The organism is Mycobacterium sp. NGS59, assembly GCF_059812345.1.
Genome location: NZ_JCALCN010000005.1, coordinates 115,343 through 170,123, shown reverse-complemented (window position 1 = coordinate 170,123; position 54,781 = coordinate 115,343). Strand labels below are relative to the sequence as shown.

Sequence of the window (54,781 nt, the reverse complement as noted above, 5' to 3'; positions counted from 1 at the left end):
TGCCGCTGCAGCCCGGTCGCGATTGTCAAGACACAGCCGTGCACCTCGTCGTCACCGGACGAATAGCTCACTCTTGGAACGGTAACGCCACTCGTGACGGAACCGGTAGAACTCCGAGCCCGCCGCTATCCGGTGGCGAGGTCGGGAGTGTATGACGGAGACGTACCGCAACCGAACAAGGAGAAACCGTGCGCGCAGTCGTCATCACCAAACATGGCGGACCGTCGGTCCTGCAGGTACTGCAGCGTCCGGACCCGCCACCGCCGGGACCGGGCCAGCTGCGCATCGAAGTCCGGGCCGCCGGCGTCAATTTCGCCGATCACCTCGCCCGTGTCGGCCTGTATCCCGACGCACCCGACCTCCCCGCCGTGGTCGGCTACGAAGTGGCCGGCACCGTGGTGGCCGTAGGCGACGGAGTGGAAGACAGCCGGGTCGGCGAAAGAGTCTTGGCTGGAACGCGTTTCGGCGGTTACGCCGAGATCGTCAACGTCGCCGCGGCCGACTCGGTGCCGCTGCCGGAGTCGGTGAGCTTCGAACAGGGCGCGGCGGTTCCGGTCAACTACGCCACCGCGTGGGCGGGCTTGCACGGCTACGGGTCGCTGCGCGCCGGCGAACGGGTGCTCATCCACGCCGCGGCCGGCGGCGTGGGCATCGCGGCCGTCCAGTTCGCCAAAGCCGCCGGGGCCGAGATACACGGCACCGCCTCGCCCGCAAAGCACCAGAAGCTGGCCGAACTGGGCGTAGACCGGGCGATCGACTACCGCCGCGACGGTTGGTGGAAGGGGCTGCAGCCCTACGACATGGTGCTCGACGCTCTGGGCGGCACGTCGTTGCGGCGGTCCTACGATCTGCTGCGGCCGGGCGGACGGCTTGTCGGCTACGGGATCTCGAATCTGCAGGAAGGCGAGAAGCGGTCGCTGCGCAGGGCGGCGCCGCACGCGCTGGCGATGCTGCGCGGGTTCAATCTGGTCGATCAGTTATCGGAGTCCAAGACCGTCATAGGCCTGAACATGCTGCGGTTGTGGGACGACCGGGGCACGCTCGAACCTTGGATTACGCCACTGCGCCAGGCGCTCGACGACGGCATCGTGGCACCGGTCGTGCACGCCGCGGTCCCGTTCTCCGAAGCCCCTGAAGCACACCGGATTCTGGCGGCGCGGGAGAACATCGACAAGGTGGTGCTGGTGCCGTAACCGCGGACAGCAACCCGTGTTTCAGTCCGCGGCCACGATCAGCGCGGCGAGCCGGCTGCGGTCGACTTTGCCGGTCACGTTGTAGGGAATGTCGTCGACAATCCTCAGTCGCTCCGGCAATTTGAAGTAGGCGATCAGATCCGCGCAGTGCGTTCGCAGTTCCTCCAGCGTCACCGGCGCGCGCGACACCACCGCGGCACCTACCCGCTGGCCGAGTTCTTCGTCGTCGACTCCGGCCACCGCGACGTCACGCACCGCCGGATGGGACCGCAGCGCCTCCTCCACCTCGATGGGCCCGAACTTCTCGCCGCCACGGTTGATGGTGTCGCGCAGCCGGCCGCTCGGGTACAGGTAGCCGTCGGCGTCCCTACGGCCCAGATCGCCGGTGCGCAACCACCCCGCGGTGCTGTTCAGCGGGCTGTCGACCCAGATCTCGCCGACCGCGCCGACCTCCACTTCCACACCGGTGTCCGGGTCGACCACGCGCACGTCGACGCCGGGAAGGGGCCGTCCCACCGATCCGGTCCGGGCTGGATCATGATGATCCTCGGGCAGCAGGTTGGCGTAGGTGCCCAGCGTCTCGGTCTGACCGAACACATTGGTGAACGCCACGTGCGGAAGGGCCGCAATTGCCTTGCGCATCAACGTCTTCGGCGCGGCCGCGGCCCCGTAGGTGATCGCGGACAGCGAGGACAGGTCGGTGGCGGCGAAGTCGGGATGTTCCAGGATTCGATGAATCATCGTGGGCACCAAGAACATTGCGGTCACCCGATGCCGGGACACCAGTCGCAGCCACTGGCCGGCGTCGAACCGGCGCTGCACCACCAGGGTGTTGCCCGAGTACAGACTGGCGAGCAAGCCGAGCGACCCTCCCACGTGGAAGTAGGGCACGCACATCATCACCGCGTCGGGCGGGGTGTCCGGCGAGAACGGCTCGGATGTCCGGTTGAGCCGTGCGCCGAGTTGCCGGCTGCCGATCGGGACCGTCTTGGGCAGGCCGGTGGTCCCGCTGGTGAACAGGACCATCGCGGGAAGGTCGTCGTCGACGCATACCGGAGGTGCCGGCCGTTCGTGGCCGGCGAGGAGTTCGGACGCCGTCAAAACGGTGGGCACCGCCGCTTCGCGCAGGCGGTCGGCGTGCGTCTGCCCCGCCACCGCCACGTCCGTGCAACCGGCGTTGTCGAGCAGTGCCCGCAGTTCGGGCGGCGTCAACGCCGGATTCATCAGCGCTGCCGCGGCGCCGATGCGGGCCGCTCCGAGTAGCGCGGCGATCGAGAGAAGGCTCGCGGTGTCGACGACGGCGACGCGGTCGCCGGGGCGGACACCGTGTGCTGCCAAGCCGGCCGCGCAGGCTCGCACTGCTCCGGCGAGTTCGGCGTAGCTGTACGGGCGGTCGTCGATGACGAGCGCGGTGCGCTGCGGATCGTGTGTCGCCGCGGCGTCGACGATGGTCCCGATGTTCATGTGCTCAGTACAGCGGCGACCAGGTCGAGGTCCGCAGCAGCCGGCTGGTCCACTGATCCCGTAAGTCCAGCGCATCGTGCAGCCACGTTCCGGGAGTCCGGTATTCGGCCGGGATATGGGTGCGTAGCAGGTCGAGCAGCGCTTCGGGACGACTGATCTGCTGCATCAGGATCACTTCGCGGCGCAGGTGACTGCCCAGTGCGGGCTGGAACGACGCATGCATCCGCAGCATGGACGCAGGCTGTTCCAGGCCGCGGGCATAAACGTCCCCGCACCGCAGGATGTATTCCTCGAACTTGTCCTCGTAGGGCCACATGGTGTCTTCCATGTAGAGGCTCATATCGTGCTCGCGCCCGTCCACCGGCACATCGTCGAACGACACCTCTTGCATGGGTGACCACGGCAGCGGCACCAGCAGCTTGGCGTCGACTCCGTGGCGCAGTTCGTCGGTGTGATGCATCCAGTCCCGCAGGTCCCCCTGTTGCACCCGCTTGGTCAGTCGTTCCCAGGCCGCGCCGTCGCGAACCGCGGTCACGGTGATGACGGTGTATGCCGGGCCGCTGCCCTGGGCCTGGTTGGTGTACCACAGCAGCCGGGCCTCGTCGCCGGCGGCCAGCGTGGGCATCCAGCCTTCGCGAAACGCCGCCTCGAATTCATCCTCGGCGCGCCCGCGCACCGTATGGACTTCGTGCATGAACAGCAACGCCCAGACCTCCGAACGCCTTCTCGCCCACTATTTGCAGGGACGTTAATCGGGACGAATCTTCCTGTCCACGCCGGCTCTACGCACTCGTCAATATCTCAGGCGCACCGTCCGGGCCGCTCGCCGAGTACGCTGTTTAGTTATGAGTTCTAAGCAACCGCGAGTTTTCGGCGTCGCTGCACTGTTGGTCGCAGGCTGGGCGGGCTCGCTGGGTGTCGCGGCCGCCGACCCGGAGCCGACCCCGTCCCCGGCCCCGGCTCCCCCGGGCGCCGCTGTGCCGGCGGCGGCACCCAGGGCGACGATCGACCACGACGGCGTCTACACCGTCGGCAAAGACATCGCCCCGGGGGTGTATGCCTCCGCCGGGCCCGTCGGCAACGGCACCTGCTACTGGAAGCGGATGGGCAATCCCGACGGTGCGCTGATCGACAACGCGATGACCAAACGGCCCCAGGTCGTGCAGATCGAGGCCACCGACAAGGCGTTCAAGACCAGTGGTTGCCAGCCCTGGCAGCCGTCGGGCGAGGCACCGCCACCCGCGGCCGCGGGTCCGCAGGTGCAAACCGCACTCGGCATCTTGAACGGGCTGCTCGCGCCGAACGGTCAGCACGGGCCGTAGCCCCCCGGTCGGGACTCAGGCCGGTGGGGCCAGGGCGCCCTCGACCGTGGTGTACATCGGCAGCAGGCGGCGCAGGCCGCAGGCGGCGATGGTACGGGCCACGATCGGCTGATCGCTGACCAGTCGCAGATTCACCCCGCGCCGACGACACCGGACAGATTCTTGTGCCAGCACGGCGTACGCGCACGATCCCAGGAAGTCCAGTTCCCGGATGTCGATGACGAACGGTCCCGGCGCAATCGCGATCGAGGCGCTTCGGTTCACCAGACGCTGCCAAATGGTCTCGTTGCTGGCATCGATGTCACCGCCGACATGGACGACCACCGCCGAGCCGGTGCATTCGGTGAGCGCTCGCAAACCGCTGCTGGGATCGGTGATTTGAGAATTCAGCCGCGTGCTGGATGGAGCTGGCGATGATTTGATCGCGACAGTCTTCATCGTTCGCAATGTCCCGTCGTCGTGGTGGCTGAGGATGCCTTCAGTTCTGAAGGCGGCAACGTCGTCGTATCGAAAAACAGCGTAGGTGTTCGCGGGGTTCAGCGAGTGGTCTTCGTGATTACGGGCTTAATAAGCATATGTGCAACAGGCGCTGACAACCTAGGGTGTCGCGCCGGAAATTTACGTGTTCCGCGAAGCGCGACGCGTCAGGAGCGACAGAATCCAGCTGACGATGGACAGCAGGATGGCCGCCCAGATCGCCGTCCACCAGAAGTGGTCGATCTGCAGTCCCCAGTGGGTGGTGTGCTCGGTGATCCGAGCGGTGATCCAGAGCATGAACGCGTTCACGACGATGTGGAACAGCCCCAGCGTCAGGATGTACATCGGGATCGACAGGATCTGCACGATCGGCTTGACGATGGCGTTGACCAGACCGAAGAGCACCGCGACGACGAAGATGATGCCGACGCGCTGCAACGTAGTGTCACCGCCGACGAAGCGCAGCCCGGATACGAACTGCGTCACCACCCATAACGCGAACCCGGTCAACGCCGCGCGCAGCAAAAAAGGCACCATCCGGCGATCCTGCCACCACGGGCGCAATGCAGCCGGTTCAGGCCGCGCGGTGCGCCACGCTCGCGGTCTGGCGTCGGGTAGGCCACGATGCTGACGTGACCAGACAGCGCCTGACCAGCGAACAGCGCAACTCCTTCCTCGCGGCGTTCCTGGGCTGGACGATGGACGCCTTCGACTACTTCATCGTCGTGCTGGTCTACGCCGACATCGCCGAGACGTTTCACCGCAGCAAGACCGAGGTCGCGTTCCTCACCACCGCCACGCTGGCGATGCGACCGCTAGGCGCGCTGCTGTTCGGGCTGTGGGCCGACCGGGTCGGACGACGGCTGCCGCTGATGGTCGACGTCATCTTCTACTCGGTGGTCGGATTCCTGTGCGCGTTCGCGCCCAACTTCACCGTGCTGGTGATCCTGCGGCTGCTGTACGGCATCGGCATGGGCGGTGAGTGGGGACTGGGGGCCGCGCTGGCGATGGAGAAGGTTCCGGCCGAACGGCGGGGCTTCTTCTCCGGGTTGCTGCAAGAGGGCTACTCGTTCGGCTACCTGCTGGCCACCGTCGCCTCGTTGGTGGTGATGAACTGGCTGGACCTGTCGTGGCGCTGGTTGTTCGCGCTGAGCATCATCCCGGCCCTGGTCAGCCTGATCATCCGGTATCGCGTGGAGGAATCCGAGGTGTGGGAAGCCACGCAGGACCGCATGCGGCTGACCAAGACCAGAGTTCGCGACGTGCTGCGCGAGGCCAAGGTCATCCGTCGGTTCTGCTACCTGGTGTTGCTGATGACGGCTTTCAACTGGATGAGTCACGGCACCCAGGACGTCTACCCCACCTTCCTGAAAGCGACCACCGACGACGGCGCCGCGCTGTCCAGCGCGACCGCCCGCTGGATCGTGGTGGTCTACGCCGTCGGCGCGATCGTCGGCGGTCTGGTCTTCGGCACGTTGTCGCAGCGATTCGGCCGCCGCTACACCATCGTGTTCTGCGCGGTGCTGGGGTTGCCGATCGTGCCGCTGTTCGCCTACTCACGCACCGCGGCCATGCTGTGCCTGGGTTCGTTCCTGATGCAGGTGTGCGTGCAGGGTGCGTGGGGAGTCATTCCCGCTCACCTGACCGAGATGTCGCCGGACGCCATTCGCGGCCTGTATCCCGGGGTGACCTATCAGCTGGGAAACCTGCTGGCCGCGTTCAACCTGCCGATTCAGGAGCACCTGGCCGCGACCCACGGTTACCCGTTCGCACTCGCGGCCACGATCCTGCCGGTGCTGGTCATGGTCGCGGTGCTGACGTGGATCGGCAAGGACGCCACCGGAATTCGGTTCGGCACTGCTGAATCCACTTTTCTGCCAAGCGAAGTCGAGTGAGCTGCGGACCGGCGTCCACCGCGTCCCCGGTCGATGCGCCGTCGGCGCTCAGCCCGCTCCGGAACCGTTCAACGTCCGCAGCAGCAGGTGCATCGCGACGGTGGTGGAACGTTCCCGGACGTCGGAGCGGTTGCCGGGCAGCCGCAGGGTGCGGGTGACGCCGGTGCCGTCCGCCAGCGCGACCGTGAAACATACTGTGCCGACCGGTTTATCCTCGGTGCCACCGCCGGGGCCGGCGATTCCGGTGATGGCCACGGCGGTGTCGGCGCCGAAGCGTGTCAGCGCGCCCGCCGCCATCGCCTGCGCGACCGGCTCGGACACCGCCCCATGCTGCTCGATCAGGCCCGCGTCGACGCCGAGTAACTGCACCTTGGCCTCGTCGGCGTAGGACACCACCCCGCCGACCACGTAGTCCGACGAGCCGGCGCGATCGGTCAGCCGCGCCGCGAGCAACCCCGCGGTGCAGGATTCTGCGGTGGCGATACGGCGTCCGGCGAGCAGGGCGGCGACCAGATCGTCGACTTGCGAACCGTCTTCGGAGAACACCTGCGCACCGTGGCGATCGCGGAGCAGTTGGCTCAACTGCGCGTAGACCTGTTCGGCGGCCGGCTCGTAGCGGGTGACGATCTCCAGCTCGCCCCGGCGCAGACAGGTGGTGATCTCCAGCGCCTCGAAACCCGCAATGGCGGTCTCGGCTTCCCGCAGCGTCTCGGCCAGCCCGGACTCGGGCAGTCCGAACATCCGCACCATGTCCTGCCGGTACACCGTCCGGCCGGCGATCGCCTCCTGCACCCCGGGGGTCTCGACGGCCTTGTGCCACATGGGCTGGAGTTCGCGTGGGGGTCCGGGAAGCACCAGCACCGCGGGCTTGCCAGGGACCACGACGCCGGGTGCGGTGCCTACCGGATCGAGGATCTGCGCTCCGACCGGGATCATGGCCTGCTTGCGGTTGGCGGTCCGCACCGACTCGAAGTTGCCCGGCTCCAGCAGCGCCGCGAATGCTGGGTTGCGCGCCATCAGCGACTTGAGGATGTCGGCGATCCGGTTCTCCAGCGCGTCGTCCAGGACCAACTCGCGGCCACAGAATCGGGCCACCACCTCGACGGTCATGTCGTCGGCGGTGGGTCCCAGCCCGCCGCTGGTGATGATCAGGTCGACGCCCTGATCGGCCATGAAGCGCAGTTGCGCTTCGATGTCGGCGGGGCGGTCACCGCAGATGGTGATGTGGGCGAGTTCGACACCCAGTTCCAGCAGACGATCGGCGATCCAGGGCCCGTTCTGGTCTTGGACCCGTCCGGTCAGAACCTCGGTGCCGGTGACCACGATGCCCGCGCGTGCGCTCACCGTGACGACACTACGCACCGCCACCGAGTTGGTTCTTAAGTGCTGGGGCTGCCTTGCTGGCCGGGGATTCCCGGATCGGTCAATCCCCCACGCTCGCCGGGACTTCCGGGCTGACCGGGCTGACCCGGTTGACCGGGCTGGCCCGGCTGACCGGGTTCGCCGCCGGCGCCGCCTGGGCCGCCTTCGCCCGGCTGACCGCCGGGGCCGCCATCGCCGCCGGGGCCGCCGTCGCCGCCGCGACCACCGTCGCCCCCGCGACCACCGTCGCCACCGCGACCGCCCGCGCCACCGCGACCGCCGGCTCCGCCTCGACCACCCGCGCCGCCCTGACCGCCGGCCCCGCCGGGCCCGCCTGCGCCGCCGGTCATGCGCTGGATTCCGGAGCTGGGAAACGGGCCATCATTGCGCCTCCTGGTTGCCGTAGGTGGATCCGCAACACGCTACGCGCAGCGCTGAGCACCGGGTTTGCCAGGCCGATCAACTCGACAGATAGCGTTCGACCGACTCGACCTTTCGCGTCATCGCATCGCTGACCCCGGTTCGCCAGTCCGCCTTGATCACCGTGCTGACCCGCGGTGCCCGGGCGGCGACGGCCTCCACCGCGCGCTGCACCACGGCCATCACCTGCTCCCAGGTATCGCCTTCGATCACGGTGAACATCGAGTCGGTCCTGTTGGGCAGTCCCGATTCGCGGACCACCCGAACCGCTTCGGCGACGATCTCACCGACGGCCTCGCCTACACCTAGCGGAGTGACGGAAAACGCGACCAGCACAGACATTCCTTCACTGTCGCATGGCAGCATCGGGGCTCATGCGGGTTCTGGTGCAACGGGTCTCGTCGGCCACCGTCTCGGTGGACGGTGAACAGGTCGGCGCCATCCGCCCGGACGGACAGGGGTTGCTCGCCCTCGTCGGCGTCACGCACACCGACGGACCCGAAACAGCGCAGCGCCTGGCCGAGAAACTGTGGACGTTGCGGATCCTGTCCGGCGAGCAGTCCGCATCCGACGTCGACGCGCCGATCCTGGTGGTCAGTCAGTTCACCCTGTACGCCGACACCGCCAAGGGGCGCCGCCCATCGTGGAACGCCGCCGCGCCGGCCGCGGTCGCCGAGCCCCTCGTTGCGACGTTCACCGAGGCGCTACGCCGAGCGGGCGCGCGGGTGGAGACCGGTGTCTTCGGCGCTCACATGCAGGTCGAGTTGGTCAATGACGGGCCGGTGACCGTGCTTTTGGAGCTCTGACGGGTACGTTCGGAAGCTATGACGCCCCCTGAGTTCGGATCGCTTCGCTCCGACGACGACGAATGGGACATCGTCAGCGGTGTCGGCTACACGGCTCTGCTGGTCGCCGCCTGGCGCGCGCTGCATGCCGTCAACGAGCAGCCGTTGGTGCGCGACGACTACGCGAAGCTCTTCATCGAGGCCTCGGGCGACGATTATCTGACCGAACTGTTGGCCAACCCGGGAACCTCCGACCACGAGAACGCCTTCCCGCGCCTGTACGGCGTGCAGACGCGGTTCTTCGACGAGTTCTTTGTCGCTGCCTGCGACGCGGGCCTCCGGCAAGCGGTGATTGTCGCCGCGGGTCTGGACTCCCGGGCTTACCGACTGCAATGGCCAACGGGGACAACGGTTTTCGAGATCGACCTGCCCAAAGTGCTGGAATTCAAGGCGCAGGTGCTCAGCGAGCACGGCGCGGCGCCGAAGGCCGAGCGGCGCGAGGCCGCCGCCGATCTGCGCGCGGACTGGCCCGCTGCGCTGCTGGCCGCCGGATTCGACTCGCAGCGTCCGAGCGCCTGGTCGCTGGAAGGGCTACTGCCCTACCTGACCAGCGCCGCCCACGAAGCGCTGTTCGCCGGCATCACCGAGTTGAGTTCCCCGGGCAGTCGACTTGCCATAGGCGCGTTGGGGTCTCGGCTGGATCACCAGCAGCTGGCCGCACTCGAAGAGGAGCACCCAGGGGTCAACTTGGCCGGTGATGTCGACTTCTCCTCCCTGACTTACGAGAACCCGCTGGACCCGGCGGAGTGGCTGGCCGCACATGGCTGGGCGGTCGAACCGGTGCGCAACAACCCGGAGCTGCAGGCCGGTTACGGATTGACCCCGTTCGAGGTGGACATCACGATCGACGGCTACATGCACTCCCAGTACATCGTCGCCCAACGCTGAGCGCTCAGGACGCCGTCCCGGCGACGTGCCGACGGTAGTAGTGGCGGCCGTGCAGGCGTTGATAGTGCCACACCGCGGCCGGCAGCGCTCCGCGCCGATGCAGCCAGAAACCGCTGGGCGCGTTGGAAGTTGGCGTCCGGCGCCCGATTTCGACCTCGGCGACGACGATGCCTTCCCCGTCGGTCTCGTCGCGGCCGGCCAGCACGGTGCCGTCGGCCGCCACGATCAGGGTGCCACCCTCGAATCGGCCGCGGTATCGGATGGGCAGCCACGGCATTCGGCACTGTAGCGGGCCCGCGTGCGCGGCATGCAGCACCGGTGCGCCGACGTAACTCGCCAAGGATGCCGCAGCCCGTCGTGCTGTCGCCGCGTTGCGCGCCTCCAGCCGGCGGAAGCTCGCGCGCGGCCACCACTCGGGAATCGACCACCACCCCGACCCGGTCATCGCCAGATCGATGCGTCCACGCAGTCGGCGCACCGTCTGGGTGCGCATCAGTTCCCAGCACACCGCCGCCCCTACGGTCATTGCGTCCGTCTCGATCACGCCGTCGTCGTCACCGCCGACGTAGAAGGCGTTCTCCCACATCGTCGGCAGGTCCTTGTCGTGGCGCCCGGCCAACCCGGCGGCCGTCGCGAGCAGGTAGGCATTGCGGACGTTGCCGTCGTCGTCCCGGATCAGCAACGAGCCGCCGACCATCACGTCGTGGCGCCGGGCCAGACCCAGCAGCAGTTCGGTGGCCTTGCCGTCGGGCGGCAGCGCGGCATCGGCGAGATCGGGCCAGAACCCGATTCCGGTGGTGAAGAATTCGGGCAGCGCAATCGTCTCCGCGCCGGCCTGGACCGCGTCCTCGACGAGACGTTCGATGGTGGCCAGGTTCGCGTCGACGTCGGCCGGTACCGCTTCGAGCTGGATTGCGGCGCAACGCATGAACACCATGCTGCCACGGTGAAGCGCTACGGCGTCAACAGGATCTTGACCGTATCGCCGGTCCGCGCCGCCGCCGTGCGGTAAGCCTGGGCCGCTTCGTCCAGCGGCATCGTGGTGGTGAAGATGCCCTCGACATCGAGGCGCCCGGTTTGCAGCAGCGGGATCAATTCCGGCCAGGTGCGCTGTACCGGCGCCGTCGTCCAGCGCACGGTGATGCTGCGGATCAGGGACATGAGGGCGGGGAACGGAAACGGTTGCAGGTCGTGCACACCGACCACCGACACGGTGCCGCCGGGACGCACCGCGGCCAGCGCGTCGGTCAGTGAGGCATCCGTTGCGACAGCGTCGATCACCGCGTCGGCGCCGCGTCCGCCCGTCGCGGCGAGGATGGACTCGACCGTGGGTCCCGGCACCGCGGTGGCGCCCCACTCGACGGCGCGCTGCAGTCGACCCTCAACCCGGTCGACCGCGAAAACCGTTGCCGCGCCTTGGGTCAGCGCGCTGCGCAGCGCGCACAATCCGACCGCGCCCAGTCCGATCACGGCGACGGTGCCGCCGTACGGGATGTCGGCGCGCTGTGCCGCAGCCCAGCCGGTGGCCAGATTGTCGGTGAGTAACAGCGCCTGTTCGGTGGAAATCCCTTCGGGCACCTTGCGGACCTGAAAGTCGGCCGCGTGCACCGCGAGCAGATCCGTCTGAGCGCCCGGCAGCACACCGCCGCCGAAGATGTTCAGGCCCGAATAACACATGACCGGGTCGTTGGTGGCGCATCCCGGGCACGCTCCGCAGCCGGCCACCGACGACACCAGAACCTCGTCGCCGACCCGCACGGTGCGGACCTCCGGGCCCGCCTCGACCACGGTGCCGACGGCTTCGTGGCCCAGCGCGATGGGTTCGACCATCGGGTAGTCACCTTCGTAGAAATGCAGGTCCGAGCCGCAGATGCCGGCGGCGCTCACCTGCACGATCACCCCGTCCGGTCCGGTCAGGGCCGGATCGGGCCGGGTGTCGACCCGGATGCTGGCGGGCCCGTCGACGACTACCGTTCGCATCGCGCTCACTTTCCCTGTCGGAGAATGAAATTGGACCAATCGGGCTCGCGCACCGCGGCCCAGTACTCGTTGAGGCGCCACGGGCTGACGGTGTGAATTTCCCCGTCGGCGTTCTTGAAGTACGAATGTTTGACGGCCGGATGTGACCACACCATCTTCTTGATCTCGGCCTGGGTGCGTTGATGCCACTCGGTGGCTGCGTCTGCGGTGGGCTCCACGGCGACGATGTTGTCCTCGGCCATCCGTTGCAAGCAAAGGTTGATGTAGCGCATCTGGAGTTCGGACTGGAAGATCAGGCTGCCGCCGTGCGCCAAATGCGTGCCGGGCCCATAGATCAGGAAGAGATTCGGGAAACCCGGGACGGTGACGCCCAGATACGCGTAAGGCCGGCTCCCCCACAGCTCGTGCAGATCGATTCCGTTGCGGCCCTTGATGTTCAAAGGCCAGAGCACGTCGGTGTGCCGGAAGCCGGTGGCGTAGACGATCACGTCGAAGTTCCGGGTGGTGCCGTCCTCGGTCTCGATGCCGTGCGGTGTGATCCGCGCGATCGGGGTGCGCACCAGTTCGACGTTGTCGCGTTGCAGCGTCTGAAGCCAGCTGCCGTTGTCCTGCAGGGTCCGTTTGCCGGTGGCCGGATAGTCGGGCAGCACCTGGGCGAGCAGCTCGTCGCCCTCGGGGACCTGGCTGGTGATCCACTGACTGAACATCATCCGGGCGGCCGCGTTGATGTCGCTGACGGCATAGTCCTGGTCGGCGTAGCTCGGGTCGCCCTGCGCGGCGTCCAGACCTTTGTCCGCGCCCGGCCATAACAGCAGGAATCGATACCACCGCCCGTAGCACGGCAGATGACGGAGCGCCCAGCGGACGCCGTCGCCGACCTCGTCGTGGTACATCGCGTTGGGAAACATCCATTGCGCGGTGCGCTGGAACACCGTCAGCTGCTCGACGTCGCCGGCGATCGCGGGTGCGATCTGGAATCCGCTGGCACCGGCGCCGACCAGGGCTACTCGTTTGCCGGTCAGGTCGACCGAATGATCCCACCGTGCGGAGTGAAACGACGGACCGGCGAATGTGTCGGCCCCGTCGAAGTCGGGGACGTGCGGCCGGTTGAGCTGTCCGACCGCCGTGATCACCGCTCGGGCCTGCACCGTGCTGAGGCTGCCGTCGGTCGCGCGCAGCTCGACGGACCAATGGCCTTGCGCGTCAAGCCATGTCGCCGAGACGACGTCGGTGTCCCAGCGCACGTGCCGGGCCAGGTCGTGGTTGGCCATCACCTGGGTGAAGTAGTCGCGCAGCTCGGGCTGCTCGGCGAAGAAGTGGGTCCAGTCGTTGTTGGGTTCGAAGCTGTAACAGTAGAAGTGGTTGGCGACGTCGACGCGTGCGCCGGGATAACTGTTCTCCCACCATGTTCCACCGGGTCCGGAGTTCTTCTCGATGATGGTGAACGGAATGTTGGCTTGTTTGAGGCGAATTCCGGCCAGGATGCCGGACTCGCCGCACCCGATCACGAGCACCGGGAAGTCGGCCATCGAACCGGCCGGCAATGTGACCGGACGGCGCGGATCCACGCCTTCGAGATCGATCTCCTCGAGCGCCAGGGGCAGGTAATCGTCGGGAACGTGCTCACACGCGGCCCAGTCCATCATTTCCCGGATCAGGTCGTAGCTGAGCGGTTCCGGCTCTGGGCAGCCGCGATCGCGATAGTCGACGATCACCGGTAGCGCCTCGGCGCGGGCTCGGGCCTTGTCCTCCTCGGACATGAATCCTTGAACCTCGTTGAGGAATATGCCCATCTGCTTGAAGTCGCGGATGAACCGGGGATCGCCGGTGATGTGCACCAGTGACAGCAGCAGCGTCGGGATGCTGACATCCTCTAGCGCGGCGGCGATTTCGGCTGTGGACGTGGTGAAGGGTTGCCCGGCATACCGGCTGCGCATCGAGTGGCCAAATCCTTTCGGGGGACGCAATTACGCTACCCGTCGTTTCGTAATTGCGGGCTTCACGCTACCTCGCCGTAGCTGCCGGGATCAAGCGCTGCGGCTACGGGTCGCCGTCAGCCCGCGAGGCGACGGGTATTAGTCGCCGCGCGCGGGACCTGGCTGGCCAAGCGACAGGCCCCCGTACTAAACTAGAACACGTTGCAGTTTTTCCGCTCGGTCAAGCTTCCTAGGAGCAGGCATGCACACCGCCCTGTGCGATCAACTCGGTATCGAGTTTCCGATCTTTGCGTTCACCCACTGCCGCGATGTGGTCGTCGCCGTCAGCAAAGCCGGCGGGTTCGGCGTGCTCGGTGCGGTCGGCTTCACCCCGGAGCAGCTGGAGATCGAACTGAACTGGATCGACGAGAACATCGGCGACCACCCCTACGGCGTGGACATCGTGATCCCCAACAAGTACGAGGGCATGGACTCGCACCAGTCCGCCGAGGACCTGACCAACACACTTCGATCCATGGTCCCCCAGGAACACCTGGACTTCGGCAAGAAGATCCTCGCCGACCACGGAGTCCCGGTCGAGGACAGCGACGGTGACAGTCTGCAGTTGCTGGGCTGGACCGAGGCCACCGCCACCCCGCAGGTGGAGGTGGCGCTCAAGCACCCCAAGGTGACGATGATCGCCAACGCGCTGGGCACTCCCCCGGCGGACATGATCAAGCACATCCATGACGCAGGCCGCACCGTGGCCGCTTTGTGCGGCTCACCGTCGCAGGCCCGCAAGCACGCCGACGCCGGGGTGGACATCATCATCGCCCAGGGTGGCGAGGCCGGTGGACACTGCGGCGAGGTCGGCTCGATCGTGTTGTGGCCGCAGGTCGTCAAGGAGGTAGCGCCCGTCCCGGTCCTGGGTGCCGGCGGCATCGGCAGCGGCCAGCAGATCGCCGCCGCGCTGGCGCTGGGTTGTCAGGGCGCGTGGACCGGCTCGCAGTGGCTGATGGTCGAGGAGTCCTCGAACACCCCGGTTCAGCAGGCCGCCTACATCAAGGCCGGCAGCCGTGACACCGTCCGCAGCCGTTCGTTCACCGGCAAGCCGGCCCGGATGCTGCGCAACGACTGGACCGAGGCGTGGGAGCACCCGGACAACCCGAAGCCGCTCGGTATGCCGCTGCAGTACATGGTGTCCGGGATGGCGGTGCGGGCCACCAACCGTTACCCGAACGAGTCGGTGGACGTGGCCTTCAACCCGGTGGGGCAGGTCGTCGGCCAGTTCCGCAAGGTGGAGAAGACGTCCACGGTGATCGAGCGCTGGGTGCAGGAATACCTGGAGTCGACGACCCGACTCGACGAACTCAACGAGGCCGCCGGCGTCTAGGGGCGATCGTCGGCGCGGCGTCGCCGGGTGCAGTCGGTCGCGACGGTAGAACTAGTCCAGTGGCGCGTCGTCGCTGCCGGTGAATACCTCTTTGACGCGGTCGACCGCGTCGGTGGCGATGTCGACGGAACTCTGGACGATGCCGCTGGCGCCGCCGGCGATGTCACCCCTGATGATGGCCGTGACGCTTTCGACGATGTCCGAGGACTTTTCGACGGCATTGATCGCGATGTCCTTGACCGCGTCCACGGCGTCCTTGGGGTCGAAAGCCATCTGAGTCTCCTGTTCGCTGGCGGGACGGACCTCTGAGTCTAGAGGTAGGCGAATTCGCCCCACCACCGACAGAACTCAGTAGTCGACGAGGGTGCGCCAGTAATCCTCCGGAATCTCGGTGCCCGAGCGCAGAACTCGCGCCAGCCCCGCGGCCATCGCGATTCCGAGCAGACCGAGCCATAAACCGGCCAGGCCGATCAGCCACCACAGCACAACGGTCACCGTCGGCCACGGCGACAGCACGGCCAGGACCGGCGCGAAGAAGAACCCGGTGCCGACATACCAGGCCGAGCCGGCACGATCAGAGGCCAAGACGAAGCGCAGCCACCGTGGGATCGGGGACTCGGCGACGTCGTGGCCGCGCACGACTCAGGTCATTCGCTCAGGTCGGGCGGGAAGAACCCTGCCCCGGTGAACCAACCTTCTTGCCAGCCTTGAGCACCCAGGCACAGCATCGGAAGACCGGCCGGCGATTGCGCGGCGACCTTGGGACCCGGACACGGCGCACCGATCTGCTGGACTCCCCGCAACGGGTAGGAGATGACCCAGTAGCCGGTTTCTGCGGCCGGGAACTGGTTGGGCGGCGGGAAGTGGCAGGCCTCGGCCTGGCCACTGGGACCGCGGCCGAAGATGAAGCGCTCGTAGTTGTCGCACGGCGCACCCAGCGAAGCGTCGTAGTTCATGCCCGGCACGTCGCCTTCCCAGCGCCCGTTGTCGGCGCCGGCTACCGGGGCGAGCCCGATCGCCGCACCCGTGACCGCGGTGGCAGTGAGCAGTTCGCGAATCATGGTGTTCCCCTTCTAGGCACCGGCGAGGTGTTTCTCAAGAGCATAACGATTGCCCCAGCAGTCACAAGGCCGGATTCGGGGCCGGGTTCGGCTTTGCCGGTTTTCGTTCAGAGCTTCCCAACTGTGGTGTAGCAATGGAGTATTGGCACGAGACGACCACCGGGACTCTCAAGGAGTGGGCCTTGTCAACTACGCAGCCAGCAGCCGAACCACAGCTCGAGCCGAATCTGCCGCCGGGGTTCGACTTCACCGACCCCGACATCCACGCCGAGCGACTGCCGGTGGAAGAGCTGGCCGAGTTGCGTCGGACCGCGCCGATCTGGTGGAACGAGCAGGAGTACGGGGCCGGCGGATTCGACGACGGCGGCTTCTGGGTGGTGTCCAAACACAAGGACGTCAAAGAGATCTCGCGTCGTAGCGACGTCTTCTCCAGCCTGGAGAAGACCGCCCTGCCGCGTTACCGGGACGGCACCGTCGGTGAGCAGATCGAACGAGGCAAATTCGTCCTGCTCAACCAGGATGCTCCGCACCACACCCGGCTCCGCAAGATCATCTCCCGCGGTTTCACCCCGCGGGCGGTCGAGCGCCTGCGCGACGACCTCACTGAGCGCGCCAGGAACATCGTCGAAACCGCCGCCGCGCAAGGATCGGGCGACTTCGTCGAGCAGGTGTCCTGCGAACTGCCGCTCCAGGCCATCGCCGGACTGCTCGGTGTCCCGCAGGAAGACCGGATGAAGCTCTTTCACTGGTCCAACCAGATGGTCGGCGACCAGGACCCCGAGTTCGCCAGCAACGATGCCATCACCGCGTCGGTCGAATTGATCATGTACGCCATGCAGATGGCCGCCGACCGGGCGCAGAATCCCGGCGACGACATCGTCACCAAACTGATCGAAGCCGACGTCGACGGCCACAAGCTCTCCGACGACGAGTTCGGCTTTTTCGTCATCCTGCTCGCGGTGGCCGGCAACGAGACCACCCGCAACTCCATCACCCAGGGCATGATGGCTTTCACCGACTTCCCCGACCAATGGGAGCTCTACAAGCGGGACCGGCCCGTCACCACGGCCGACGAGATCGTCCGGTGGGCAACGCCGGTCACCTCGTTCCAGCGCACCGCCCTCCAGGACTATGAGCTGTCGGGAGTGCAGATCAAGAAAGGGCAGCGGGTCGTGATGGTCTACCGGTCGGCGAACTTCGACGAAGACGTGTTCGACGACCCGTTCACCTTCAACATCCTGCGTGACCCCAACCCGCACGTCGGCTTCGGGGGAACCGGGGCGCATTACTGCATCGGTGCCAACCTGGCGCGGATGACGATCGACCTGATGTTCAACGCGATCGCAGACGCCATGCCCAACCTGGAATCGATCGGCACACCCGAGCGGCTGCGCTCGGGCTGGCTCAACGGAATCAAGCACTGGCAAGTCGACTATCACGCCGATGGGAGCGCCAAATGTCCTGTCGCGCACTGAAACTGAACGGATAACCGTGTCGACACACCGAGCGGTCCAGGTCCCGTCCACGGGTGCGCCGCTGGAGTTCGCCGACGTCGAAACGGTCGCCCCCGGCCGTGGCGAGGTCCGCATCGCCGTCACCGCCTGCGGCATCTGCGGAACCGACGCCCACTTCGTCCACGGCGGCTTTCCCGGCATGTCCTGGCCGTTGACTCCCGGACACGAAATCGCCGGAACCATAGCCGAAGTCGGGGCCGGCGTGGAGGAATTCGCGGTCGGTGACCGTGTCGCGGTGGGCTGGTTCGGGGGCAACTGCAACCAATGCGATCCGTGCCGCAAAGGCATTTTCATACATTGCGCGAACATGAAGGTGCCGAGTTGGCAGTATCCCGGTGGTTACGCGGAATCGGTGACGGTCCCGGCGACCGCGCCGGCCCGGATCCCGGCCGGGCTTTCCGACGTCGAAGCCGCGCCGATGGGCTGCGCGGGTGTGACCACCTACAACGCGCTACGCCACACCAAAGCGTTGCCCGGCGACCGGGTCGCAGTCCTGGGCGTCGGTGGTCTGGGCCACCTCGGGGTGCAGTTCGCCCGGGCGATGGGATTCGAGACCATTGCCATCGCCCGCGGCGCCGTCAAGGCCGATGACGCCAAGACGTTGGGTGCCCACCACTACATCGACTCCACGACCGAGGATGTCGCCGAGGCGCTGCGCATCCTGGGCGGGGCGGCCGTTGTCCTTGCCACGGCTGGCAATTCGCAAGCCATGGCCGACACCATCGGCGGTCTGCTCCCCCAGGGCGAACTCGTCGCCATCGGTGTGACGCCCGAACCGCTGCCGATCAGCCCGGTCCAACTGATCACATCCGGGCTCAGCATCATCGGGCATCCGTCCGGGACGGCGAAAGACGTCGAGGAGACAATGCATTTCGCGGTCATGTCGGGTGTGCGGGCGTGGATCGAGGAGTTACCACTGGCGCAGGCGGCCGACGGGTACGCGGCGCTGGAGCAGGGGCGGGCGCACTACCGCACGGTACTCACCATGTGAGGTGACGGCTAGTAAGGTTCGCCCGTGGCCCCCGACCAGGACGAAACGTGGACGCTGGACCCCGCGGACGGCGAGTTGACCATTCACACCGGGGTTACCGGTCGAGCAGCGCGGATGGGTCATCGGCTCACCATCGCCATGACCGCTTGGCAGGCTTGGGTGACGTGGCTCGACGGTGAACCGGCCACGGCGGGACTCGAGGTGCAAGTGGATTCGTTGCAGGTGTTGCGCGGCTCCGGAGGCGTCAAGAGCCTGTCCGGCGCCGAGCAGGTCATGGTGCGCTCCAACGCCCTGAAGTCGTTGTCCGCCAACCGCTTTCCCGAGATCCGCTTCGCCACCGACCGCATCGAGCGGACCGGCGACGGGTACCGCCTGACCGGGCGACTGCACATCCGGGGTAAGTCCCGCGAGCACGTGGTCCAACTGCGGACCGACGACCTCGGAGATTCCTGGCGGCTGTCCGCGGAATCCACAGTGCGGCAGTCCGATTACGGCGTCAAACCCTACTCGTTGTTCATGGGTTCGCTACAGGTCACCGACGAGGTGACGGTGTCCTTCAGCGCGGTCCGGCGCCGGGACGACTAGATCATTCGGGTGGTTGCCCGTCCTCGGCGACGGTGCCGGGGAGCTGCTCGATCGCCGTACTCAACCGGTACGGTCCGCCGGGCGGCTCCGGGCGGGGCACAGCGCTGTTCGGTTGCCCGCCGGGCGCGGACCCGTCGGGCTGCTCGTCGGCGGCCAGACGCACCGGCTCCGGTTGCGCCGGGGGCCGAGGTTGCGCCGTCGGAGCCAGTGGCGCCTCGGCGACCGGGGGCGTCGGTCTGCGCACGACATGCTGCGTGGCGCTGGCATCCTTGCCCGGTGCCAACTGCAGACCCACCGCCAGCGACACCGACGCGACGAAGGTGACCGCGGCTGCGGCCAACGTGGTCGCCGCACCGGCGTACTGCCGTGATCGCGCGGGCACCGCGGCGACCGGCTCGACCGCCTCCTCCACCAGCGCAAACAACTCCGCGTCGGTGAAGTCGGTGCTGAGCGCCGCCGCCAGCGCGGCACCGCGGGCGACCGTCACCTGCGCCATCGTCTGGGCGAAAACGGGTACCGGCAGCACGCTTTCGAGTTGCGAGGACAGCGCACTGACGTCGCCTTCGGGCCCGACCACGACGACGCCCGCCGGACGCCAGCTGCTGCGGTCGAACATGCCGGTCAGCCAGGAAGTCAGACCGTCAAAGCCGCCGCGCACGTGCTTGACGGCGGTCTGCGTCTCGCCGTCGTGGGTGTCGACCATGACCACGGTCGCCCACTCGGCCTCGAGGATGCATACCGCCGTCCGCTCGAATCCGATGACGGGTGCGATGGCCTGGGCCAGTGTCTCGACGGCGTCGAGTTGCCGAACCGGCACCACATTGTCGAAACCGGCGTCGGCCAGCGCTTCCTGTACCAGCGCCGCCTCGGCCGCGGCCTCGTCGTTCCAGGTCACTCCGACCACGCGCAGTCGGTGATTGTCGACGGTGGCGATGTCTCGGGCGCGGATGACTTCGGCTGCGACTCGCTCTGCGGTGTTCACCGTGCGCACGGTGTGGCCGTCTTCGACGCCGTCCTGCAGGTGCATTTCGCGGTGGTCCAGGATTGCGCCGTCGGCGCCATGCCCTTCAGCCAGAACCCATCCGACCGTGGTCGGTGTCACTGATAGCCCGAGTACCGTATCCAAGTTTCGCACCTCAATCGTTCCCGGGTCTGACTCATCCGCTACGACAACCACGTGCACCAAAAGGTCAGGTGCGTGGCGCGCAGGTGCCTGATCGGCCGGGGCTAGCGTGTCTGCAGTCGGCTTGCTCCGAGCAGCCTACGCGGTCGGCGGAAGTTCGGCTGCCCCGGGTTGAATGCCGCTCCAGAGATCTCGTTCCACCGATTTCGCCGGAAAAGGTTGCGAACTGACGGTGCGGTAAAAATTGGGCACGTTGGCCGACATGGCTGGAAATTCTGTCGCTCCGGGTTCGGCGATTTCGTCCCGCGCACCATATATACGGTGCCCGGTAGACCCGACTCGGCCCGATTCCAACTCCATAACGCGTGCATAACGGCGCGGCGCGTGTCGCGTTTGCCCGTGTCGGGACCGGGTATCAACGAATGCGGTCGACCGGCGCGGTACGGAACTAACACAGTTGCGGTATCCGTGGCGGCAACCGATATGGAACTGAAATGTGATTGCGTCCGAATCGACATTTGGCCTATTCACGCGGTAAGTTCTGCCGGGAGCAATGCCATTAAGGAAAAAGGGGCACAGGTTATGACAGAGGTGAGCGGGAAGATACGGGCCTGGGGTCGCCGACTCCTGGTCGGCGCGGCTGCGGCTGCGACCCTGCCGGGCCTGATCGGACTCGCCGGCGGTGCGCCGAGCGCGGGAGCCTTCTCCCGGCCGGGTCTGCCAGTCGAGTACCTGCAGGTGCCGTCGGCGGCGATGGGACGCAACATCAAGGTGCAGTTCCAGAGCGGTGGCGACAACTCACCTGCGGTGTACCTGCTCGACGGCCTGCGCGCCCAGGACGACTACAACGGGTGGGACATCAACACCCCCGCGTTCGAGTGGTACTACCAGTCGGGCCTTTCGGTGATCATGCCGGTCGGCGGCCAGTCCAGCTTCTACAGCGACTGGTACAACCCGGCCTGCGGTAAGGCCGGCTGCACCACTTACAAGTGGGAGACCTTCCTGACCAGCGAGCTGCCCGCGTACCTGGCGAGCAACAAGTCGGTCAAGCCGACCGGCAGCGCCGCGGTGGGTATCTCGATGGCCGGCTCGTCGGCCATGATCCTGGCCGTCAACCACCCCGGCCAGTTCATCTACGCCGGCTCGCTGTCGGCGCTGCTGGACCCGTCGCAGGGCATGGGACCGTCGCTGATCGGCTTGGCGATGGGTGACGCCGGCGGCTACAAGGCTTCGGACATGTGGGGCCCGTCCAGCGATCCCGCGTGGGCGCGCAACGACCCGTCGCTGCACATCCCCGAGCTGGTCGCCAACAACACCCGCCTGTGGGTGTACTGCGGCAACGGCAAGCCGTCCGAGCTGGGTGGCGCCAATATGCCCGCGGAGTTCCTGGAGAACTTCGTCCGCAGCAGCAACATCAAGTTCCAGGACGCCTACAACGCGGCCGGTGGCCACAACGCGGTCTTCAACTTCCAGAGCGACGGCACGCACAGCTGGGAGTACTGGGGCGCGCAGTTGGTCGCCATGAAGGGTGACCTGCAGGGCGCACTGGGCGCTCGGGCCTGACCCTGCACTATCTCTACTACTGCGCTTGACGGCTACCTGCCGTCAAGCGCAGTAGTGCTTTTGCACCCGGTACCGCTCTAGGCCGGGCCGAATTCGCCGGTGATGTCGATCCAGCCGGTGGGATCGGCTCGATGGTCGGTCATGTTTCGGCATTCTCCATACAGCCGCAAAGTGCCCAGGTTCACGTTGTCGTCGTGGCGATAGACGACCGCGGTGACCCCGCCCTTGGTCAGCGTCTGCGCGAAGGCATGGTTTGGCGGGGGCCACTCCCGCCGTCCAGCCGTCGGAGACCAATTTGGTCGCGACGGAAGGTAGGTAGGTGTCGGCACCGGTGTCGGGGGGCACGGCGAACGTCAGGTACACCGCCCCTTGGTAGGGCGGCTCGTCACGGCCCTGACACGACATCAACAGGTAGCCGGCCGTCGTCGTGCGCAGACCGGCGACCGCCACGACGTTCTTGGCCGCTCCGACGGCCTGCGCCTGGCTCTGTTGGTCGGTCGCCAGAGGTCCCGCAGGTCGCACGGCGCCGGTCGGCGGAGCATGCACCCGGTTCAGCACCACAAAAGCCCCACCCAACAGCATCGAGACAGCCAGCGCGGCACCGAGCAGGAGCCTGGCATGTCGCGAGCGCAACCAGTCAGCACGCATGCAAGCCATTGTCGGCCACCACGGGCGATTGACTTCCATGCAGTCTGGACAATCCGGCGGCGGTGACCGCGATTGAGGTGCTTGTCTTGAGGACGTGCGCGCAACAGCCGGATTCGCGGTACTTGCTCTGCTGTCGGTCGCGTTCGCGCCGCCGGTGCCGTCAGACCCAGGCGGCTCGCTGATCGCACTGGTCGACGCCGCCGCCGAGCGGCTCCAGATCGCCGATCCGGTCGCCGCGTTCAAGTGGGTCACGCACGCCGCGATCGAAGATCCGGTCCGCGTCGAGCACGAGCTCGCCGCCCTGCGCGACGAGGCCGTCGGCCGCAGCGTCGACCCGGACTACGTCGCAGCGGTCTTCGCCGACCAGATCCGAGCCACCGAAGCCATCGAGTACGCCCGGTTCGCCCAGTGGAAGCTGGACCCGAACCACGTCGAGCCGGCGCCGCCGGACCTGTCGGTCTCGCGGGCGGCCATCGACGAGTCCAACACTAAGATTCTGTCTCAGATAGCGCTTAACCAGAGTTTGCTGAATTCGCCCGATTGCGGGCCTGCGCTGCAACTCGCGCGCACCGAGACCACGCGGCTACGCCGACTCGACGACCTGTATCGACGTGCGCTGACCGTCGCGACACAGTCCTACTGCCAGGTCCGGCCGGACGCCTGAAACACCCGGTGAAACACCGTTTGCGCCAATCTCGAAGGGATAGATAAACGGTCTCATAATTTTCTCCGGTCGGTAACGCTTCGACTACGGCCGGCGAAAAGCCGCACATGACGAACATCACTAAGCCCTTCATCAAGTCCGCCGTGGCTGGTGGTTTCCTGGCCGCATCGATGTCGTTCTCCACCGGTGTCGCGGACGCCGAGACCATGAACTGGGAAGCCGTCGCACAGTGCGAGTCCGGCGGTAACTGGGCCGCCAACACCGGCAACGGCGCATACGGTGGCCTGCAGTTCAAGCAAGCCACCTGGGAGGAGTACGGCGGCGTCGGAAATCCCGCGAAGGCCTCCAAGCAGCAACAAATCGCGGTCGCCAACCGGGTGCTGGCCGGTCAGGGACCGGGAGCGTGGCCCAAGTGCTCGCGCGTCGGCGGTATGGCACCGGCGTCCGGCGGTGCGGTGCAACCCGCGCAGCCGGCGCAGCAGTGGCAGCAGACCATCAGCGCGATCATCGGGATGCTGACGCCCAAAGGGTGATTATCGGCGGTTCGTCTCGTTTCGTTACAGGCGACGTGATTGGATCGTTCTATGCAGGGTTCAGCAACGGTTCATATGGCCGCGCCGGCCGACAAGATCTGGGAATTAATAGCCGATATTCGAAATACCGGACGCTTTTCGCCGGAAACGTTCGAAGCGGAATGGCTCGGCGACGCAAGCGGTCCCGAGTTGGGTGCGCGGTTTCGCGGCCATGTGCGCCGTAACGAGATCGGGCCGGTCTATTGGACCACCTGCAAAGTGACGGCATGCGATCCCGGCCGTGAGTTCGGGTTTGCTGTGCTGGCCGGTGACCGGGCCATCAACAACTGGCATTACCGATTGGTTCCGGCCGGTGACGGTACCGACGTCACCGAGTCCTTCCGGATGGCGCAGTCCCCGTTGACCAAGGTCTACCTGGTCCTGGGTGGTTTCCTGCGGAGACGGCGCAACATCCGGGACATGACCAAGACGCTGCAGCGCATCAAAGAAGTGGTCGAAGCGGACTGAGGGTATGGGATCGATGAAGGCGATTTTCATCACCGGTGCCGGCAGCGGAATGGGCCGGGAAGGCGTCCGGCTGTTCCACGGCAAGGGTTGGCGCGTGGGCGCCGTGGACCGCAACGACGACGGCTTGGCCGCGCTGTGCCTGGAACTGGGATCGAGGCTGTGGACCCGTGCCGTCGACGTCACGGACAAGGCCGCCCTGGACGCGGCGCTGGCCGACTTCTGTGCCGGCAATCCCGGCGGCGGGCTCGACATGATGTGGAACAACGCCGGGATCGGTGAGGGCGGCTGGTTCGAGGATGTGCCCTACGAGGCCGCCATGCGTGTCGTCGACGTGAACTTCAAAGGTGTGCTGACCGGAGCCTACGGATCCTTGCCCTACCTGCAGAAGGCGCCGGGCAGCTTGATGTTCTCGACCTCGTCGTCGTCGGGCACCTACGGGATGCCCCGCATCGCGGTCTACTCGGCGACCAAGCACGCCGTCAAGGGGCTGACCGAGGCGCTGAGCGTGGAGTGGCACCGCCACGGGGTACGGGTGGCCGACGTGCTGCCCGGTCTGATCGACACCGCGATCCTGACCTCGACCCCCCAGCACTCCGGAACCGAACCGGACGACGCCCCGGCCCGAATGAGCCAGGAGGAGTTGCGCGCTGCGGCACCCAAGCGGGGCATGTTCCGCCTGATGCCGGCGTCCAGTGTGGCCGAGGTGGCCTGGAAGGCCTATCACCATCCCAGGCGGCTGCATTGGTATGTGCCCGCCAGCATCGGCTTGATCGACCGGCTGAAGGGCGCCAGCCCGGAACTGGTCCGAGGGCTGGTCCGCAAAGCACTGCCCAGGATGGACCTGAAACGGCCATAATCATTCCTACCCAACGCTCGATACGGAGGTCGCTGGTGCAGAACCGGGTTCTCAGGCTTGCAGGTGTCGCCATGGCCGTCGCCGGAGCCGTCTCCGGGTGCGGGGACGCGATGACGGTGCCCCGCAAGCCGGCGCATCTGACCATCGACGGCCAGGCGATCACCACCCGCCCGCCGGCCTGCAGCCAGATCGAGAACTATCGCACCATCGACATCCGCGAACGCGACGGCCAGGTGCAGGCGGTGGTGTTGGTCAGCGGCGACCGGGTGATCCCGCAGATCGTCAAGATCCGCGACTTCGGTGGCTTCACCGGCAGTTACTACGAAGGCGGGGTGGGCAGCGCGCAGGTCGATCCCCCCAGGCGGCCCGGCACGTATGTCATCACCGGCAGCGCCTCGGGCATCAACAGCAACAACCCCAACAAGGTGGTGACGGCGGATTTCAAGATCAGCGCCGAGTGCTGACCGGCGATCGTGAAGGACAGACTGCACTGGTTCGCCATGCACGGTGTCATCCGCGGGCTCGCCGGCCTCGCGGTTCGACGTGGCGACGTCGGGGCTCGGCTGATCGCGGACCCGACGGTTGCCGCCGACCCGGTGCCGTTCTTCGACGAGGTACGTCGGCACGGTCCGTTGGTGCGCAACCGCGCGAACTTCTTGACCGCTGACCATCGCCTCGCGCAGGAACTGTTGCGGTCCGACGATTTCCGCGTCGTCGCGTTCGGAGAAAGCCTTCCGGCGCCGCTGCGGTGGCTGGAACGGCGCACCCGCGACGATCTGCTGCACCCGGTACGTCCGCCGTCGTTGCTGGCCGTCGAGCCGCCCGATCACACCCGCTACCGCAAGACGGTGTCGGCGGTGTTCACCGCGCGGGCGGTCGCCGGCCTGCGCGACCGGGTCGAGCAGACCGCGGCAAGTCTGCTGGACCGGCTCGGTGACCAGCCCGGCGTCGTCGACGTCGTCGGACGCTACTGTTCGCAACTTCCGATCATCGTCATCAGCGACATCCTGGGCGTGCCGGAATACGACCGGCGCCGGGTGCTGGAGTTCGGCGAATTGGCCGCGCCCAGTTTGGATATCGGGGTGCCGTGGTGGCAGTACCAGCGGGTGCAGCGGGGCGTGGCGGGCTTCAACGCGTGGCTGGTCGAGCACCTGGCGAAGCTGCGCCGCTCCCCCGGCGACGACCTGATGAGCCAGTTGATCCGGACGGCGGCAGGCGGCGACGCCGAAGCCTATCTGGACGAGCGTGAACTGCAGGCGGTCGCCGGCCTGGTGTTGGTCGCCGGCTTCGAAACGACAGTGAACTTGTTGGGCAACGGAATTCGTATGCTGCTGGACCACCCGCAGCAGCTGGACATCCTGCAAGCGCGCCCGGAGTTGTGGGCGAACGCCGTCGAGGAGATCTTGCGCCTGGACTCTCCGGTGCAGCTCACCGCGCGCGTGGCCCGCACCGACGTGCAGATCGCGGGCATGCACATACGGCGGGGCGAAGTGGTGGTGGTCTACCTGGCCGCCGCCAACCGCGACCCGTCGGTGTTTCCCGATCCGCACCGCTTCGACGTCGAACGCTCCAACGCCGGAAAGCATCTCGCGTTTTCGGCAGGACGTCACTTCTGTCTGGGTGCCGCGCTCGCCCGCGCTGAAGGTGAGGTCGGGTTGCGTACCTTCTTCGAGCGTTTCCCCGAGGCGAGCGCCGCCGGGGCCGGCACCCGGCGCGGTACCCGGGTACTGCACGGCTGGTCGACGCTCCCGGTCGCGCTGGGGAGCGCGCGCACAATGGTCGGCCAAACCGTCGGCTAGACCTCGATGCGCTCACCCATGATCACGGTGCGGTTGAGCGGCAGGCCGAAGTATTCCGCGGCGTCGGCGGTGGTGTAGGAGGTTGCGATGAACAGCCGCTTGCGCCAGCCCGCCATCGTCGGTGCCGACCCTTTGACCAGTTCGAGCTTGGACAGAAAGTAGGAGGCGCCGTCGACGTCGATCGGACCTTCGGTCTGCGCCGGATCCAGCAGCCGCAGCGCGGCAGGGACGTTGGGTGTTTCCATATACCCGAAATACGAAGTGACGTGGATGATCCCGTCGGCGGCGTAGCCCAGGGCGTCGATCTCGTTGCGCTCGGAATCCGGAACCCGCGGCACCGGCAGCGTCACGATCGCCATGACCACGGCATGTTCTTGCAGCACCCGGTTGTGCTCGACGTTGGCCCGCATGGCCAGCGGCGCGGTGTTGTTGCCGCGGTTGAGGAAGACCGCGGTGCCCGGTACCCGGGTGATCGGCTGCTGCCCCGACGCCAAGCTGTCGACGAAGTCGCGCAGCGGTCCTTCTGCCTCTTCCCTTGCGCGCGTGACGATTTCACGTCCACGCTGCCAGGTGATCAGCACCGTGAAGGCGACCAGCGCGATCATCAGCGGCAGCCAGGCACCGTGGATGAGTTTGGTCAGGTTCGCCGCCAGGAACATCAGATCGACCCCCAGCAGCACCCCGCCGCCCGCCACGATCAGCCACAAGGGTGTCCGCCAGGTGGTGCGGGCGTAATACAGAAACAGCGACGTGGTGATGGTGATCGTGCCGGTGACGGCCATGCCGAAGGCGAACGCGAGCGCGGCCGAACTGCGGAAGGCGAACACCAGGGTGAGCACCGAGATCAGCAGCAGCCCGTTGATCCACGGCACGTAGATCTGGCCGATGGTCGACTCGGAGGTGTGCGCGATCCGCAACCGCGGCAGATAGCCGAGCTGGGCGGCTTGGGATGCCACCGAGAACGCGCCGGTGATCACCGCCTGGGACGCGATCACCGTTGCGGCGGTGGCCAGCAGCACCATCGGCAGCCGCGCCCAGTCGGGTGTGAGCAGAAAGAATGGTGCGCTGACCGCTTTGGTGTCGGCCAGGAGCAGCGCGCCCTGCCCGAAATAACTGAGGACGCAGCCGGGCAGCACCAGCAGTAGCCATCCCGAGGCGATCGCACGTCGCCCGAAGTGACCCATGTCCGCATACAGCGCCTCCGCGCCGGTGATCGACAGCACGACGGCGGCCAGTGAGAAGAACGCGAAATGGAAGTGCCCGACCATGAACTTCAGTGCGTACAGCGGCGAGAGCGCCTTCAGGATCTCCGGGTGGTCCGCGATCGCGACCACGCCGAAGCCGCCAATGGCGGTGAACCAGGCGATCATCACCGGACCGAACAGCCGGCCGACGGCGGCGGTACCGTTCCGCTGCACGGCGAACAGCACGACGATGATCACCGCGGTGATCGGCACGACCCACGAGCCGAACTGCGGCTGGATCACTTTGACGCCTTCTACCGCCGACAGCACCGAGATCGCCGGGGTGATCATGCTGTCGCCGAAAAACAGTGCAGCGCCGAAGATTCCCAGCGCGCCCAACACCGCGACGGTGCGTCTTCGCGGTCCGCCGCCGCCTTCCTTCTGCCGGCCGACCAGGGTGATCAGCGCCATGATGCCGCCCTCGCCGTGGTTGTCCGCGCGCATGACCAGGCTGACGTAGGTGAACGTGACGACGATCATCACCGACCAGAAGATCAGCGAGACCACGCCGTACACGCTGTCGGTGCTGATCGGCACCGGGTGCGGATCAGCGGGGTTGAAGACGGTCTGGATGGTGTAGATCGGGCTGGTCCCGATGTCACCGAAGACGACACCGAGCGCGCCGACCACCATGGCCGGGCGCAGCCGGGTCGGCCCGCCGTGCGGTGCTGCGGAGGGTTGCGAAGTTGTCTGCACGGCAAGTGGCCCCCGGGTGTGGGTGGTAGCGACGTAGCGGATCGATCCTACGGTCAGCGCAGATGCCGACCCAACCAGTCCAGCCCGTGTCGCCGGGCCAGGTTGACACCGGCGGCGCCGCCGAGTTAATTGACCCCCATGACAGATGTTTCCAATTCAGCGGACGTCGTGACCGGGATGTGGCAGGCGCTGTCACGACGCGACTGGGACGCGCTCAAGACGTTCCTGTCCGACGACTGTCTCTACGTCGACATGCCGATCCCCGCGGCCTCGGCGCGTGGCCCGGAAAACATCGTGACCCGGCTCAAGCTCGGGCTGGAGGACCTGGCCGGATACGAGAACCACGACGGCGTGCTGGTGTCCAACGGATCCGACGTGATCTACGAGCACTCCGAGACCTGGACGTTCCAGACCGGCGAGCAGGGCGTGCTGAGGTTCGTCACCGTGCACCGGGTCGAACAGCGCGACGGCGAAGCCAAGATCACTGTCTGGAAAGACTATTGGGACTTCAACAGCCTGGTCGCCTTCGCGCCACCCAACCATTTCGAGAAGCTCGCCGGCGGCGACGCGTCCTGGATCTTCGACGCCAGCGACCTGGTCTAGCCGGCGCTCGGACCCCTCGGGTCGCCACTGGCCACGCGGTAGATGCGGGCGGCGTTGAGGTGACTGATCAGGTCGACCACCCGGATGGCGTCGGTCTCGCTCCACTCGCCGGCCGCCACGAATCCGCTCAGCACCCGTTCGATCCCGTTGCGCCACAACGTCGCTCCCAGGAAATGTAGTTCGGCGGGTCCGAAGCCGTCCGAGGAGTACAGGATCTTGCGAAAGGGCGCCAGTTCCAGCAGACGCGCCAGGAAGGCCGGCGCGCGGGCACCCAGATGGTTCACGCTGAGTCCGCCGTCGACGTAGACGTTGTTGAAAGCCTGTGCCAGGTAACCGGCTTCGCGCTCGTAGGGGTAGCAGTGCAGCAGCACGATCGGGGTCGGTCCGGACCCGCGCAGGAAGTCCAGCAGATGAAGCGGGTTGGACTTGTGCAGATCGCAGTCGCGGTCACCGAGGCCGACGTGCAACTGCAACGGCTTGCCCAACCGCAGCCCCTGATGCAGGCCGAATCGCAGCAGCACCGGATCGCTCACCCGGATGCCGCCGTCGTCGCGCCACCGCTGGGCCGCCGCGGCGACCTGCGCCGCCGTCGGTTCGCTCAGGTCCCGGTCGAACCCGCCCCGGTAGGCCAGGATCGACTTGGTGCCCACCGCGGTGGCCGCGCGTCGACGCAGGATCTCCTCGAACGCCGACGCATAGTCGCCCGAGGCCCGGGCGGCCTGCTCGGCGACCTGCTCGAGGCGGATCACTTCGTAGGCACGCCGACCCGACCACTCGGTGAGCTGGGCGACGCCGGCGACGTCGTCACCGAACCCGGTGTCCACCAGCCAATTGCTGACCCCGGCGGCCGGCAGGAACAGTCGGGCCAATTCGTCTTCCCCGAGCCGGCTGCGGCTGTCCCAATAAGCCTGTGGCTCAACATGTCTGGGCAGGCCGAGGACGGTGGCGCAGTGGTTGCGGACGGCGAAGCCGAGCTGGGTGTCGAAGCCGGAGTCGAACTCGGCGAGCGGCTCGGTGTTGGCTTCGTTGAGCGCGTTCTCGAAACGCCGTCGGTCGCCGGCGGTCAGCCAGCAGCCGTGCACGTGCTGGTCGATCAGCGCGACCTGACGGATATGTTGTGCCAGCGCGGATTCGGAGGGGGCGGTCATAGGCTCCAGGCCATCCGGAATTTGTCGGCCCGGTCTTCGGGGGCCAGGTCCCCGTAGCGGTCGTCCTCCATGCGGCGGACCGCGACGACCATGTCGATCACCGGGTCGCCGAGGAGCTTGCGCAGCAGAACCGAATCATCAAGAGCGGCAATGGCTTCGGCCTGAGCCTCGGGCAGCAGCACAGTGCCGGCGGCGGTGCGCTCGGAGTCGGAGAGTTGCGCTGGGTCCACCACCGTCTCCGGCGGCAACCGTGCGTCGGTCTCGATCCCGTCCAGCGCGAGTCCCAGGATCGCAGCCGAGGCCAAATACGGGTTCGCCGACGGATCGACGATCTTCACCTCGACGTTGCCACCGAGCGGATTGGCCGGCCCGGACCGCACGAATCGCACCGCGGCTTCCCTGTTTTCGATGCCCCAGCAGGCGTAGGCGCCGGCCCAGTTGCCGGGACGCATCCGCAGGCCCGAGACGATCGATCCGCACAGGATGCCCTGCGCCTGCGGCAATCCGCGCAGCACGCCGGCCGCCGCGGCCTGCCCTGCCGCCGTCATGCCACCGGGACCGGTGCCGTCGGAGAACAGCGGCTCCTGCCCCGTGCGCAACGAGAAGTGTTGGTGCGCACCGTTGCCCACACCGCCCGCGAACGGTGCCGGTGAGAAGCTGACGCGCATCCCGTGCCGGCGCGCGGCGCGGGCGATGATGACGCGCAGCAACACCAACTGATCGGCGGCGGCCACCGGCGACTGCGGACCCAGCGAGATCTCGAACTGGTTGGCGCCGTATTCGGGATGGAACTGCTCGATGACGACCCCGGACAGGGTGGCCCCGGCGCTGACCTCCCGGACGAACGACTCGTGTTCGAGGACACCGGCCAAACCGTATTGCGCCCACAGCGTCGACGGCAATCGCCCGCCGTCGGCGCCGACCAGCAGGAACTCGAGTTCGTGACCGATCGCGGCCTCGATGCCGGCACCGGCCAGCGCGGTCTCGATGCGCTGCAGTGTCCCCCGTGCGCACACCGGGACGCGCCCCCCGTCCTGATCGAAGAAGCCGGCCGGGGCCCACGCCAGGCCGTCGCCGATGATGCGCAACGCGGACAGGTCGATACGCAACCGCTGGTCGCCCACCACACCGACGTCATCGGTGAACGCGATCCCGGTCTGGTCGATGGCGAACGCGTGCCACGACGGGCTGGCGCCGAGGCCGGGATCGGCGAACGCGTTGGTGCGGCGCAGCGGAACCGTCTTGGCCTGAATCAATCCGGCCGGGTTCACCACGGTCCCGATGACGGTGTCGACGCCTTCGGCTTCGAGTTGGGCGATCGCCGCGGCGGCAAGCGGAGTGGCCGTCATGGCAACCGCGACGCGCTGGTCAGGCCCGGCTGGGCAAGGTCAACTTGCACGCCTGGCCGATGTCGAGGGTCCGCAGCACCCGTCCCATACCGACCCACAGCGCGCACGAGATGGCCAGATCTGCCAACAACTCCTCGGAGAAGTGCTCCTCGGCCCGGCGCCAGAAATCCTCGTCGTCGCGCAACACGGTGTGTTCGGTGGAGAACCGGTGGGCGAACTCGGCCGCCAGCCGCTCCTGCTCGCTGTAGCCGGGCCAGGTGCGCCATTCGGAAACGTGGTCGTAGAGCTCTTCGTCCACCCCGGCAGCCGGCCCGTCGGCATCGCGGGTGTTGGCGCACACGGTGCATTCGTTGTTGGCGGCGATCACCGCGCGCGCGATCTCACGGGTGCGCAACGGCAGCCGGTTCGCGGTGTACACCGCGCGGCTGAAATTGGCCATCGCGCCGCCGAGTTCGGGGGATTTCAGCACCCAGCTGGCCACGTCGTCGTCAGCGAAAGTTCCGATTCGGCTCATGGCGAGATGGTACGCCCGGACGGCTGGGGTGTTAGTTGCCGGTCCGCGTGCCGACTCCTGCCATCGCCACCGTCGGTGAGTCGTCGTGCCAATCCCGCTGCGCGATAACGCGATACGCGATCCGTCCGAGCGCGGCTTCGACCTCGCGGCGATCGGGCCGGCCGGCGAATCCGGCTGATCGGGACAGTTTGTCGATGATCCAGGACAACAGCAGTGCATACACGTAGTCGACTTGTTGCGACCCGGCCGGCGTGAGCCACAACCGGTCCCCCTCGCGTAGCAGGTAGCCGGCCGCCACCAGCCGGGTGAACGTGGGTTCCAAAACCTCGAACGGGATCTGTAGGTTGTCGCCGATGTCGCTGAGGCGGGCTGTGCCGAAGAACTGCCCGTAGCGGTTGACGCGTAGCACGGCCCACAGCCCGGCCACGTCGAGGCGGCAGTCCGGTCGCATCGCGATGCTGCGCAGGCGCATGCCGGTCTCGCCGCGCAACAGCCGGGCAATCGCATTCTCCAGCAACTGTTCCGGCGTCTCGGTGGTCGGCATGCCGAACCCGTCGCCGAGGTCGACGGCGCTGTTGTGGATGTCGCGCAACGGGACCTCGCGCAGGAACAGCGCCAGCACAAAGCCGACCGCGGCGACCGGCGCCGCGCACAGGAACACCTGCGACAGCGACTCGGAATAGGCGTGCACGATCGGCGCGGCCACCGCTGCGGGTTGTCGGTGCAACGCAGCCGGAGAGCTGACCGCGTCAGCGGACACGCCGGTGGCGGCCAGCGCCGAGGCCAGCCGCCCCTCCAGGAAATTGACGAACAGCGACCCGAAAATGGCTGCTCCGAAGGAACTTCCGATAGTGCGGAAGAAGCTGACGCCGGAGGTAGCGACGCCGAGGTCCTCGAAATCGGAGGTGTTCTGTACCACGAGCACCAGCACCTGCATGGACAGCCCGATGCCCGAACCGAGGATGAGCAGGTAGACCGATTGCACGAGAGCCGACGTCGACCCATCCATCCGCGACATCAACACGAAGGCGATCGTCATCAGCGCCGTGCCGAGCACCGGGAAGATCTTGTAGCGTCCGGTCCGGCCCACCAGGGTTCCGCTGCCGGTGGACGTGATCAGCATGCCCACCACCATCGGCAGCGTCCGCAGACCGGAAGTGGTTGCCGAGACGCCGTTCACGTATTGCATGAAGGTCGGCAAAAACGTCATCGCGCCCAACATCGCGAAGCCGACCACGAACGACAGCACACAGCACACCGTGAACACCGGGCTTCCGAACAGCCGGATAGGCAGGATCGGTTGTACTGCGCGGCTTTCCGCCCGCACGAACAGGGCGAGCGTCACTGCCGCACCGACGAACAGCCCGACGATCGTCGGCGAACCCCACGGGTAGACGCTGCCACCCCAACTGGTCGCCAACGTCAGGGCGGCGGCGCTCACGCCGATGAACAGGATGCCGGCATAGTCGACGACGGGTTTGGTGGTCGTGGTCCGCGACGGAATCGCCGCGGCCGCCACGCAGATCACCACCGCCGACACCGGAATGTTGATCCAGAACGCCCACCGCCAGGTCAGGTAGTCGGTGAAGTAGCCGCCGAGTAGCGGACCCACCACGGTCGTGACGCCGAATACCGCGCCCAGCATGCCCTGATATCGGCCGCGGTCTTTCAACGGGACCACCTCACCGATCAGGGCACTCGCGGTGACGGTGATCGCACCGCCACCGATCCCCTGCAAGGCCCTGGAGGCCACCAGCATGGTCATCGACTGCGCCAGTCCGCACAACACCGATCCCGCGACGAAGAACAGGACGGCGATCACGAAAACCCGTTTACGCCCGAACGAGTCACCGAGCTTGCCGACCAGCGCGGTGACGATGGTCGAAGCCAACAGATAGCTGGTGACGACCCAGGACTGATGGCCCGCGTCGCCCAGGTCGGCGACGATGGTCGGCAGTGCGGTGGCGACGATGGTCTGGTCCAGCGCGGCCAGCAGCGTCCCGAGCACGATCGCCAGGAAGATGAAGTTGCGTCGCTGCGAGGTGATCAGCGTGCCGTCGGGCGGGGAGGTTTGCAGGCTGGTCATCCAAGTCCGCCTCGACGCCCGGGGCGCGTCAGCTGGGCGGGCGCGAGACGCACTGGGCGGAGTACAGCTCCTCACCCAGTTTGTCCATCAGCTCGAGCTGGGTCTCCAGGTAATCGACGTGCTTTTCCTCGTCGGCCACGATTCCCTCGAGCAGGGTGGCGCTGGTGCTGTCCTGCTTCTCCCGGCACATGACGATGCCCGGCCGGAGCCGGTTCAGCACTTCGTACTCGATGGCCAGGTCGGCCTCGAACTGCTCGCGCAGCGTCTGGCCGATCCGCAGGGAGAAGATGCGCTGGTAGTTAGGCAGACCGTCCAGCAAGAGGATGCGATCGGTGATCGACTCGGCATGGCGCATCTCGTCGAACGATTCGGCCCGGGTGTGCTCGGCGAGCTCGGTAAACCCCCAGTTCTCCTGCATCTTCGAGTGCAGGAAGTACTGGTTGATGGCGGTGAGTTCACTGGTCAACTGTTCGTTGAGCAACCGAAGAACTTCTGGATCACCTTGCATGATCGCTCCTACGGGCTGAAGGCTGTCATGTCGAACCGCGCGGCGGGCTGGGCTGGAGCGCGCCATACGGGGTGTAGCAGCACTTTGCGTGCCGACACTGAATCTAGTGCAGTAATCGCAAGTCAGGACAGCCTTCGTCGTGCCGTCGGCGCGTCCGATCGACGCGAATAGCGGCAGCGTGTCTGTCGACTTAGGTTAGACTCTACTAAGCAACTAAGGTTAGACTCCACTAACATGCGGCAGGTTCAGGCGACCTCGTTAGACCACTGGGAGGGTGTTTACTGATGTACGTCTGCCTGTGCGTCGGAGCCACCAACCAGACCGTCTGTGAGGCGGTCGCGCGGGGTGCGTCGACCTCCAAGGAAATCGCTGCCGCATGCGGGGCGGGCGCCGACTGTGGGCGCTGCCGACGCACACTGCGTGCCATCATCGCCGCGGCCACCAAGCTCGATTCCGCCCAGGTCGCCAGCTAGTTCCGTTTGCGGTCGCTGAAATCCGCCAGCGCCGCGGCGTTGGCGTGTGACCCCATCAGTTCGGCGAAGTGAGCGTTCTCCCGTGCCGTCGCCGCCGCGATCTCGGCGCGAAGCGGCTCCATCATCGTGTGCTTGACCGCTTCCAGGCTCGAGATAGGCCGTGCGGCAAGCACTTCGGCGTGCCGGCGTGCCTCGGGAAGTAGTTCCTCGGGTTCGCAGACGCGCCACACCAGTCCCATTCGCAATGCTTCCGCAGCCTCGACCCATTCCGAGGACAGCAGCAGCCAAGCCGCGTTCTGTCGGCCTACCAGTTGTGGCAGCAGATAGGACGACGCGGCTTCCGGCGCCACTCCCAAGCTGGTGAACGGGCATTTGAGCCGCGCCGTCGACGACATGAACGCCAGGTCGGCATAGCCGAGAATGGTGGTGCCGATGCCCAGCCCGACGCCGTTCACGGCGCAGATCAGCGGCTTGGGGAACGCCGCGAGCGCCTCGATCAGGCCGCGGAAACCGTACTTTCCCTCCTGGAAGTCCGGGTCGGTGATGCGGGCCTGCATCTCGGCCAGATCGGTGCCGGCGCTGAAACCGCGGCCCGCGCCGGTCAGCAGGACCACGGCGACCTCCGGATCTTCGGCGGCGTCCAGCAAGGCTTGGGCGGTGGCGTCGTAGAGCGCTTCGTTGAAGGCGTTCAGCGCTTCTGGCCGGTTGAGGGTGAGGGTGCGTACGCGGTTTTCGTCGTCGATGAGCAGCGTCACCGCTGCAGCCTAACGGATACCTCCGTCCACGCCGCCTTGATCAGGTAGCGGCTGGTGGGCACGGTGTCGATGTTCTGGTTGGCACCGAATGCGCTGGTGCTGGCCACCATTCGGCCCACCCGGTGCTGCAGGTCGGCGTCGTCGGCGGCACCGAAGAACGCCTGCAGATCCGACACCGCTGCCAACGGGAACAACTCCTCGACGATGGCTGCGATTTCCGGAGCACCGGGGGTGAGGGCTCGCACCACCCAGTTCTGGGTGTAGCCGAACGTCGACTGCGTTTCCACTGCGACCGGCGTGTGGTCGAGCTGCCACCGGCGCAACCAGGTGTCCTGGTCGAGGCCGGCCGGCCGGCGCAGCAGTGCGATGTTGGCCAGGCCCGTCGTGCGCGACCCGGGTTCGGTTGCCGGCGGCGCCAACGGCACCGACTCGGTGACCAGATATGCGGCCAGTTCGTCGCATTCGGCGGTCAGCAAACGCAGCGCCGCCGCAATCTGTTCGCCGTAGCACTGTTGGGTCCACAGGCTCACCACCGCGACGACCGGCGGATCCAGGGTCGTCAGCGTCATCAGCGAGTCGCGCACCGGGCTGTCGCGGACATTGACCGACAACCCGGGGACGCCGAGCGCCAACAGTTCGTCGGCCACCGGGCCGCGCTGCCGGGCGCACCAGTCGTCGTCGTATTCGGTGCGCCGCAGCACGGCCATTACCTTCTCCATCAGCTGAACTTAGACCGCGGTGGTATCCAGCAGGCTGACCGGCTGGGTGCCGGCGACGAGTTCGCCGATGATCGCCGCCAGCCGCCGGTAGGGCTCGTCGCGTCCGGAGGCAGCGCGAAACACCAAGCCTATCTTGCGTTTTGGGCGGGGTGTCGCGAACTGCGCCAGGCCGACGCGGCTGCGCGCGGTCTCGACGGCGACCGCTGTCTGAGGTATCAGGGTGACCCCCAGCCCGCCGGCCACGCACTGCACGGCGGTCGCCAGGGAAGCCGCCCGGGTGTCGGCCAGTTCGGCGCGGACACCCGCGTCCCGGCACACGTCCAGTGTCTGATCGCGCAGGCAGTGACCCTCGTCCAGGAGCAGCAGCGGCAGCTCCGTCAGCGCGGTGGCGCCGACCCGGCGCTTGCCCGACAACGGATGGCCGGGCGGCAGCGCGAGCACGAAGTCTTCCTCATAGATGGGAACCTCGGCGATTCCGCCGGTCTGGGCGGGTAGAGCGATCAGCGCGGTGTCCAGTGCGCCGTCGCGCAGCGCGGTCAGCAGGCGCTCGGTCCGATCTTCGATGACCTGAATCGTCAACGCGGGCAGTCGCGCGGCCAGCCCGGCCAGGACCGTCGGCAGCACGTACGGCGCCACGGTGGGGATCAGCCCCAACCGGATGGTGCCCTGCAGTGGATCGGTGGTGCCCGCCGCCGCGCTGACGAAGGCGTCCGCTGCGTCGGTGACCGCCTGCGCGAACGGCAGCAGCTGCAGCCCCTCACCCGTCATCCGGACCCGGCGCGTCGACCGCTCGACGAGATGGGTGCCCAGACCGGCTTCCAGTGTCGCCAGCGCCTGTGACAACGTCGACTGACTCACGCCCAAAGAGGTTGCGGCGCTTTTGAAATGCTGCTTCTGACCGACCGCGACGAAGGCACGTAGGCCGGCCAGGGTGGGATGAAAACTTTTATCGGTCATACCGAACAGTATAGTGCCACAAATCACCTTTACTTTATGACGGCGACCGGGCACTATGGGGTCATACCCACTAATCTTGAATAGATCCAGATAAGGAGATGCCAATGTCCCTGTTGACCATCGGCGATCAGTTCCCCGCTTACCAGTTGACCGCCTTGATCGGCGGCGACCTGTCCAAGGTCGACGCGCAGCAGCCCGGCGACTACTTCACCACCGTGTCCAGCGACGACCACCCGGGCAAGTGGCGCGTGGTGTTCTTCTGGCCCAAGGACTTCACGTTCGTGTGCCCGACGGAGATCGCGGCGTTCGGCAAGTTGAACGACGAGTTCGCCGACCGCGACACCCAGGTTCTCGGTGTCTCGATCGACAGCGAGTTCGTGCACTTCCAGTGGCGCGCGCAGCACGAAGACCTCAAGAAGCTGCCCTTCCCGATGCTTTCCGACATCAAGCGGGAGCTCGTTGCCGCGACCGGTGCGCTCAACGCCGACGGTGTCGCGGACCGGGTGACCTTCATCGTCGACCCCAACAACGAGATCCAGTTCGTCTCGGTCACCGCCGGCTCGGTCGGCCGCAACGTCGACGAGGTGCTGCGGGTACTGGACGCGCTGCAGTCCGACGAACTGTGTGCATGCAACTGGCGCAAGGGTGACCCCACGCTGGACGCCGGTGAACTGCTGAAGGCGTCGGCATGAGCATCGACAACCTCAAAGCGGCGCTGCCGGACTACGCCAAGGATCTCAAGCTGAACCTGGGCTCGATCGCGCGCAGCACGGTGCTGGACGACGAGCGACTCTGGGGCACGCTGCTGGCCAGCGCCGCCGCTACCCGAAACGCCCAGGTGCTGGCCGACATTGGGGCTGAGGCCGCCGACCACCTGTCCGCCGAGGCGTACCAAGCTGCCCTGGGCGCCGCATCGATCATGGGGATGAACAACGTGTTCTACCGTGGTCGCGGATTCCTCGACGGCCAATACGACGACCTGCGCCCCGGGCTGCGGATGAACATCATCGGCAATCCGGGGGTGGCCAAGGCGAACTTCGAGCTGTGGTCGTTCGCGGTGTCCTCGATCAACGGGTGCTCGCACTGCGTAGTCGCCCACGAGCACACGCTGCGCGAGGTGGGTGTCGGCCGGGAGGAGATCCTGGAGGCGCTGAAGGTCGCCGCGATCGTGGCCGGCGTGGCGCAGGCGATCGCCACTGCGTCCACCCTGGCCGCAGTCGGCTGATCCTCGGACGACCGTAGTGTCGTAGCCATGGCGCCGTGGACCGAGCACGCGATCTGGTGGCAGGTCTACCCGCTGGGTTTCGTCGGCGCCTATCCCGCCGACCAGCCGCCGGACCCGGGCGAACACCGGCTCCGGCGGCTGGTCGACTGGTTCGACCATGCCATCGAACTGGGTGCGTCCGGGGTCGCGCTGGGCCCGATATTCGCCTCGCGCACACACGGTTACGACACCACCGACCACTATCGCATCGATCCCCGGCTCGGCGACGACTCCGACTTCGACTACCTGGTCGGCGAGGCGCGCCGCCGCGGCCTGCGCATCCTGCTCGACGGGGTGTTCAACCACGTCGGTGCGGATTTCGCCGGGCCGGAGTGGTGGCGCAGCGGCGGCACGTTCGAGGGCCACTCCGAACTCGCGGCACTGGACCACGACAATCCAGAGGTCGCCGACTACGTGGTCGAGGTCATGTCGCACTGGCTCGACCGTGGTGCCGACGGCTGGCGCCTGGATGCGGCTTACGCGGTGCCGCAACGATTTTGGGCTGATGTGCTGCCCCGGGTGCGGCAGCGCCATGCTGACGCGTGGTTCGTCGGCGAGCTCATCCACGGTGACTATGCGGCGGTGGTCGAGGGGGCGGGATTCGACTCGGCCACCCAGTACGAGCTGTGGAAGGCGATCTGGAGCAGCATCAACGACGGCAACTTCTTCGAGCTGGACTGGGCGCTGCAGCGGCACAGCGCGTGGCTGAAAACGTTCGTGCCGTTGACCTTCGTGGGCAACCACGACGTCACCCGGATCGCCAGCCGGATCGAGCGTCCCGAACACCTGGCGCACGCGCTGGTGGTCTTGTTGACGGTCGGTGGTGTGCCCAGCATCTACGCCGGCGACGAGTTCGGATACCGTGCCGTCAAGGAGGAGCGCTACGGGGGCGACGACGCCGTGCGGCCCGAGTTCGGCGCTCCCCCAATTCAACTCGACGAGCGCGGCATTCGCGTGTGGGAGTTGCACCGGTATCTCGTCGGACTACGTCGCCGCCACCCGTGGCTGCACGCGGCCCAGACCAGCGCGGTGCAGTTGCAGAACAAGCACTACGTCTTTCGGAGCCAGCACGGCGACGAGTCGCTGTTGGTCGCACTCAATATCGACGACGAGCCCGTGCGGTTTTCTATGCCGGACCTCGGCGCGCCGCGGGCCAAGGTGATCGCCGGGTCTGCGGCACCGCCTGACGAGGTCGTGGACTCGGTGGTCGTCGAACCGCACGGCTGGCGGATCCTGCAGCCGGTCTAATCGCGCAACCCAGACACCGTCCGGGGATCCTCTTCGCCGCCGTAGTACTTGTCCAGCAGCGCGACGAAGTCGTGGTTGTCGGCGGTGGCGTGCGCGAACAGCGTCATCGAGGATCTCAGCTTGAGGTCGTCGGGCGAGCCGAAAATCTGTGCGGCCGATCGGTCCTGCACCTGATTGACCAGCCGGACGCATTCGCGCAGTCGCGAGCCGAGCAGCTCGTGCGCCAGGTACGCGCGAGCCTCCGCCAGTGAGACGATGCCGAAGTGCTCGGCCATCCGGCTGCTGCCCAAACCGCGCAGTTGCGGAAAGACGAACCACATCCAGTGGCTGCGTTTCCGGCCGCTGCGCAGCTCGTCGAGCACGTTGGCGTAGACACGGTCCTGCGCGTCCACGAACCGCTGCAGGTCGAAAGCCATACGTTCACCCTGGTTGAATGAGCTGATGGCGGTCAAGCGGCAAGTCCCCAAGATCCGGGACCTGGCACCGCTGCTGCAGTTCAAACGTCCGCAACTCGACCGCACCCGGCGGCGCCTGGACGCCGCACTGACCATCGAGGACCTACGGCGCATCGCCAAGCGACGTACGCCCAGGGCGGCATTCGACTACACCGACGGCGCAGCCGAGGACGAGCTCTCCATCGAGCGAGCCCGACAGGCGTTCCGCGACATCGAGTTTCACCCGACGATTCTGCGCGACGTGAGCAACGTGACGGCGGGCTGGAACGTGCTGGGCCAACCAGTGGTGTTGCCGTTCGGGATCGCACCCACCGGGTTCACCCGCCTGATGCACACCGAAGGCGAGATCGCCGGGGCGCGGGCGGCGGCCGCGGCCGGAATCCCGTTCTCGTTGTCCACCCTGGCGACCAGCTCGATCGAGGATGTCGTCGCAGCGGTTCCGCAGGGCCGCAAATGGTTTCAGCTGTATATGTGGAAAGACCGGGACCGTTCGATGGAGTTGGTGCGGCGCGCCGCGGCCGCCGGCTTCGACACCATGCTGGTCACCGTCGACGTCCCGGTCGCCGGCGCACGGCTGCGCGATGTCCGCAACGGTATGGCCATCCCGCCCGCGCTGACCCTGCGCACCGTGCTCGACGCCGTGCCGCACCCACACTGGTGGTTCGACCTGCTGACCACCGAACCGCTTTCGTTCGCCTCGCTGGATCGCTGGTCGGGCACCGTCGGCGACTATCTGAACACCATGTTCGACCCCAGCGTCACCTTCGACGACCTGGCCTGGATCAAGTCCCAGTGGCCGGGCAAGCTCGTCGTGAAAGGAATCCAGACCCTGGACGACGCGCGTGCCGTGGTCGACCGTGGCGTCGACGGGATCGTGTTGTCCAATCACGGTGGCCGCCAACTGGACCGGGCCCCGGTGCCGTTCCATTTGTTGCCGACGGTGGCGCGTGAACTCGGCAACGACACCGAGATCCTGCTGGACACCGGCATCATGTCCGGCGCGGACATCGTCGCGTCAGTCGCTCTCGGGGCGCGATGCACGCTGGTCGGGCGGGCATACCTGTACGGACTGATGGCCGGCGGCGAGGCGGGAGTGCGTCGCGCCATCGACATCCTGCAGACCGGTGTGCTGCGGACCATGAGCCTGCTGGGCGTGACCTGCCTGGAAGAGCTCTCCCCCAAACACGTCACCCAGTTGCGTCGTTAGCGCGAGCAGACGCAAAAGCCCCCGTTTCGTGCCGAAATAAGGGGCTTTTGCGTCTGCTCGCCAGGGTGTGGCGCACAGCACGGAACAAACCGTCCCCGACCGAGGTTGAGTCGAACAGACTTAACTCTTGGAGGAATAGATGGCTGAAGCCAAGTCCGTGCCGGTGCTGTTCGTGACCGACACGATCGTGTTGCCCGGCATGGTGGTGCCGATCGCTCTCGACGACACCGCCCGCACCGCCGTCGACGCCGCCCAGGCCGGCGACTCACGTGAGCTCTTGATCGCGCCGCGGTTGGACGACCGCTACCCGACCCACGGCGTGGTGGCCAAGATCCTGCAGGTCGGCCGGATCGCCGGGGGCGGTACTGCCGCCGTCGTGCGGGGCGAGCGCCGCGCGCACATCGGTGCCGGCGCCAACGGACCTGGCGCGGCGTTGTGGGTCGAGGTGACCGAGGTGCCCGATGTCGAGGTGACCGACGAGATCAAGGCGCTGGCAGCGGAATACAAGAAGCTGCTGCTGGCGATGCTGCAGCGCCGCGAGGCCTGGCAGATCGTGGACTATGTCAACAGCCTCACCGACCCGTCCGCGCTGGCCGACACCTCGGGGTACGCGTCCTACCTGTCCGACGTCCAGAAACGCCAACTGTTGGAGACCGTCGACGTCGCCGAACGGCTGCGTGTGCTGATCGACTGGACCAGCGAACATCTGGCCGAGGTCGAGGTCAACGACAAGATCGCCGAGGACGTGCGCGACGGGATGGAGAAGACGCAGAAGGAGTTCCTGCTGCGCCAACAGCTGGCCGCCATCCGCAAGGAGTTGGGCGAAGGTGAGCCCGACGGATCCGATGACTACCGGGCCCGCGTCGAGGCCGCCGACCTGCCCGAGCAGGTCCGCGAGGCCGCGCTGCGCGAGGTCGGCAAACTGGAGCGCGCCAGCGACCAGAGCCCGGAGACCGGCTGGATCCGAACCTGGTTGGACACCGTGCTGGATCTGCCGTGGAACGTGCGCACCGAGGACTCGACCGACCTGACGGCGGCGCGGGAGATCCTGGACGCCGACCACCACGGGCTGGACGACGTCAAAGACCGCATCGTCGAGTACCTGGCGGTGCGTGCCCGGCGCGCACAACGCGGCTTGCAGGTCGTGGGCGGCCGCGGTTCCGGGGCGGTGATGGTGCTGGCCGGTCCCCCGGGCGTCGGCAAGACGTCGCTGGGCGAGAGCGTGGCCCGGGCGCTGGGCCGCAACTTCGTCCGCGTCGCCCTCGGCGGCGTGCGCGACGAGGCCGAGATCCGCGGGCACCGGCGTACCTACGTGGGCGCGTTGCCGGGCCGGATCGTGCGGGCCATCGGTGAGGCCGGATCGATGAATCCCGTTGTGCTGCTGGACGAGATCGACAAAGTCGGGTCCGACTACCGGGGCGACCCGAGCGCGGCGCTGCTCGAGGTGCTCGACCCGGCGCAGAACCACACGTTCCGCGACCACTACCTGGACCTGGATCTGGACCTGTCCGACGTGGTGTTCCTGGCCACCGCCAACGTGATCGAGAACATCCCGTCGGCGCTGCTGGACCGCATGGAGTTGGTGCAGATCGACGGCTACACCGAGGACGACAAGGTCGCCATCGCCCGCGACTACCTGCTGCCACGGCAGCGGGACCGGGCCGCGCTGACCGAGGACGAGGTGACGGTCACCGATGCCGCGCTGCGCAAGATCGCCGCCGATTACACCCGCGAACCGGGCGTGCGGCAGTTCGAACGGCTGCTGGCCAAGACGCTGCGCAAGGTGACCACCAGGCTGGCCGAGACCGACGAACCGATCACCGTCGACGAGCCGGATCTGGTTGGCTACCTTGGCCGTCCGCGCTTCACCCCGGAGTCGGCGGAGCGCACGGCGGTGCCCGGCGTGGCCACCGGCCTGGCCGTCACCGGCCTCGGCGGCGACGTGCTCTACATCGAGGCCGGCGCGGTCGACGGTGACGCGGGCCTGCAACTGACCGGTCAGCTGGGTGAGGTGATGAAGGAGTCGGCACAGATCGCGTTGTCCTACGTGCGTTCGCATGCCGCCGAATTGGGCGTCGACCCGGCGGTGCTGGACCGGCGCATCCACGTGCACGTGCCGGCCGGTGCGGTGCCCAAGGACGGGCCCTCGGCCGGGGTGACGATGGTGACCGCGCTGGTGTCGATGGCCACCGGACGTCAGGTGCGCTCCGATGTCGGCATGACCGGCGAGGTCACGCTGAACGGTCGGGTGTTGCCGATCGGCGGTGTCAAACAGAAGCTGCTGGCTGCCCAACGTGCCGGTCTGTCAACGGTTTTCATCCCGACACGCAACGAGCCGGACCTGGACGACGTGCCCGCCGAAGTGCTCGAGGCCCTGACCGTGCTGCCGATGACGGACGTGGCTGAGATCGTCGCGCAAGCACTGGAACCGGCGCAGACCGCTACGGTGGCCGCCTAGGGACGCTAGGGTGCAGCAATGGCTGCTTTCCTACGCAAGTTGCTCGGAATCGGCAAGCTGCCCGCAGACCTGCGGGCAGCAGTCGAGACGGAGAACCTCATCCATCTGGCCGAGTCTGTTCCCGTCACCTTCCGATTCACCGGCTCGGTGCCCGGCAAGGTGTCCAACGGCAACGTCCGCAGTTACGTTGGCGCTCTGGCCATCACGTCGCAGCGGGTGGTGGGGACGCTGTCGACCGTGCCCAAACTCGCCGGGCGCGCCGTCGACCTGCGCTGGGACTCCCCCGCCGAAGGCCCTGTGCGGGGCGAGTTTTCGGCAGCCGGACTGATGCTCACCGCGGACGTCGGCGAAGTCGACCCACAGTTTTCCGGCCGGCTTTCGCTGAACTACAAGACCGCGCTGCCCGAAGCGGTGTTGAGCACGGTGCCGCGGCGGACGTTCACGTTCGGCGTGCCGCGGGAATGGGTCCTGCGCATGGTCGGGGTACCGGCCCGCACACCGGCATGAGCCGCAAACGGCGGTTCGTGCACCGCATCCAGCGAGTCGTGGTCAACCCGATCGGCCGGCGCGGGCCCGGGATCATGCTGGAAACCACCGGACGAAAATCCGGCCAGCCACGGCGCACCGCGGTCGGCGGCAAGGTCGTCGACAACCAGTTCTGGATGGTCTCCGAACATGGCCACCACTCGGATTACGTCTACAACATCAAGGCGAATCCGAAAGTACGGCTGCGCATCGGCGGGCAATGGCGCACCGGGACCGCGCACCTGCTGCCCGACGATGATCCATGGCAGCGGATGCGGAGTCTGCCGCGGTTCAACAACGTGGGAGTCCGCACCATGGGCACCGATCTGCTGACCATCCGGGTGGATCTGGACTGAGACGGTGGCCTACGACACCGAGCTGGCCAAGCGGACCCGCGAACTGCTGGCGCAGCTCGAGAGCTACGACGAGAAGCAGATGTTCGGCGGTCTGGCTTTCCTGGTCGGCGGCAAGATGGCCGTCTGCGTCAGCGGACAGGGCGGTTTGATGGTGCGGGTGTCTCCGCAGGACATCGACAAGCTACTGACACGCGACCACGTCAGCCCGATGGTGATGGGCGGCAGGGAGATGCGCGGATGGTTACGGGTGGCCACCGAGGGCGTGAAAACCAAACGGCAACTGCAAGGTTGGGTGACCCGCGGCGTGAATTACGCCCGCAGTCTGCCGCCTGAGTGACCGCGCCGGTTTGCGCCGCGGCGGTACGGGTACGCCGCGGTGGTGTTGTGCATGCTGACCAGCAGACCCGGGCTGCGCACGCTCCAGACGCGCCCGCTGCGGCCATGACCATTCGGATCGGGACTTCCGGGTGGTCCTACGACCACTGGGCCGGCGTGTTGTACCGGCCGGGTCTGCCTGTCTCGCAACGTCTGCAGCGCTACACGGAAGTCTTCGACACCGTGGAGCTGAACGCCAGTTTCTACCGCTGGCCGAAAGATTCGACCTTCGCCGGCTGGGCCGAACGGCTGCCGGACGGGTTCACCATGACGGTGAAAGCGCATCGCGGTCTGACCCACTACCGTCGGCTGGCCAGTCCGGAACCCTGGATTGAACGGTTCGAACGCTGCTGGCAGGCGCTGGGGAAACGCGCCGGTGTGCTGCTGGTGCAGCCGCATCCGGAGCTGCAACGGGACGACGCCCGTCTGGAGACGTTTCTGCGCTTGATGCCGTCGTCCATCCGGACGGCGGTGGAGTTGCGTCACCCGTCGTGGAACGTCCCGGATGTCTATGCGCTGCTGGAGAAATACCGTGCCATCTACGTGGTGATGAGCGGCGCGAACCTGGCGTGTGTCCCCCGCGCCACCACCGATCAGGTGTACGTGCGCCTGCACGGCCCCGAACCAGCCTCGCTGTACACCGGTTCCTATACCGCCGACGAACTGCGCCGCTGGGCCGAGCGGATCGCGAACTGGGCCGACGAGGGACGCGACGTGTGGGTGTACTTCAACAACGACCTGGGCGGGCACGCTGTTCGTAATGCGTTGACGCTCAAGGATTTTCTCAGCTAACGTCCGTCGGATCCCAGGTGTGCTCGATGACGTCGGGCGGGGGTTTGGCCTGCAGGCGTTCCCGCTCGGCGCGGCGGCGCTTGACTCGCAGCCGCGCGTCGGCGGGCATCGTGACGAGCTCGTCGCAGAGCAGGTAGTACGCGTCGTCGACGCTGTCGATCAGGTCCGCGGCGACCCGGCGAGATCCGAGTTCGCGCAACGTCATTCGGAATTCGTGGGTGAAGCGGATGGTGGTGTCGTGGGCCAGCTCGCGCGAACTGCGGGCGCTGTCGGCCAAGCGCTGCGACAAGGATGCCGGCGGGACCGCCGGGGCTGCGGGACCCTCGGCGGACCGGGCCGCCACCTCGAGCAGCAGGCCCGGCTCGTCGCCGAAGGTCGGGCTGGCCAGCTCGGCTTCCCCGCGCCCGCGGTGTCTCAGCTTCGCGACGGCGGCATCCAGAGCGGCCGCGGTGGCCGGTGACAGTGCGCGGACGCTGGCGACGTTTCCCTCGCGGGCCAGCGCGCACAATGTCGGATCGGCACGCAACAGCGCGGACAGCTCGGCGGTCTCCTCAGCGACGCGGCCGCTCTCCATGATCACCCCGACGCCGGACACGCTCGAGGCGGCGCGGGTGTGCTCCAGGGTTGCCGCGGTCACGCCGGTGTCGATGACCCATAGTCCGGTGAGGATCCAGCCCTGCTGGATCCGGTCGCGCAGCAGCCGCAGCCGCACCTGAAGGGCGGCCTCGCTGAGCGCGGTCAGGTCCGCCGGTTCCAGATGCTCGTCGACCGCGGCGGCGACGTAGGCCTGGGTGTCGGTCCGAAGATGGCGCAGCAGTGCCACCGAGCGCGCTGTCACCACCACTTTGGCGACCGATCCAAGGCCGGCGGAGCGGTGCGGCCGTCCCATCGGCAGCAGGTCGGTGAGCTGCGACTGGTCGCCCAACGTGCGCTCGGTGATGGCCCGCTCGTCCCAACCGGGAAGCTGGCCGGCGGCGACGATATTGGCCGACACCCCGACGTAGGGGCGGTGGCCGAACACCGCGATCGCCCTGCTCGCCCACTCCTCGGCCACCACGTCGCCCAACGCCAGCACGCGGCCCATCGCCCGGCCCGCCGCGCGCAATCCACTCAACACCACATCCAAGGTGACCGGAGTCAGCGGGCCCGGCAGAGCCTCGGTCAAGCCGGCCGCGCTGAAGACCGGGAACCGCGGGTCGATGCGGTCGTCGAACTCCCCTTCCAGCCCGTCGGGAGCCACGTTGCGCAACGGGCCGCCGTCGACGGGGCGCAGCCGCGGCTGCGTCTCCACCGGCAACGGCAGCTGACCGGACCCGTAGCTCGCGCCGGCGGGACCGAGCTTGCGGCCGACCAGCCCGCGGCCGGTGTCGACCACCGCCTCGATCGCCTGCCATCCGTAGTCGAACGCCCAATCCTCTTGTGCAGCAGTAAGATCCAGTTCCGGAATCAGATTTTCCCAACTGCGCACGCCATGCAGCCGCAACCGTGGCTCGACGGATCGGATCACCCGCCACGCGGTGATCACGTTGGTGGTGTCCGGGGTGGCCAGCTCGACCACACCGGTGCGTTCGGTGCCCACCGCGACCACCAGAAAGTGGACCAGATCGTCCAGATGCAGCACCCGCATGGGCCGGGCCGAGACCTTGCTGCGCATCAGCGTGGCCACCGTGCGGCACACCATCCAATCCAGCTGCCGTCCCAGCGGCGGAGCTATCCGCACGACCAAACTGGGCGCCCAACCGGTGGACACCAGCGTCTCGGCCGGCCGGTACAACTCGGCCTGCCCCGCGGCCTGGGACACGAACAGCAGCCGCGCGCCCGCCTGCGCCGCCGCGTGCGTCACGTGCGCGACACCGGTGAGGCCGCCCGCACCCGGCGCGCTGGGGTCGACCGGCGCGAGGTGGATCACCACGTCGGCCTCGCCGGCCAATTCCGTCAGAACCGGGTGTTGCAGGGGCGCGCAGACGAAGTCGACTTCGGGATCAAGGCAATCGTGCGGGTGGGGGCCGATGCCGCTGACCGTGTGTCCGGCAGCCATCAACTGGCGTGCGACCAACCTCCCGACGGTGCCTGCGGCGTCGGTAAGCAGCACGTGCACGTGAGCCTCACCCCCAACGTCTATCCAATGACAATAGGCACGTCAGCCGCCGTCGCGCACAATTGAGTCTCTACCGTGACCGTTGCCGGTTACCGCAACGTTGCGGTGCCGTCGGCGGCGACGGCGACCTTGGCCCCGGCGATGTCGTCGCGCACCGTCGCCTCGGCTTCGGTTGGATCGGTGATCACGGCCAGCGCGCGCGCATCGTCGGGGGTGCGCACGGTGAGAAAGGCCTTCTCGGGTCGCCCGTCCCGATCGAACGGCGTCGTCCACGCCTCGACGGTGCCGACGCCCTCCCACTCGACCGGACCGACCGTCGTGGGCTCCCGATCCACCGCTGATTGCACGTTCTCCCAACGGAATTCGGGAGGTGGCTCGGTGCTGTACACACCGAAGCTGTGCTTGGTGAGATAGCCGCCGTTGGCCGTGATCAGTCCGCGCCGGCCGGGGTTGGCCGTCAGCAGTTCGGCCATGGTCGCGATGGAGTGCGTCACGTAGTTGTTCCACGGGCCGCCGGCGAAGGTGAGCCCGCCGGTGACCGTCAGCGGGCGGGCGGGGTCGTCCACGGCCAGACCCAGCTCGTTCGCCGCCACCTGGACCGCGGACGGAAAGCACGAGTACAGGTCGACGTAGTCGACGTCGTCGATGCCCAATCCGGCCAGTTCCAGCGCCCGAGCGCCGCCGATCCGGATCGCCGGCGAACGGTGCAACTCGCCCCGCTCGCCGATCGCGGAGGTGTCGTGGGCGTCGCTGCCGGCCTGCGGGTAGACCCAGCGTTCCTGCGGGACCTGCAGGCGCTGCGCCTGCTCGACCGAGGTCAGGATCAGCGAGGCGCCCTGGTCGACCATGTTGTTGGAGTTCATCAGCTTGGTGTAGGGCCAGCTGATCATCCGGTTCTGCGGACCGGGCTGCCGGATCTCCTCGGCGCTGACCGGACGGCGGATCCAGGCGTACGGATTGTCGACCGCCACCGCGTTGAACCGCTCCCACAGTTCGCTGACCCGTCTGGCGTGCTCCTCGACGGACTCGTCGTTGGCGATCCGCAGCGCCTGCTCGAACAGCGGATACACGTAGGCGGGGCGGTCCAGCTTGATCCGGATCTCGGCATCGCCGGCCATCGGCACGTCGTCACCGGCGACTTCGGGCAACGGCACCGACTCGTCCTGCTCGGTCCAGGTCAGCCGTCGGCCCAACTTCTTCAGCCCGTTGCGGGTTCGCCAGGTTTCGGCGCCGGAAATCAGTACCACCCCGGCCCGCCCGTGCTGGATGTCCAGGCACGCCTGGTTGACCAACGACTGCGGGGTGTTGCCGCCGATTTTGCTGTAGCCGGCGGTGAAGGTGCCCAGACCGAGGCGTTCGCCGAGTAGCTGACCAGGGTTGCGATAGTGCGCCGACAGCAGCTGCACCACCCGCACGGTGTCGACGGCCTCGATCACCCGCGCGCCGGCGGCCTGGCGGGTGGCCGACACCATCAGGTCGACCGGTTCGATGCCGGGCTGGTCCGGGTCGACGTCGTCGCGGTGGTTGACCTGGCCGTAGCCGATCAGCACGGGGGTCCTGGGGTCGACGGGCATGGTGGAAACCTATCGCGACGCGTCCGGCCGCTCAGGTGGGCCCGGTCCGGCCCGCTGGCCTTGACTCCGACGTTCGCGGTCTAGACGGGGGTGCGACGGTACCGCACCTCGTCCACCGGCCGGTCGCCGTACGTCTCGGTGCGGCACGCGCCGTCCGGGCGCCAGCCGTCGCGCTCGTAGAACCGTCTGGCGCGGGCGTTGTCCTGCAGGACCCACAGGGCCGCGCCGGCGACGCCGAGCCCGCGGAGCCGCTCCCGCGCGGCGCCGATCAGCAAGCGCCCGATCCCGACGCCCAGCCGCGACGGGTCGACGTAAATCGCCATCAGCTCACCGAAATTCGCCAAGTCGGCGTCTCGGCAGCGGCCGGTGGTAGCAAATCCGCAGATGGTGTCGTCCTGGACGGCGACCAGGGTGACGGGGACGCCGATGCCGACTTGACCGAAGTTGTATCTGCGGGCCCGGGCTTCGGGGGTGAGGTTGTCGAGAAAGTCTTGGGCGATCAGCCCCCGGTAGGCGGCCTGCCAGGCCCGCACGTGCACGTGCGCAACGGCATCGGCGTCCTGCGGGACGGCCGCGCGCACCTGGATCATCGGTGCCATTGTCCACCCGCATACCGTGTAGGCATGGCAGATACGGCATCGAGCGATGCAGCGCTGGCCGCAAACGTTCGCGGCAAGGTCATAGTCATCACCGGGGGCGCCCGGGGAATCGGCCTGGCCACCGCCACGGCACTGCACAAGCTGGGCGCCAAGGTCGCCATCGGCGACATCGACGAGACCACGGTCAAGGAGTCCGGCGCCGACCTCGGATTGGAGGTGTACGGCAAGCTCGACGTCACCGACCCCACGTCGTTCGCCGATTTCCTGGACCAGGTCGAACGCCAGCTAGGCCCGATAGACGTGCTGATCAACAATGCCGGCATCATGCCGGTGGGCCGGGTCATCGACGAGCCCGACGCCGTCACCCGGCGCATCCTGGACATCAACGTCTACGGGGTCATCCTGGGCAGCAAACTGGCCGCGCAGCGCATGGTCCCGCGCAGACGCGGCCACGTCATCAACATCGCCTCCTTGGCGGGGGAATTGCACATCGTCGGGCTGGCGACCTACGTCGCCAGCAAGCACGCGGTGCTCGGCTTCACCGACTCGGCGCGGCTGGAGTACTGCGCGGCCGGGGTGCAGTTCTCGGCGGTGCTGCCAACCTTCGTCAACACCGAGTTGGTTGCCGGCACGCCCGGTATGAAGGGCTTCCGCAACGCCGAACCGAACGAAATCGCCGACGCCGTCGTAGCTTTGGTGGCCAAGCCGAAACCGCGGGTGCGCATCACCAAGGTTGCCGGCGCGATGGTGGTCTCGCAGAAGTTCTGGCCGCGCCGGCTCGCCGAAGGCTTGAACCGGAGACTCGGCGGCGACCACGTCTTCACCGACGACGTGGACGTCGAGAAGCGCCGCGCCTATGAAGCGCGCGCCCGGGGCGAAGAGGGGGACGCGTAGCGCGGCGTCCATCCGGGTCGCGAGAATTGGGTACATGAGCCCCATGAGTCCAGAAACCGCGACCCTGACCGACGACGAATTGGCCCTCATCGATGCTTACTGGCGTGCCGCCAACTTCCTGTCGGTCGGCCAGATCTACCTGCTCGACAATCCCCTGCTGACCGAGCCGCTGGCATCCGAACACGTCAAACCCCGGCTGCTGGGACACTGGGGCACCACGCCGGGGCTCAACCTCATCTACGCACACCTGAACCGGATCATCCGTAACCGCGACGCCAACGTCATCTACATCACCGGGCCCGGGCACGGCGGACCCGGGCTGGTCGCCAACGCCTACCTGGAGGGCACCTACAGCGAGATCTACACCGGCGTCGAGGAGGACACCGACGGGCTGCGCAGACTGTTCCGGCAGTTCTCTTTCCCGGGCGGCATCCCCAGCCACGTCGCGGCGCAGACGCCGGGATCGATCCACGAGGGCGGCGAGCTCGGCTATGCGCTGGTGCACGCCTTCGGGGCGGCGTTCGACAACCCGGATCTGGTGGTGGCGTGCGTGATCGGGGACGGCGAGGCCGAGACCGGGCCGTTGGCCGCGAGCTGGCATTCCAACAAGTTCCTCAATCCGGTCGTCGACGGCGCGGTGCTGCCGATCCTGCACCTCAACGGCTACAAGATCGCCAACCCGACGGTGTTGTCGCGGATTCCGCACGCCGAACTCGAGGCGTTGATGCGCGGCTATGGCTACCGGCCCATCACGGTGGCCGGCGACGAGCCGGCCGACGTGCATCAGCAGATGGCCGCCGCTCTGGACGACGCCTTCAACGACATCACGGCCATCCAGGACGCGGCCCGCAGCGGCAGGCAAACCGAGCGACCGGTGTGGCCGGTGATCCTGTTGCGCACCCCGAAAGGCTGGACCGGGCCCGCCGTCGTTGACGGCAAACAGGTCGAAGGCACCTGGCGCTCGCATCAGGTCCCGTTGTCGGGCACGCACGACAACCCCGAGCACCGCGAGCAGCTGGAGAAATGGCTGCGCAGTTACCGTCCCGAAGAGTTGTTCGACGAGGGCGGAGCGCTGCGGGCCGACCTGAAGGAGGCGGCGCCGAAGGGTGACCGGCGGATGAGTGCCAACCCGCACGCCAACGGCGGAGTGCTGTTGCACGATCTGGACCTGCCGGACTTCCGCGACTATGCCGTGGAGGTGCCGGAGCCCGGGACGCAGATGCACGAGGCCACCCGGGTGCTCGGCACCTTTCTGCGCGACATCATCAAGCGCAATCCCGACCGGTTCCGGCTGATGGGTCCCGACGAAACCGCATCCAACCGGCTCGATGCGGTGTTCGCCGAGACGGACAAGGTGTGGGTTTCCGAAACCGAGTCCGACGACGAGAACCTGGCGCCGGACGGCCGCGTCATGGAGGTGCTGTCCGAGCACCTGTGCCAGGGCTGGTTGGAGGGCTACCTGCTGACCGGGCGGCATGGGCTGTTCAACTGCTACGAGGCCTTCGTGCACATCGTCGACTCGATGCTCAACCAGCACGCGAAATGGCTGTCCACCACCCTGGAACTACCGTGGCGCCAGCCGATTGCTTCCTTGAACTATCTGTTGAGTTCGCACGTGTGGCGCCAGGACCACAACGGCGCGTCTCATCAGGACCCGGGGTTCATCGACCTGGTTGCCAACAAGCGCGCCGAACTGACCCGGGTATACCTTCCGCCCGACGCCAACACGTTGCTGTCGGTGGCCGACCACTGCCTGCGCAGCCGCAACTACATCAACGTGATCGTTTCGGGTAAGCAACCGGCCCTATCCTATCTCGACGTGGACGAGGCGATCGCGCACTGCACCCGCGGGCTGGGGATCTGGCAATGGGCCAGCACCGCCACCGGTGAACCCGACGTGGTGCTGGGCTGTGCGGGTGACATACCCACGCAGGAGACGCTGGCCGCGGCCGACATCCTGCGCCGTGAGCTGCCCGACCTCGCCGTTCGCGTCGTCAACGTGGTGGACCTGATGCGCCTGCAACCGGACTCCGAACACCCGCATGGGTTGCCTGACCGCGAATACAACTCGTTGTTCACTGAGGACAAGCCGGTCATCTTCGCTTACCACGGTTATCCCTGGCTGATCCACCGGCTCACCTACCGTCGGGCAGGCCACAGGAATCTGCATGTGCGCGGATTCAAGGAGCGCGGGACCACCACCACCCCGTTCGACATGGTGATGCTCAACGACCTGGACCGGTTCCATCTGGTGATGGACGTCGTCGACCGGGTCGAGGGGCTGGGTAGCCGTGCCGCGGTGCTGCGGCAGCGGATGGCCGATGCGCGCATCGGGGCTCGCCTGTACACCCGAGAGCACGGTGAGGACGACCCGGAGATCAGCGGCTGGACCTGGTCGTCGGGCGAGCAGAGCGAGTGATTTGACCCGAGCTCAGAAGGGCGGCGGGTCGTCGTCGGGCGGCGCGGGGCCGGCTCGGTCGCTGTAAGCGGGTTGGCGGGCTCGACGGTTGGCGCGTCGTTCGGCGGTGACGCGGTGAGCGCGGTTTTGGGCGCGGGTGCGGCGGCGTTTGGGCATCATCGCGCCGCGTTCGGCGCAATGGTCTTGCGGCCCAATGGCTTCGAGGGACGGCATGCCGCCGACGGCGGTGCACAGGCTGGGGAACAGCAGGGCGCTGCCGGGGGTGGTGACGTGGGTATCGCCGGCGGGGGAGGTCAGGATCAGGGTGCCGTCGGGCAGTTGCTTTTCGGTCCAGCCCCAGAAGGTTTTGACCAAATGGTGGGTACGGCAGTAGCACTTGGTGTTGGCCGCGTGGGTGGGCCCGCCTTGAGACCACGGGATCGTGTGATCCAGGTCACACTGGGTGGCGGGTACGTCGCAGCCCGGC

General features: G+C 67.2%; 58 protein-coding genes and 1 pseudogene (2 of these 59 cut by a window edge). 29 read left to right on the top strand and 30 right to left on the bottom strand.

Features of this window, described 5'->3' with window-relative positions:
- Positions 1–71, bottom strand: partial view of an RsbRD N-terminal domain-containing protein gene (locus AC5Y46_RS08640; protein WP_499990706.1) — the beginning only. It extends 1,213 nt beyond the left edge of the window; the window shows 71 of its 1,284 coding nt (coding positions 1–71); the start codon lies at positions 69–71; its stop codon lies off the left edge, out of view.
- Positions 72–188: 117 nt separating this feature from the next.
- Between AC5Y46_RS08640 and AC5Y46_RS08635 the strand changes: the two genes are divergently transcribed.
- The gene (locus AC5Y46_RS08635; RefSeq protein WP_499990705.1) at positions 189–1,193 is read left to right on the top strand and encodes a zinc-binding dehydrogenase; all 1,005 of its coding nucleotides are present in this window, start codon (positions 189–191) and stop codon (positions 1,191–1,193) included.
- Positions 1,194–1,214: 21 nt separating this feature from the next.
- Here the strand turns inward: AC5Y46_RS08635 and AC5Y46_RS08630 are convergent, their stop codons facing one another.
- Together AC5Y46_RS08630 and AC5Y46_RS08625 are read right to left on the bottom strand one after the other, a co-directional pair.
- Positions 1,215–2,657 (bottom strand): class I adenylate-forming enzyme family protein, encoded by a 1,443-nt coding sequence (locus AC5Y46_RS08630; protein WP_499990703.1) that lies wholly within the window; start codon positions 2,655–2,657, stop codon positions 1,215–1,217.
- Between the two features lie 4 nt (positions 2,658–2,661).
- Positions 2,662–3,351, bottom strand: a complete 690-nt coding sequence (locus tag AC5Y46_RS08625) for a hypothetical protein (protein WP_499946793.1) — start codon at positions 3,349–3,351, stop codon at positions 2,662–2,664.
- A 151-nt stretch (positions 3,352–3,502) separates the two neighbouring features.
- Here AC5Y46_RS08625 and AC5Y46_RS08620 point away from each other — a divergent pair, with 151 nt between their 5' ends.
- Complete coding sequence (locus tag AC5Y46_RS08620) at positions 3,503–3,979, top strand: Rv1352/Rv1906c domain-containing protein (RefSeq protein ID WP_499990701.1); 477 nt, start codon at positions 3,503–3,505, stop codon at positions 3,977–3,979.
- Between the two features lie 15 nt (positions 3,980–3,994).
- Here the strand turns inward: AC5Y46_RS08620 and AC5Y46_RS08615 are convergent, their stop codons facing one another.
- Together AC5Y46_RS08615 and AC5Y46_RS08610 are read right to left on the bottom strand one after the other, a co-directional pair.
- Positions 3,995–4,417, bottom strand: coding sequence for an anti-sigma factor antagonist (locus AC5Y46_RS08615; protein ID WP_499946791.1), 423 nt, complete (start codon positions 4,415–4,417; stop codon positions 3,995–3,997).
- A 180-nt stretch (positions 4,418–4,597) separates the two neighbouring features.
- Entirely contained in the window at positions 4,598–4,993 is a 396-nt protein-coding gene (locus AC5Y46_RS08610) for a phage holin family protein (RefSeq protein WP_499990699.1), read from the bottom strand.
- Positions 4,994–5,088: 95 nt separating this feature from the next.
- On the opposite strand from AC5Y46_RS08610, the gene AC5Y46_RS08605 reads away from it, so the two are divergent.
- Positions 5,089–6,351, top strand: a complete 1,263-nt coding sequence (locus AC5Y46_RS08605) for a sialate:H+ symport family MFS transporter (protein ID WP_499990698.1) — start codon at positions 5,089–5,091, stop codon at positions 6,349–6,351.
- Between the two features lie 48 nt (positions 6,352–6,399).
- Here AC5Y46_RS08605 and AC5Y46_RS08600 read toward each other — a convergent pair whose 3' ends face one another.
- From AC5Y46_RS08600 to AC5Y46_RS08590, 3 genes are all read right to left on the bottom strand, one after another.
- Positions 6,400–7,695: a competence/damage-inducible protein A gene (locus AC5Y46_RS08600; RefSeq protein WP_499990697.1), complete on the bottom strand. Its 1,296-nt coding sequence runs from the start codon at positions 7,693–7,695 to the stop codon at positions 6,400–6,402.
- 79 nt (positions 7,696–7,774) lie between these two features.
- Positions 7,775–8,011: a hypothetical protein gene (locus AC5Y46_RS08595; RefSeq protein ID WP_499990696.1), complete on the bottom strand. Its 237-nt coding sequence runs from the start codon at positions 8,009–8,011 to the stop codon at positions 7,775–7,777.
- Between the two features lie 161 nt (positions 8,012–8,172).
- The gene (locus AC5Y46_RS08590) at positions 8,173–8,475 is read right to left on the bottom strand and encodes an MTH1187 family thiamine-binding protein (protein WP_499946786.1); all 303 of its coding nucleotides are present in this window, start codon (positions 8,473–8,475) and stop codon (positions 8,173–8,175) included.
- Between the two features lie 32 nt (positions 8,476–8,507).
- Here AC5Y46_RS08590 and dtd point away from each other — a divergent pair, with 32 nt between their 5' ends.
- Both dtd and AC5Y46_RS08580 read left to right on the top strand, forming a co-directional pair.
- Entirely contained in the window at positions 8,508–8,939 is a 432-nt protein-coding gene (gene dtd / locus AC5Y46_RS08585) for a D-aminoacyl-tRNA deacylase (RefSeq protein ID WP_499990695.1), read from the top strand.
- Positions 8,940–8,957: 18 nt separating this feature from the next.
- Positions 8,958–9,866: a class I SAM-dependent methyltransferase gene (locus tag AC5Y46_RS08580; protein WP_499990694.1), complete on the top strand. Its 909-nt coding sequence runs from the start codon at positions 8,958–8,960 to the stop codon at positions 9,864–9,866.
- 4 nt (positions 9,867–9,870) lie between these two features.
- On the opposite strand, the gene AC5Y46_RS08575 is transcribed toward AC5Y46_RS08580, so the two are convergent.
- The 3 genes from AC5Y46_RS08575 to AC5Y46_RS08565 are packed head-to-tail and all read right to left on the bottom strand — an operon-like array spanning position 9,871 to position 13,783.
- The gene (locus AC5Y46_RS08575; protein ID WP_499990693.1) at positions 9,871–10,803 is read right to left on the bottom strand and encodes a carbon-nitrogen hydrolase family protein; all 933 of its coding nucleotides are present in this window, start codon (positions 10,801–10,803) and stop codon (positions 9,871–9,873) included.
- Between the two features lie 17 nt (positions 10,804–10,820).
- Positions 10,821–11,846 (bottom strand): zinc-binding dehydrogenase, encoded by a 1,026-nt coding sequence (locus AC5Y46_RS08570; RefSeq protein WP_499946782.1) that lies wholly within the window; start codon positions 11,844–11,846, stop codon positions 10,821–10,823.
- Between the two features lie 5 nt (positions 11,847–11,851).
- A complete protein-coding gene (locus AC5Y46_RS08565) occupies positions 11,852–13,783 on the bottom strand; it encodes a flavin-containing monooxygenase (protein ID WP_499990691.1) in 1,932 nt (643 codons plus the stop codon).
- A 241-nt stretch (positions 13,784–14,024) separates the two neighbouring features.
- Here AC5Y46_RS08565 and AC5Y46_RS08560 point away from each other — a divergent pair, with 241 nt between their 5' ends.
- The gene (locus AC5Y46_RS08560; protein WP_499990690.1) at positions 14,025–15,155 is read left to right on the top strand and encodes a nitronate monooxygenase; all 1,131 of its coding nucleotides are present in this window, start codon (positions 14,025–14,027) and stop codon (positions 15,153–15,155) included.
- A gap of 51 nt (positions 15,156–15,206) precedes the next feature.
- Here AC5Y46_RS08560 and AC5Y46_RS08555 read toward each other — a convergent pair whose 3' ends face one another.
- The 3 genes from AC5Y46_RS08555 to AC5Y46_RS08545 form a co-directional block, all read right to left on the bottom strand.
- Positions 15,207–15,428, bottom strand: a complete 222-nt coding sequence (locus AC5Y46_RS08555) for an Rv1893 family protein (RefSeq protein WP_499946848.1) — start codon at positions 15,426–15,428, stop codon at positions 15,207–15,209.
- A 75-nt stretch (positions 15,429–15,503) separates the two neighbouring features.
- Positions 15,504–15,794, bottom strand: a complete 291-nt coding sequence (locus AC5Y46_RS08550; RefSeq protein ID WP_499946849.1) for a hypothetical protein — start codon at positions 15,792–15,794, stop codon at positions 15,504–15,506.
- 8 nt (positions 15,795–15,802) lie between these two features.
- Positions 15,803–16,216, bottom strand: a complete 414-nt coding sequence (locus tag AC5Y46_RS08545; RefSeq protein ID WP_499946850.1) for a hypothetical protein — start codon at positions 16,214–16,216, stop codon at positions 15,803–15,805.
- A gap of 182 nt (positions 16,217–16,398) precedes the next feature.
- Between AC5Y46_RS08545 and AC5Y46_RS08540 the strand changes: the two genes are divergently transcribed.
- The 3 genes from AC5Y46_RS08540 to AC5Y46_RS08530 are packed head-to-tail and all read left to right on the top strand — an operon-like array spanning position 16,399 to position 19,306.
- Positions 16,399–17,691, top strand: a complete 1,293-nt coding sequence (locus AC5Y46_RS08540) for a cytochrome P450 (RefSeq protein ID WP_499990688.1) — start codon at positions 16,399–16,401, stop codon at positions 17,689–17,691.
- A gap of 16 nt (positions 17,692–17,707) precedes the next feature.
- Entirely contained in the window at positions 17,708–18,721 is a 1,014-nt protein-coding gene (locus AC5Y46_RS08535; protein ID WP_499946852.1) for an alcohol dehydrogenase catalytic domain-containing protein, read from the top strand.
- A gap of 24 nt (positions 18,722–18,745) precedes the next feature.
- Positions 18,746–19,306, top strand: coding sequence for a YceI family protein (locus tag AC5Y46_RS08530; RefSeq protein WP_499946853.1), 561 nt, complete (start codon positions 18,746–18,748; stop codon positions 19,304–19,306).
- Position 19,307: 1 nt separating this feature from the next.
- On the opposite strand, the gene AC5Y46_RS08525 is transcribed toward AC5Y46_RS08530, so the two are convergent.
- The gene (locus AC5Y46_RS08525; protein ID WP_499946854.1) at positions 19,308–20,432 is read right to left on the bottom strand and encodes a DUF7159 family protein; all 1,125 of its coding nucleotides are present in this window, start codon (positions 20,430–20,432) and stop codon (positions 19,308–19,310) included.
- A gap of 579 nt (positions 20,433–21,011) precedes the next feature.
- Here AC5Y46_RS08525 and ag85B point away from each other — a divergent pair.
- On the top strand, positions 21,012–21,992 hold the full coding sequence (gene ag85B / locus AC5Y46_RS08520) for a diacylglycerol acyltransferase/mycolyltransferase Ag85B (RefSeq protein ID WP_499946855.1): 981 nt from the start codon (positions 21,012–21,014) through the stop codon (positions 21,990–21,992).
- Between the two features lie 77 nt (positions 21,993–22,069).
- Here the strand turns inward: ag85B and AC5Y46_RS08515 are convergent.
- Positions 22,070–22,640, bottom strand: a pseudogene (locus tag AC5Y46_RS08515) (lipoprotein LppJ family protein).
- A 94-nt stretch (positions 22,641–22,734) separates the two neighbouring features.
- On the opposite strand from AC5Y46_RS08515, the gene AC5Y46_RS08510 reads away from it, so the two are divergent.
- The 6 genes from AC5Y46_RS08510 (at position 22,735) to AC5Y46_RS08485 (ending at position 26,999) form a co-directional block, all read left to right on the top strand.
- Entirely contained in the window at positions 22,735–23,304 is a 570-nt protein-coding gene (locus AC5Y46_RS08510) for a chorismate mutase (protein ID WP_499990687.1), read from the top strand.
- A 107-nt stretch (positions 23,305–23,411) separates the two neighbouring features.
- Entirely contained in the window at positions 23,412–23,837 is a 426-nt protein-coding gene (locus AC5Y46_RS08505) for a transglycosylase family protein (RefSeq protein ID WP_499990686.1), read from the top strand.
- A gap of 51 nt (positions 23,838–23,888) precedes the next feature.
- On the top strand, positions 23,889–24,344 hold the full coding sequence (locus AC5Y46_RS08500; RefSeq protein ID WP_499990685.1) for an SRPBCC family protein: 456 nt from the start codon (positions 23,889–23,891) through the stop codon (positions 24,342–24,344).
- Between the two features lie 13 nt (positions 24,345–24,357).
- Complete coding sequence (locus AC5Y46_RS08495; protein WP_499990684.1) at positions 24,358–25,200, top strand: SDR family oxidoreductase; 843 nt, start codon at positions 24,358–24,360, stop codon at positions 25,198–25,200.
- Between the two features lie 35 nt (positions 25,201–25,235).
- Positions 25,236–25,664: a lipoprotein LpqH gene (locus tag AC5Y46_RS08490; protein WP_499946861.1), complete on the top strand. Its 429-nt coding sequence runs from the start codon at positions 25,236–25,238 to the stop codon at positions 25,662–25,664.
- Between the two features lie 9 nt (positions 25,665–25,673).
- Complete coding sequence (locus AC5Y46_RS08485; protein WP_499990683.1) at positions 25,674–26,999, top strand: cytochrome P450; 1,326 nt, start codon at positions 25,674–25,676, stop codon at positions 26,997–26,999.
- On the opposite strand, the gene AC5Y46_RS08480 is transcribed toward AC5Y46_RS08485, so the two are convergent.
- Positions 26,996–28,876 carry a potassium transporter Kup gene (locus AC5Y46_RS08480; protein WP_499990781.1) on the bottom strand — a complete coding sequence of 627 codons (1,881 nt, stop codon included), beginning with the start codon at positions 28,874–28,876 and terminating at the stop codon, positions 26,996–26,998. The two genes, AC5Y46_RS08485 and AC5Y46_RS08480, sit on opposite strands and share 4 nt — an antisense overlap.
- A 201-nt stretch (positions 28,877–29,077) precedes the next feature.
- Here AC5Y46_RS08480 and AC5Y46_RS08475 point away from each other — a divergent pair, with 201 nt between their 5' ends.
- Positions 29,078–29,542, top strand: coding sequence for a nuclear transport factor 2 family protein (locus AC5Y46_RS08475; RefSeq protein WP_499946863.1), 465 nt, complete (start codon positions 29,078–29,080; stop codon positions 29,540–29,542).
- Here AC5Y46_RS08475 and AC5Y46_RS08470 read toward each other — a convergent pair.
- Genes AC5Y46_RS08470 through bfr form a run of 5 tightly spaced genes read right to left on the bottom strand, consistent with a single transcriptional unit; the run spans position 29,539 to position 35,147 of the window.
- Complete coding sequence (locus AC5Y46_RS08470) at positions 29,539–30,690, bottom strand: amidohydrolase family protein (RefSeq protein WP_499990682.1); 1,152 nt, start codon at positions 30,688–30,690, stop codon at positions 29,539–29,541. The genes AC5Y46_RS08475 and AC5Y46_RS08470 overlap by 4 nt on opposite strands.
- Positions 30,687–32,039, bottom strand: coding sequence for a type I glutamate--ammonia ligase (locus AC5Y46_RS08465; protein ID WP_499990681.1), 1,353 nt, complete (start codon positions 32,037–32,039; stop codon positions 30,687–30,689). The genes AC5Y46_RS08470 and AC5Y46_RS08465 overlap by 4 nt, the downstream gene beginning before the upstream one ends.
- A gap of 19 nt (positions 32,040–32,058) precedes the next feature.
- Positions 32,059–32,553 (bottom strand): carboxymuconolactone decarboxylase family protein, encoded by a 495-nt coding sequence (locus AC5Y46_RS08460; RefSeq protein WP_499990680.1) that lies wholly within the window; start codon positions 32,551–32,553, stop codon positions 32,059–32,061.
- Positions 32,554–32,584: 31 nt separating this feature from the next.
- Complete coding sequence (locus tag AC5Y46_RS08455; RefSeq protein WP_499990678.1) at positions 32,585–34,639, bottom strand: MDR family MFS transporter; 2,055 nt, start codon at positions 34,637–34,639, stop codon at positions 32,585–32,587.
- 28 nt (positions 34,640–34,667) lie between these two features.
- Positions 34,668–35,147 (bottom strand): bacterioferritin, encoded by a 480-nt coding sequence (bfr, locus tag AC5Y46_RS08450; RefSeq protein WP_499946868.1) that lies wholly within the window; start codon positions 35,145–35,147, stop codon positions 34,668–34,670.
- Positions 35,148–35,431: 284 nt separating this feature from the next.
- On the opposite strand from bfr, the gene AC5Y46_RS08445 reads away from it, so the two are divergent.
- On the top strand, positions 35,432–35,620 hold the full coding sequence (locus AC5Y46_RS08445; protein WP_499946869.1) for a (2Fe-2S)-binding protein: 189 nt from the start codon (positions 35,432–35,434) through the stop codon (positions 35,618–35,620).
- Here the strand turns inward: AC5Y46_RS08445 and AC5Y46_RS08440 are convergent.
- Genes AC5Y46_RS08440 through AC5Y46_RS08430 form a run of 3 tightly spaced genes read right to left on the bottom strand, consistent with a single transcriptional unit; the run spans position 35,617 to position 38,051 of the window.
- Positions 35,617–36,375: an enoyl-CoA hydratase/isomerase family protein gene (locus AC5Y46_RS08440; RefSeq protein ID WP_499990676.1), complete on the bottom strand. Its 759-nt coding sequence runs from the start codon at positions 36,373–36,375 to the stop codon at positions 35,617–35,619. The two genes, AC5Y46_RS08445 and AC5Y46_RS08440, sit on opposite strands and share 4 nt — an antisense overlap.
- A complete protein-coding gene (locus AC5Y46_RS08435) occupies positions 36,372–37,094 on the bottom strand; it encodes an EthD domain-containing protein (protein ID WP_499990675.1) in 723 nt (240 codons plus the stop codon). Before AC5Y46_RS08435 ends, AC5Y46_RS08440 begins: the two co-directional genes overlap by 4 nt.
- A gap of 9 nt (positions 37,095–37,103) precedes the next feature.
- Complete coding sequence (locus tag AC5Y46_RS08430) at positions 37,104–38,051, bottom strand: hydrogen peroxide-inducible genes activator (RefSeq protein ID WP_499990674.1); 948 nt, start codon at positions 38,049–38,051, stop codon at positions 37,104–37,106.
- A 104-nt stretch (positions 38,052–38,155) separates the two neighbouring features.
- Here AC5Y46_RS08430 and AC5Y46_RS08425 point away from each other — a divergent pair, with 104 nt between their 5' ends.
- The 3 genes from AC5Y46_RS08425 to AC5Y46_RS08415 are packed head-to-tail and all read left to right on the top strand — an operon-like array spanning position 38,156 to position 40,563.
- Positions 38,156–38,743 (top strand): peroxiredoxin, encoded by a 588-nt coding sequence (locus AC5Y46_RS08425; protein ID WP_499946873.1) that lies wholly within the window; start codon positions 38,156–38,158, stop codon positions 38,741–38,743.
- Complete coding sequence (locus AC5Y46_RS08420; RefSeq protein WP_499990672.1) at positions 38,740–39,276, top strand: alkyl hydroperoxide reductase; 537 nt, start codon at positions 38,740–38,742, stop codon at positions 39,274–39,276. The genes AC5Y46_RS08425 and AC5Y46_RS08420 overlap by 4 nt, the downstream gene beginning before the upstream one ends.
- Before the next feature lie 27 nt (positions 39,277–39,303).
- Positions 39,304–40,563, top strand: coding sequence for an alpha-amylase family glycosyl hydrolase (locus tag AC5Y46_RS08415; protein WP_499990671.1), 1,260 nt, complete (start codon positions 39,304–39,306; stop codon positions 40,561–40,563).
- Here AC5Y46_RS08415 and AC5Y46_RS08410 read toward each other — a convergent pair.
- Positions 40,560–40,979, bottom strand: a complete 420-nt coding sequence (locus AC5Y46_RS08410; RefSeq protein WP_499946801.1) for a DUF1810 domain-containing protein — start codon at positions 40,977–40,979, stop codon at positions 40,560–40,562. The two genes, AC5Y46_RS08415 and AC5Y46_RS08410, sit on opposite strands and share 4 nt — an antisense overlap.
- Positions 40,980–41,004: 25 nt before the next feature.
- Between AC5Y46_RS08410 and AC5Y46_RS08405 the strand changes: the two genes are divergently transcribed.
- The 6 genes from AC5Y46_RS08405 to AC5Y46_RS08380 all read left to right on the top strand — a co-directional run bounded on the left by AC5Y46_RS08405 (position 41,005) and on the right by AC5Y46_RS08380 (position 46,731).
- Complete coding sequence (locus AC5Y46_RS08405) at positions 41,005–42,225, top strand: alpha-hydroxy acid oxidase (RefSeq protein ID WP_499990780.1); 1,221 nt, start codon at positions 41,005–41,007, stop codon at positions 42,223–42,225.
- A 139-nt stretch (positions 42,226–42,364) separates the two neighbouring features.
- The gene (lon, locus tag AC5Y46_RS08400) at positions 42,365–44,683 is read left to right on the top strand and encodes an endopeptidase La (protein ID WP_499990670.1); all 2,319 of its coding nucleotides are present in this window, start codon (positions 42,365–42,367) and stop codon (positions 44,681–44,683) included.
- Between the two features lie 18 nt (positions 44,684–44,701).
- Positions 44,702–45,190 (top strand): hypothetical protein, encoded by a 489-nt coding sequence (locus tag AC5Y46_RS08395; RefSeq protein WP_499946804.1) that lies wholly within the window; start codon positions 44,702–44,704, stop codon positions 45,188–45,190.
- The gene (locus AC5Y46_RS08390) at positions 45,187–45,564 is read left to right on the top strand and encodes a nitroreductase family deazaflavin-dependent oxidoreductase (protein WP_499946805.1); all 378 of its coding nucleotides are present in this window, start codon (positions 45,187–45,189) and stop codon (positions 45,562–45,564) included. The genes AC5Y46_RS08395 and AC5Y46_RS08390 overlap by 4 nt, the downstream gene beginning before the upstream one ends.
- Before the next feature lie 4 nt (positions 45,565–45,568).
- A complete protein-coding gene (locus AC5Y46_RS08385) occupies positions 45,569–45,901 on the top strand; it encodes a TfoX/Sxy family protein (RefSeq protein WP_499946806.1) in 333 nt (110 codons plus the stop codon).
- 104 nt (positions 45,902–46,005) lie between these two features.
- On the top strand, positions 46,006–46,731 hold the full coding sequence (locus AC5Y46_RS08380) for a DUF72 domain-containing protein (protein ID WP_499946807.1): 726 nt from the start codon (positions 46,006–46,008) through the stop codon (positions 46,729–46,731).
- Here the strand turns inward: AC5Y46_RS08380 and AC5Y46_RS08375 are convergent.
- The 3 genes from AC5Y46_RS08375 to AC5Y46_RS08365 all read right to left on the bottom strand — a co-directional run bounded on the left by AC5Y46_RS08375 (position 46,724) and on the right by AC5Y46_RS08365 (position 50,993).
- Positions 46,724–48,829 carry a Rossmann-fold NAD(P)-binding domain-containing protein gene (locus tag AC5Y46_RS08375; protein WP_499946808.1) on the bottom strand — a complete coding sequence of 702 codons (2,106 nt, stop codon included), beginning with the start codon at positions 48,827–48,829 and terminating at the stop codon, positions 46,724–46,726. The genes AC5Y46_RS08380 and AC5Y46_RS08375 overlap by 8 nt on opposite strands.
- Positions 48,830–48,918: 89 nt before the next feature.
- Positions 48,919–50,403, bottom strand: coding sequence for an acetyl-CoA acetyltransferase (locus AC5Y46_RS08370; protein ID WP_499946809.1), 1,485 nt, complete (start codon positions 50,401–50,403; stop codon positions 48,919–48,921).
- Positions 50,404–50,483: 80 nt separating this feature from the next.
- Entirely contained in the window at positions 50,484–50,993 is a 510-nt protein-coding gene (locus AC5Y46_RS08365; protein WP_499946810.1) for a GNAT family N-acetyltransferase, read from the bottom strand.
- A gap of 33 nt (positions 50,994–51,026) precedes the next feature.
- Between AC5Y46_RS08365 and AC5Y46_RS08360 the strand changes: the two genes are divergently transcribed.
- Positions 51,027–51,896 carry an SDR family oxidoreductase gene (locus tag AC5Y46_RS08360; RefSeq protein ID WP_499946811.1) on the top strand — a complete coding sequence of 290 codons (870 nt, stop codon included), beginning with the start codon at positions 51,027–51,029 and terminating at the stop codon, positions 51,894–51,896.
- A 34-nt stretch (positions 51,897–51,930) separates the two neighbouring features.
- The gene (locus AC5Y46_RS08355) at positions 51,931–54,315 is read left to right on the top strand and encodes a phosphoketolase family protein (RefSeq protein WP_499946812.1); all 2,385 of its coding nucleotides are present in this window, start codon (positions 51,931–51,933) and stop codon (positions 54,313–54,315) included.
- Between the two features lie 12 nt (positions 54,316–54,327).
- Here the strand turns inward: AC5Y46_RS08355 and AC5Y46_RS08350 are convergent, their stop codons facing one another.
- Positions 54,328–54,781: the end of an HNH endonuclease signature motif containing protein gene (locus AC5Y46_RS08350; protein ID WP_499946823.1), read on the bottom strand. The gene runs 1,004 nt beyond the window's last position; the window shows 454 of its 1,458 coding nt (coding positions 1,005–1,458); the start codon falls outside the window, past its right edge — the gene reads right to left on this strand; its stop codon occupies positions 54,328–54,330.

What these genes read in the sequence shown, in the direction of transcription:
- AC5Y46_RS08630 (WP_499990703.1), bottom strand. Translation starts at nt 2,657, where the DNA reads ATGAACATCGGGACCATCGTCGACGCCGCGGCGACACACGATCCGCAG.
- AC5Y46_RS08625 (WP_499946793.1), bottom strand. Translation starts at nt 3,351, where the DNA reads ATGCACGAAGTCCATACGGTGCGCGGGCGCGCCGAGGATGAATTCGAG.
- AC5Y46_RS08620 (WP_499990701.1), top strand. Translation starts at nt 3,503, where the DNA reads ATGAGTTCTAAGCAACCGCGAGTTTTCGGCGTCGCTGCACTGTTGGTC.
- AC5Y46_RS08615 (WP_499946791.1), bottom strand. Translation starts at nt 4,417, where the DNA reads ATGAAGACTGTCGCGATCAAATCATCGCCAGCTCCATCCAGCACGCGG.
- AC5Y46_RS08610 (WP_499990699.1), bottom strand. Translation starts at nt 4,993, where the DNA reads ATGGTGCCTTTTTTGCTGCGCGCGGCGTTGACCGGGTTCGCGTTATGG.
- AC5Y46_RS08590 (WP_499946786.1), bottom strand. Translation starts at nt 8,475, where the DNA reads ATGTCTGTGCTGGTCGCGTTTTCCGTCACTCCGCTAGGTGTAGGCGAG.
- dtd (WP_499990695.1), top strand. Translation starts at nt 8,508, where the DNA reads ATGCGGGTTCTGGTGCAACGGGTCTCGTCGGCCACCGTCTCGGTGGAC.
- AC5Y46_RS08580 (WP_499990694.1), top strand. Translation starts at nt 8,958, where the DNA reads ATGACGCCCCCTGAGTTCGGATCGCTTCGCTCCGACGACGACGAATGG.
- AC5Y46_RS08575 (WP_499990693.1), bottom strand. Translation starts at nt 10,803, where the DNA reads ATGGTGTTCATGCGTTGCGCCGCAATCCAGCTCGAAGCGGTACCGGCC.
- AC5Y46_RS08570 (WP_499946782.1), bottom strand. Translation starts at nt 11,846, where the DNA reads ATGCGAACGGTAGTCGTCGACGGGCCCGCCAGCATCCGGGTCGACACC.
- AC5Y46_RS08565 (WP_499990691.1), bottom strand. Translation starts at nt 13,783, where the DNA reads ATGCGCAGCCGGTATGCCGGGCAACCCTTCACCACGTCCACAGCCGAA.
- AC5Y46_RS08560 (WP_499990690.1), top strand. Translation starts at nt 14,025, where the DNA reads ATGCACACCGCCCTGTGCGATCAACTCGGTATCGAGTTTCCGATCTTT.
- AC5Y46_RS08555 (WP_499946848.1), bottom strand. Translation starts at nt 15,428, where the DNA reads ATGGCTTTCGACCCCAAGGACGCCGTGGACGCGGTCAAGGACATCGCG.
- AC5Y46_RS08545 (WP_499946850.1), bottom strand. Translation starts at nt 16,216, where the DNA reads ATGATTCGCGAACTGCTCACTGCCACCGCGGTCACGGGTGCGGCGATC.
- ag85B (WP_499946855.1), top strand. Translation starts at nt 21,012, where the DNA reads ATGACAGAGGTGAGCGGGAAGATACGGGCCTGGGGTCGCCGACTCCTG.
- AC5Y46_RS08505 (WP_499990686.1), top strand. Translation starts at nt 23,412, where the DNA reads ATGACGAACATCACTAAGCCCTTCATCAAGTCCGCCGTGGCTGGTGGT.
- AC5Y46_RS08500 (WP_499990685.1), top strand. Translation starts at nt 23,889, where the DNA reads ATGCAGGGTTCAGCAACGGTTCATATGGCCGCGCCGGCCGACAAGATC.
- AC5Y46_RS08495 (WP_499990684.1), top strand. Translation starts at nt 24,358, where the DNA reads ATGAAGGCGATTTTCATCACCGGTGCCGGCAGCGGAATGGGCCGGGAA.
- AC5Y46_RS08480 (WP_499990781.1), bottom strand. Translation starts at nt 28,876, where the DNA reads ATGGTGGTCGGCGCGCTCGGTGTCGTCTTCGGTGACATCGGGACCAGC.
- AC5Y46_RS08475 (WP_499946863.1), top strand. Translation starts at nt 29,078, where the DNA reads ATGACAGATGTTTCCAATTCAGCGGACGTCGTGACCGGGATGTGGCAG.
- AC5Y46_RS08470 (WP_499990682.1), bottom strand. Translation starts at nt 30,690, where the DNA reads ATGACCGCCCCCTCCGAATCCGCGCTGGCACAACATATCCGTCAGGTC.
- AC5Y46_RS08465 (WP_499990681.1), bottom strand. Translation starts at nt 32,039, where the DNA reads ATGACGGCCACTCCGCTTGCCGCCGCGGCGATCGCCCAACTCGAAGCC.
- AC5Y46_RS08460 (WP_499990680.1), bottom strand. Translation starts at nt 32,553, where the DNA reads ATGAGCCGAATCGGAACTTTCGCTGACGACGACGTGGCCAGCTGGGTG.
- AC5Y46_RS08455 (WP_499990678.1), bottom strand. Translation starts at nt 34,639, where the DNA reads ATGACCAGCCTGCAAACCTCCCCGCCCGACGGCACGCTGATCACCTCG.
- bfr (WP_499946868.1), bottom strand. Translation starts at nt 35,147, where the DNA reads ATGCAAGGTGATCCAGAAGTTCTTCGGTTGCTCAACGAACAGTTGACC.
- AC5Y46_RS08445 (WP_499946869.1), top strand. Translation starts at nt 35,432, where the DNA reads ATGTACGTCTGCCTGTGCGTCGGAGCCACCAACCAGACCGTCTGTGAG.
- AC5Y46_RS08435 (WP_499990675.1), bottom strand. Translation starts at nt 37,094, where the DNA reads ATGGAGAAGGTAATGGCCGTGCTGCGGCGCACCGAATACGACGACGAC.
- AC5Y46_RS08430 (WP_499990674.1), bottom strand. Translation starts at nt 38,051, where the DNA reads ATGACCGATAAAAGTTTTCATCCCACCCTGGCCGGCCTACGTGCCTTC.
- AC5Y46_RS08425 (WP_499946873.1), top strand. Translation starts at nt 38,156, where the DNA reads ATGTCCCTGTTGACCATCGGCGATCAGTTCCCCGCTTACCAGTTGACC.
- AC5Y46_RS08420 (WP_499990672.1), top strand. Translation starts at nt 38,740, where the DNA reads ATGAGCATCGACAACCTCAAAGCGGCGCTGCCGGACTACGCCAAGGAT.
- AC5Y46_RS08415 (WP_499990671.1), top strand. Translation starts at nt 39,304, where the DNA reads ATGGCGCCGTGGACCGAGCACGCGATCTGGTGGCAGGTCTACCCGCTG.
- AC5Y46_RS08410 (WP_499946801.1), bottom strand. Translation starts at nt 40,979, where the DNA reads ATGGCTTTCGACCTGCAGCGGTTCGTGGACGCGCAGGACCGTGTCTAC.
- AC5Y46_RS08405 (WP_499990780.1), top strand. Translation starts at nt 41,005, where the DNA reads ATGGCGGTCAAGCGGCAAGTCCCCAAGATCCGGGACCTGGCACCGCTG.
- lon (WP_499990670.1), top strand. Translation starts at nt 42,365, where the DNA reads ATGGCTGAAGCCAAGTCCGTGCCGGTGCTGTTCGTGACCGACACGATC.
- AC5Y46_RS08395 (WP_499946804.1), top strand. Translation starts at nt 44,702, where the DNA reads ATGGCTGCTTTCCTACGCAAGTTGCTCGGAATCGGCAAGCTGCCCGCA.
- AC5Y46_RS08390 (WP_499946805.1), top strand. Translation starts at nt 45,187, where the DNA reads ATGAGCCGCAAACGGCGGTTCGTGCACCGCATCCAGCGAGTCGTGGTC.
- AC5Y46_RS08380 (WP_499946807.1), top strand. Translation starts at nt 46,006, where the DNA reads ATGACCATTCGGATCGGGACTTCCGGGTGGTCCTACGACCACTGGGCC.
- AC5Y46_RS08370 (WP_499946809.1), bottom strand. Translation starts at nt 50,403, where the DNA reads ATGCCCGTCGACCCCAGGACCCCCGTGCTGATCGGCTACGGCCAGGTC.
- AC5Y46_RS08365 (WP_499946810.1), bottom strand. Translation starts at nt 50,993, where the DNA reads ATGATCCAGGTGCGCGCGGCCGTCCCGCAGGACGCCGATGCCGTTGCG.
- AC5Y46_RS08360 (WP_499946811.1), top strand. Translation starts at nt 51,027, where the DNA reads ATGGCAGATACGGCATCGAGCGATGCAGCGCTGGCCGCAAACGTTCGC.
- AC5Y46_RS08355 (WP_499946812.1), top strand. Translation starts at nt 51,931, where the DNA reads ATGAGCCCCATGAGTCCAGAAACCGCGACCCTGACCGACGACGAATTG.